We start from the raw sequence: 52,703 nt of genomic DNA, 5'->3' as shown, positions 1-52,703 counted from the left end.
CAAGGGCACCCGATCCGGCGACGGACGACACCGCCCCCACCCGACCAGAGCGATCGCGTGGGGCATCGGACCGTCCAGGCCGGATGGGGCACCCCTGGGCGTGAGGGAGCCCGCCCCCGCATTCCCGGACCACGCACACGATGCGTGCCGCCGGACTGTGGAGCGAACGCGGGCAACCAGAACGCCCAACACCGTTCGGGGCGTTCGGCTGAGCATGAATCCTGGCAACAGGACTCACTCCCGCTCAGTCCATAGGAACGGTCAGCTCTGCTGTGGGGCGGCGCTCCTGATCACCGCGAAGCGGGCGCCGTACGGGTCGGTGAGCTTGGCGATGCGGCCGACGTCGGGCACGTCCGTCGCGGGCATCCGGACACTGCCGCCCAGTTCCTGGGCCGTGGCGACCGTGGCGTCCGTGTCGGTGACCTCCAGGTACGGCAGCCAGTAGGGGTCCGACCCCGCCTCCGTGGGATCGTCGGCCAGTGCAACCAGGCCGCCGAACATGGCATCCTCCCCCTCGCGGGCGGGGTTCACGCACGTGTACGAGCCGCCGGGGAAGCTGACGGACGAGGTCTCCCAGCCGAGCACCGCGTTGTAGAACCCGGCGGCGGCCGGGAGGTCCGGCGTGTAGAGCTCCAGCCAGCACAGCGAGCCGGGTTCGTTGAGTACGTCCACGCCCCCCAGCTGCCCCGGCTGCCAGATGCCGAACGGCGCCCCTTTCGAGTCCGCGAGGATCGCCATGTGGCCCTGGCCCATCACATCCATGGGCTCCACGAGCACGCTGCCGTGCGCCTGCTCGGCGGCCTTGGCCGTGGCCGCGGCGTCCGCGCTCTGGAAGTACACGGTCCAGGACGGCGGGCCCTGCTCCGCGGGGTTCTGCATCCCGCCGGCGACCGTCCTGCCGTCCAGCTGGAAGAAGCCGTAGCCGCCGGCCTCGGGGCCCGCCGACTGGAACTGCCAGCCGAAGAGACCGCCGTAGAAGGAAGTGGCGCCCTCGATGTCGGTCGTGCCGAGGTCGATCCAGTTGGGAGCGCCGTTGACATAACGGGTGGTGAGCATCCTCGCCCTCCTCATGAAAGGGGACCCGTTGCGTGCAGTGCCGAGTCTTGCACCGCCCACTGACAATCGCCGCGGGAACCACGCCGTGCCGTCACCACGGCGACGCAGGGCATCCGCCTCGTTTCCGCACCCCTCTGCGCGCCGCCGTGCGCCGGCTTGTCCGCACGGTCACCATCGAGGCGGCCGGCGGCCCTCGGACGCGGCGTTGATCCCGCGTTGATCGAACGTTTTTCGCCGCACGGAATGCTCGGGACCATGCACTTCCAGACGATCACCCCGGCCGCCACCGCCTGGCAGGCCCAGGCCCTGTGCGCACAGACCGGGGCCGAGTTCTTCTTTCCCGAGCCGGGCAGCTCGGTGCGTGAGGCGAAGCGCATCTGCGGCATGTGCGAGATGCGCTCCGCCTGTCTCGAGTACGCCCTCGCGAACGACGAGCGCTTCGGCGTGTGGGGCGGACTGTCCGAGAAGGAGCGGCTCCAGCTCCGGCGTACCCCGCACTGAGCAGCGGGTGATCCGGCCGGGCTCCGCCCGGTGTGCGGGGATCAGCCTCCGGCCCGGGCCGCCATCCGTGCCTTGCGTGCCGCCAGCTTCTCGTCGAACTTCAGGGCTTCCGCGTCCAGGCCGTTCATGAACAGGCCGAGCTCCTCCTGGGCCTTCAGGCCCTCGGGGCCGAGGCCGTCGATCTCCAGGACCTTCAGGAAGCGCAGCACCGGCTGGAGAACGTCGTCGTGGTGGATGCGCAGGTTGTAGACCTCGCCGATGGCCATCTGCGCGGCGGCCCGCTCGAAACCGGGGATGCCGTGGCCGGGCATGCGGAAGTCCACGACGACGTCCCGCACCGCCTGCATGGTCAGGTCGGGGGCGAGTTCGAAGGCCGCCTTGAGGAGGTTGCGGTAGAAGACCATGTGCAGGTTCTCGTCGGTCGCGATGCGCGCCAGCATGCGGTCGCAGACCGGGTCGCCGGACTGGTGGCCGGTGTTGCGGTGCGAGATACGGGTCGCGAGCTCCTGGAAGGCGACGTAGGCGATCGAGTGGAGCATCGAGTGCCGGTTGTCCGACTCGAAGCCCTCGCTCATGTGGGCCATGCGGAACTGCTCCAGCTTGTCCGGGTCCACCGCGCGCGAGGTGAGCAGGTAGTCGCGCATCACGATGCCGTGCCGGCCCTCCTCGGCGGTCCAGCGGTGCACCCAGGTGCCCCAGGCCCCGTCACGGCCGAAGAGCGTGGCGATCTCGTGGTGGTAGCTGGGCAGGTTGTCCTCGGTCAGCAGGTTCACCACGAGGGCGATACGGCCGATCTCGGTGACCTTGGACTGCTCCTTGTCCCAGGCCTCGCCGTCCTCGAAGAGGCCGGGGAAGTTGCGGCCGTCGGTCCACGGCACGTACTCGTGCGGCATCCAGTCCTTGGCGACCTTCAGATGCCGGTTGAGCTCCTTCTCGACCACTTCCTCCAGGGCGTGCAGCAGCCGGGCATCGGTCCAGACGGAGGGGCTGCCGAGGTGGGAAGAGGTGATCGTCACGGGTACTCCAGGGGGACGTGGAACCAAAAACCGGTGGAACCGGCGTGCGATGCCGGGAACCTACGCGATCGTAGGCTACGAATCCGTAGGTTACGAAGCCGTAGGTTAAGCGTGCCGTAAAGGAACCGCTGTTCAGGCGGTCTTCCGCAGGCTCCCGGACCGCAAAAAGCCCCGGGACGCGCTGGTCCCGGGGCTGGCCGGTGAGGGCGTCGTCCGATCAGGCGTACAGCTCCCGCAGTCGCACCGAGAGGCATGTCACACAGCCCTCGAGCTTCTCGAACTCGCTGATGTCCACGACGACCGGCGTGTACCCGAGGTCCTTGAACAGCTCGGCGGTCTTCGGGGCGCTGGCCGCCATGAGCAGCTTGTCGCCGCCGAGCAGCACCACATGGGAGCCGGACTCCTCCGGCACATGCAGAAAGCGCCCGAACAGCGACGGCGTGTCCATCAGCGGGATGTGCCCGATGACCGTGCCGTCGGGGAGCGCCGTGACCGCCGACTTCAGATGCAGCACCTTGCTCACGGGCACGGCGACCACCCGTGCCCCCAGCGGTTCGAAGGCGGCACGCAGCTGCTGGACGCCGACGGCGTTGGTACGGCCGCCGCGGCCCACGTAGACCGTGTCGCCGATCTTCAGCACGTCGCCGCCCTCCAGAGTGCCCGGCTCCCAGACCCAGTTCACCGAGCAGCCCAGGCGCGCCACGACCTCCTCGACGCCCGCGGTCTCGTCCCGGCGGGACTCGGCGCCGGGGCGCGCGATCAGAGCGACGTTCTTGTACATCACCACCGTGTCCTCGACGAACACGGAGTCGGGGCAGTCGTCGGCCGGGTCCACCTCGATGGTTTCCCAGCCGTGCGTGCGCAACGCCTCCACGTACGCCTCCCACTGCTCCGTCGCGCGGTCGACGTCCACGTCCATGCGTTCGACGTGGGTGACGAGTCCTTCGGCCAGGCGGGGGCTGGGGCGGCGGACGAGGGCCTTCTTGCTGGGCACGAGGAGGTCTCCGTATCGGGTGGAACGTTGTGGACTTGCGTGGCCGAAACCCGTCGGGGTGCCGGCGCCCATGATGCAGGGCCCATTCTGGGCGACGACAGCCCTCCGGCGAGGGGCGGGGGCGTACTGAGCGCGGGGCGTGACCGCCTGGCGGTCACGCCCCTGCACTCGCTCACGCACGCAGCCAGGCGGCCTTCGCGAAGTCCGGTGCGGTACTTCCGGCGGAGCGCTCAGGCGGGCAACCCGACAGCTTCCGGCGTGGTTTCCGTGAGTTCTCCGTCGAGCAGCAGCCACCGCGTGATGCCGATCGACTCCAGGAACGGCAGGTCGTGACTGGCCACGATCAGCGCCCCCTCGTACGACTCCAGGGCCGTGGTGAGCTGTCGTACGCTCGCCATGTCCAGGTTGTTCGTCGGCTCGTCCAGCATCAGCAGCTGCGGTGCCGGTTCCGCCAGCATCAGCGCGGCCAGTGTCGCCCGGAAGCGCTCGCCGCCGGACAGTGTCGCCGCCTGCTGGTCGGCGCGGGCACCCCGGAACAGGAAGCGGGCCAGCCGCGCCCGGATCCGGTTGTTGGTGGCGCCCGGCGCGAACCGGGCCACGTTCTCGGCGACGGTGAGCCCGCCGTCGAGGACGTCGAGGCGCTGCGGCAGGAACCGCAGCGGAACGTGTGCCGTCGCCTCGCCGGACACCGGATCCAGCTCCCCGGCGATGGTGCGCAGCAGCGTCGTCTTGCCCGCGCCGTTGCGCCCGATCAGCGCGATCCGCTCGGGACCGTACAGATCGAAGCCGCCCTCGACACGCGCGCCGTACACGAGCTCCAGGTCGCGCAGGGTGAGCACGGTCCGGCCCGCCGGCACCGCCGTGTACGGGAGGTCGACGCGGATCTCGTCGTCCTCCCGTACGGCCTCCACCGCCTCGTCGAGCCGTTCTCTGGCCTCGGCGAGCTTCTCCTCGTGCATGATGCGGTACTTGCCGGCCGACTCCTGGGCCGTGCGTTTGCGCATTCTCATGACCGCCCGAGGCTCGCGCGTGTTGTCGAACATCTTCTGCCCGTACCGCTTACGACGGGCCAACACGACCTGGGCGTCGGCCAGTTCACGCTTCTGCTTCCTGAAGTCGGCCTCGGCGACGCGCACCATGCGTTCGGCCGCCTCCTGCTCGATGGCGAGGGCCTCCTCGTACGCCGAGAAGTTCCCGCCGTACCAGGAGATCTCCCCGGAGCGCAGATCGGCGATCTGGTCGACCAGTTCGAGGAGTTCACGGTCGTGGCTGACCACGACCATCACCCCCGGCCAGGCCGCGACGGCCGCGTAGAGCCGTTTGCGTGCGTACAGATCGAGGTTGTTGGTGGGCTCGTCCAGCAGCAGTACGTCCGGTCGGCGCAGCAGCAGCGCGGCCAGCCGCAGCAGGACGGACTCGCCGCCGGAGACCTCTCCGATGGTGCGGTCCAACGCGACGTGTCCGAGGCCGAGTTCGCCGAGGGTGGCGAGGGTGCGCTCCTCGATGTCCCAGTCGTCGCCGACCGTCTCGAAGTGCTCCTCGGCCACATCACCCGCCTCGATGGCGTGCAGCGCGGCCCGCACGTCGGCGATGCCCAGCGCCTCGTCGACCCGCAGCGCGGTGTCGAGCGTGACGTTCTGCGGGAGGTAGCCGACCTCGCCCGCGACGTGTACCGCGCCGTCGGCCGGGGTGAGCTCCCCGGAGATCAGCTTCAACAGGGTTGATTTTCCTGATCCGTTGACACCGACGAGCCCGGTCCGGCCGGCGCCGAAGGAGACGTCGAGGCCCTCGAAGACGGGGGTGCCGTCGGACCAGGCGAAGGTGAGGGAGGTGCAGGTGAGGGAAGTATGCATACGGGCCTCGCGGTTGCTTGATGTGGTCAGGGCAACGCGTATCGAGACACCGGAAGGCGGCGACCATCGCGGGGCCGTGGAGAGCCCAAGGGAAGAGGGGGCATGAGAAAGGCCCTGCTCCGCAAGGACGGCTCGAACGCCGAGGTCGCACGCAGCGCACACACCTGTGTGTGTGACGCGGTGTCTCAGGACCTCAGACGAGCAACGTCCTTCTCCAATCGACGGCAACAGAACCGCTGTAAACCGTACGAGGAGGGCTCACGGCTGTCAACGGAATAACGCGTGGGCCAAGGTGCCCCGGCTCGATGTCGGATTCCTGCCAGCCCGGATCCCGGTCCGCTGGTTGAGTGGGCCGCATGACCAACGAGAACCCGCTCCGCGACCGCGCCCTGACCTTCCGCTCCCTGCATGTCCCGGGCCGTCCGCTCGTCCTGCCGAACGCCTGGGACACCGCCAGCGCCCGCATCGTCGAGGACGCCGGCGCCGCGCGCGAGGCCGCGGACGGGGCGGGCGTGCCGTTGTTCGTGAACGCCCGGGTCGACACGTTCCTCAGGGGTGCCGGGGGAGTGGAACACACCCTGGAGCGGGCCGCCGCCTACCTCGCCGCGGGTGCGGACGGCATCTTCGTCCCCGGGGCCGTCGATCCGGGGACCGTGAAGCTGCTCGCCGACGGTGTCGACGGTCCGCTGAACGTGATGGCCGGTCCCGGCGCACCGCCGGTGACCGAACTGGCCGCGTTCGGGGTCGCGCGCGTGAGCGTGGGGGCCGGCCTGGCCCAGGCCGCGCGCGCCGTCGTCCGCCGCGCCGCGCGGGAGCTGCTGGACGCGGGGACGTACGAGTCGCTGGCCGGCGGTCTGGACTACGGCGAGCTCAACTCGCTGCTCGGCCGCAGCCGTTAGCCGGACTGTTCAGCAGGCGTCCCGCATCAGCTCCGCGAGATCGTGGTCCAGGTCCAGGTACGCGTGCTCCAGGCCCTCGGGCACCAGAACGCGCGTCGCCTGCAGGAACCGGCGCAGCTCGCCCGAGCGGACGTGGACGACGGCGATGCCCTCGGCGGCGTGGAACTCCAGCACGGTGCGGTCGTAGCCGTACGGCCGTACGCGTACGTCGCCGTGGCCCTCGGGGTCGTGGAGGCCGGCCGCGAGCAGCTCGCGGGAGAAGGTCCAGCAGACCTCCTCGCCCTCCAGCGTGGCCTGGGCCGGGAAGGCCATACGGATGGCGAACGGATCGCTGGTGTCGTAGCACAGCGTCGCGGGGATGCTCGGCATCCGCGGCGCGGCGGCGACGAGGCGGGCCTCGACGGCCTGCTCGATGACGGTGGACAACGCCTTGCTCCCTTGTGACGGCGGAACGGACTTCCGGGGATGAGGCCGGGCACTGGGTGAGACGACGGAATCGGCGCCTCCGTGCACACCGGTACGGAGTGACGTCCGTCACCGTGCCCCGTCGCGTGCGGGGCGACGGGGCCGGTTCCCGGCCCTCTGGACGGCGCCGGGGCGGTGGACTAGCTTCGCCCGCCATGAGGCGCTTGGGGAGCACGCGGCGGACGGCACGGGGGACACGGGCGGGACGTACGGGCCGGGCGGTGGTCGCGGGCCTGGTGTGCGGGGCGGCGCTGGCCGCCCTGACGGCCGTACCGGCACTGGCGCACGAGCCGGAACACCGGGCGCCGCACTGGGAACTCAAGGACAGCGGAACCCCGGACGTGCGCTTCCGGGGTCTGGCGGCCGTCAGCCGGAAGGTCGCCTGGGTGTCCGGGACCGGCGGGACCGTCCTGCGCACGACGGACGGCGGGGCGAGCTGGCGGAACGTCTCGCCGGACGGCGCCGGCGATCTGCAGTTCCGGGACATCGAGGCGTTCGACGCGCGGCGCGCCGTGGTGCTGGCCATCGGTGAGGGCGAGGCCTCCCGCGTGTACCGCACCGACGACGGAGGGCTGACCTGGACGGAGTCCTTCCGCAACACCGACGCGCGGGCCTTCTACGACTGCATGACCTTCTTCGACAGCCGCCACGGCCTCGCGATGAGCGACCCCGTGGACGGCAGGTTCCGGATCCTGTCCACGAGCGACGGCGGACGCTCCTGGACGGTGCTGCCCGATGCAGGGATGCCGCCCGCCCTGACGGGTGAGGCCGGGTTCGCCGCGAGCGGGCAGTGTCTGGTCTCCGCAGGGTCGCGGGACGTCTGGCTGGCCACCGGAGGGGGTGCACGCGCGCGCGTGCTGCACTCCGCCGACCGCGGGCTGACCTGGACGGCCACCGACATGCCGCTCCCGGCGGGCGACCCGGCCCGCGGGGTCTTCGCGCTCGCCTTCCGGGACCGTACGCACGGCCTGGCGGTGGGCGGCGACTACCGTCCCGACCAGACGTCTCCGCAGGCCGCGGCACACTCCTCAGACGGCGGCCGCACCTGGCGTCCCGCCGCTGCACCCCCGCCCGCCTACCGCTCCGGCGTCGCGTGGCTCCCGCACAGCCGCACGGCCGCCCTCGCGGTCGGCCCGACGGGGACGGACCTGACGACGGACGGCGGCCGCACCTGGCGCACGGTCGACCCGGGCTCGTACGACACCGTGGACTGCACGGCCGACCTGGGCTGCTGGGCCGCCGGGGAGCGGGGCCGCGTCGCCCGTCTGGAGAGCTGACCGCGCCGCGTGTGCCGCATGCGCCCGGGATGGGGGTACTCGTTTCGCACGACGCGAGAGGAGTGAGCGGACATGCCACGCGGTTCGAGCTCCAAGCGGGAACGCCAGTACGAGCACATCAAGGAGAGTGCGCAGGACCGGGGAGAGAGCACGGAACGCGCCAAGGAGATCGCGGCGCGGACGGTGAACAAGGAACGTGGCCGGTCCGGCGAGTCGAAGACCGCGAGCCGCACCTCGACCCAGGACATGTCGTCCGGCAAGCGGGGCGGTCAGCGGTCCGGCAAGGGGTCTGAGGGCCCCACCTACGACCAGCTGTACGAGGAGGCCAAGCAGCGCAACATCCATGGCCGTTCGGACATGAACAAGCAGCAGCTGAAGCGCGCCCTCGGCAAGTGACCGGCCCGGTATCCGGTCGTCGGCCGTCTTCCCCGTACTCTCGTCCCCACCATGACGACCGTACGCATTCCGGCGGGCTGGCCCGCGACCGAGGAACAGGCCCGCGTGGTCCAGGACGAGTTGCGCGAGCGGGTGGTGCTGGACGAGCCGGGGCCGCCGCCGGGAACGGGTCATGTGACCGGCGTCGACGTCGCCTACGACGACGAGCGGGACACGGTGGCGGCCGCGGCCGTCGTCCTGGACGCGGCCACCCTCGCGGTCGTCGCCGAGGGCACGGCCGTCGGGCGGATCTCCTTCCCGTACGTGCCCGGCCTGCTCGCCTTCCGTGAGATCCCCACCGTCCTGGCGGCCCTCGAGGCCCTGCCCTGCCCGCCCGGCCTGGTGGTCTGCGACGGCTACGGACGGGCCCACCCGCGCCGCTTCGGCCTGGCCAGCCACCTCGGCGTCCTGACCGGCCTGCCCACGATCGGCGTCGCCAAGAACCCGTTCACCTTCACCTACGACGACCCGGAGTCCCGGCGTGGATCGTCGGCCCCGCTGCTGGCGGGCAGGGAGGAGGTCGGCTGCGCCCTGCGCACCCGGGACGGCGTCAAGCCGGTCTTCGTGTCCGTCGGCCACCGCGTCGACCTGGACACCGCCTGCGCGCATGTGCTGCGGCTGACCCCGCGTTACCGGCTGCCGGAGTCGACCCGTCGCGCGGACTCCCTGTGCCGGCGGGCACTGCGAGAGGCCGTCGCCGGCTGAACGGCCACCTACTCACTCCCGCCTGAGTACGAGTACGGATATCCGGTGCGCCGGCATGATCGGCAGGCTGTGCCGTATGACGACGCACCGTGCCCCCAAGCCCCTCGCCCACCCCAGCCGGCCCGTCGAGCGGGCCGTGACGCTCGCGCTGCTGCTGGCCGTCCTCGCCGGGCTCGCCTGGATCGGCGGGATGATCTACACGCTGGCCGAGTGGTCGTTCTAGGAGTGGCCCGGCAGGACGGGGTCACCGGCTGGCGACCACCCGGAACGTGATCCCCACCGCGCGCAGCCGCTCGGTCAGCGCGTCGCCCATCGCCACCGCCGTGGTGACCTGACCGGCCGTCGGCGGCAGGTCGTCGAAGGCCAGGGACAGCGCCGACTCGGCGAACATCTTCGCCGTCTCCCCGTACCCGGGATCACCACCCGCGACCTCGGTGAACACCCGCCGGCCGCCGCCCTCGCCGACGAAGCGCACGGAGAACCAGCTCTTCGCCCGCCTCTCGGCGCTCGGCCCTTCCCCGGGCTTCAGCCGGTCGGACAACCAGCGCCTGGCGGAGGGCAGCTGGGCGGCCGCGGCGAGCGCGCCGACGGCCGCCACGCCGCCGACGGCGACGGGCAGATGCCGTACGGCCGCGTAGTGCCGGTAGCGGAAGTCGGGGCCGTACCGGTCCAGCGACCGCGCCGAACGGCGCACGATCTGCGGGTCGATGGTCGGCAGCGGCAGCGCCCAGGCGCCCACCTCCGGGGCGAACCGCGGAGCACCCGTCGGCGTGGCCGCCCGCCGCCCCATCAGCCGCGGCTCGTGGCGCCGGCGGTCCCGTGCTGCGGCCGTCATCTGCCGGGCCCGTGAGAACTGGTTCAGCGCGGAGGCGAACGTGCCGCCCGAGAAGGCCGCATCGGCGGTCACGAACCCGTCCACCGTCAGCGGTACGCCCTGCGGCAGCTGCCGGACCGTGAAGTACACGCCCAGGTCGTGCGGCACCGAGTCAAAACCGCAGGCGTGCACCAGCCGGGCACCCGTCTCACGCGCGCGTGCGTCATGGCGGACGTACGTCAGATCGACGAACTCGGGCTCGCCCGACAGGTCGAGATAGTCGGCGCCGGTGTCCGCGCAGGCCGCGACGAGTTCCTCGCCGTACGTCACATAGGGACCCACCGTGGTGGCCACCACGCGCGCGTGCTCGGCGAGCCGGCGCAGCGAGGCCGGTTCGGACACATCGGCCCGCAGCACCCCGATCTCCGCGCCGCCCGGTGCCTGTTCCCGCAGCCGCTCCCGCAGCCGGGCCAGCTTCAGTTCGCTGCGGCCGGCGAGCGCCCAGCGCAGGTCCTTCGGCGCATGGGCGGCGAGATACTCCGCCGTGAGTGTCCCGACGAAGCCCGTGGCTCCGAAGAGCACGATGTCGTACGGACGATCCGTCCTGTTCAGCCTGCTCATGACACCTCTCGCTCCTCAGCCCGCGCCGCTGTCGGTGGCTGAGGCTAGCGTGAGGGGTGCGCAGCCCGACGACGAGGCCGGAGGTGGACGGTGGCCGTACCCGCGAACGCCCTGAAGAAGTGGGAGAAAGTGCGCGAGTTCGCGCTCGGGCTGCCCGGTGCGGGGGAGGAGTTCCCGTGGGGTGAGAGTGTCGCCAAGGTCAACAAGAAGGTGTTCGTCTTCCTCGGCGTGGACGACGGCAGCTACCCCCTGGGCCTCACGGTCAAGCTCAAGGACGAGACGAGCCACGCCCACGCCCTCACGTCTCCCGGCGCCGAACTCGCGGGGTACGGCCTGGGCAGGTCCGGCTGGGTGCGCATCCCCCTGGAGCCGAAGGGCGCCCCCGGCGCGGAACTGCTCTGCGACTGGGTGGAGGAGAGCTACCGCGCCATCGCACCCAAGCGCCTGATAGCGGAGCTGGACGGACACTGACGGCGTCGGCGCTCACCAGCTCCGCAGCGCGTGGCTAAGCGCTTGCTCGCCCCAGGCCTTGTGTCCACTGAAACGTGTTCTTACCATCACCGGTGTTACATCAGTTGTGTCACAGCACAGGGGGCTGGATGACCACGGCAAAGACGCCACCGCACGGCCCGCTCACCGGCGTACGCGTGGTCGAGCTGGCCGGTATCGGCCCAGGCCCCTTCGCCGCCATGCTTCTCGCGGACCTCGGCGCCGACGTCGTCCGCGTCGACCGCCCGGGTGGCGCCGGACTCGCCGTCGACCCCGTCCACGACATCACCAACCGCAACAAACGCTCGGTGATCGTCGACCTCAAGTCACCGGACGGCCCGGCCCGCGTCCTGGACCTGGCAGCCCGCGCCGACATCCTGATCGAGGGCTACCGTCCCGGCGTCGCCGAGCGCCTCGGCGTCGGCCCCGAGGCCTGCCACGCCCGCAACCCGGCGCTCGTCTACGGCCGCATGACCGGCTGGGGCCAGGACGGCCCCCTCGCCCCCCGCGCCGGCCACGACATCGCCTACATCGCGCTCACCGGCACCCTCGGCATGATCGGCCGCCCCGACGAACCCCCGGCCGTCCCCGCCAACCTGGTCGGCGACTACGCGGGCGGTTCCCTCTACCTCGTCGTCGGCGTCCTCGCCGCCCTCCACCACGCCCGCGCCACCGGAACCGGCCAGGTCGTCGACGCCGCCATCGTGGACGGCGCCTCGCATCTCGCCGCGATGATCCACGGCATGCTCGCCGCCGGCGGGTGGCAGGACCGGCGCGGCGCCAACCTCCTCGACGGCGGCTGCCCCTTCTACGGCACGTACGAGACGGCCGACGGCCAGTACATGGCGGTCGGCGCCCTGGAGCAGCAGTTCTACGACGAGTTCGTGCACCTGCTGGGCATCGCGGACCAGGCCCCGGCCCGCAAGGACGTCTCCCGCTGGGCCGAGCTGCGCGAGACGGTCGCCGCCCGCTTCAAGACCCGTACCAGGCAGGAGTGGACGGCCGTCTTCGAGGGCTCCGACGCGTGCGTGGCCCCCGTCCTGTCGCTGCGCGAGGCACCGCACCATCCGCACCTCGCCGCCCGCGGCACCTTCACCGACCACGACGGCATCACCCAGCCCGCCCCCGCGCCCCGGTTCTCCGCCACCCCGACCGCCGTCCGCAGCGGACCCGCACAGCCGGGCGCCGACACCGCGGAGGTGGCCCGCGACTGGGACGTACCCGGACTGACGGAGCCCGGCACCTGACCCGGCGTCCGCTGCCCGCAGCCCCCGCAGACCCCGCCACCTCGACAAACCCTCATCGAAAGGCCTCCCCAGTGACCACCGAAGCGTACGTGTACGACGCGATCCGCACCCCGCGCGGACGCGGCAAGGCGAACGGCGCCCTGCACGGCACCAAGCCCATCGACCTGGTCGTCGGGCTCATCCACGAGCTCCGCGACCGCTTCCCGAGCCTCGACCCCGCCGCCATCGACGACATCGTGCTCGGCGTCGTCGGCCCGGTCGGCGACCAGGGCTCCGACATCGCCCGGATCGCCGCCGTCGCCGCCGGGCTGCCCGACACGGTGGCCGGCGTGCAGGAGAACCGCTTCTGCGCCTCCGGTCTGGAGGCCGTCAACCTGGCCGCCGCCAAGGTGCGTTCGGGCTGGGAGGACCTGGTCCTCGCGGGCGGCGTCGAGTCCATGTCCCGGGTGCCGATGGCCTCCGACGGCGGCGCCTGGTTCAACGACCCGATGACCAACCTCGCCGTCAACTTCGTGCCGCAGGGCATCGGCGCCGACCTGATCGCCACCATCGAGGGCTTCTCCCGCAGGGACGTCGACGAGTACGCGGCCCTCTCGCAGGAGCGGGCGGCCACCGCGTGGAAGGACGGCCGCTTCGAGCGCTCGCTCGTGCCCGTGAAGGACCGCAACGGCCTGGTCGTCCTCGACCACGACGAGCATGTGCGCCCCGGCACCACCGCCGACTCGCTGGCCAAGCTGAAGCCGTCGTTCGCCGACATCGGCGACCTGGGCGGCTTCGACGCCGTGGCCCTGCAGAAGTACCACTGGGTGGAGAAGATCGACCACGTCCACCACGCGGGCAACTCCTCCGGCATCGTGGACGGCGCCGCCCTCGTCGCGATCGGCTCCAAGGAGGTCGGCGAGCGCTACGGCCTCACCCCGCGCGCGCGGATCGTGTCCGCCGCAGTGTCCGGCTCCGAGCCCACCATCATGCTCACCGGACCCGCGCCCGCCACCCGCAAGGCGCTCGCCAAGGCCGGGCTGACCATCGACGACATCGACCTCGTCGAGATCAACGAGGCCTTCGCCGCCGTCGTCCTGCGCTTCGTCCGGGAGATGGGCCTGTCGCTGGACAAGGTCAACGTCAACGGCGGCGCCATCGCCCTCGGCCACCCGCTCGGCGCCACCGGCGCGATGATCCTCGGCACCCTCGTCGACGAACTGGAGCGCCAGGACAAGCGGTACGGCCTCGCCACCCTGTGCGTCGGCGGCGGCATGGGCATCGCCACGATCGTCGAACGCATCTGACCCCCAGCGGCAACGAGAGACTTCTACGGAGACCCGTCATGACCGAGAGCACCACCATCCGCTGGGAACAGGACGACACCGGTGTCGTCACCCTCGTCCTCGACGACCCCGCCCAGTCCGCGAACACCATGAACCAGGCGTTCCGGGACTCGCTCGCAGCGATCACCGACCGTCTGGAGGCCGAGCAGGACTCCGTCCGCGGCATCATCTTCACCTCCGCCAAGAAGACCTTCTTCGCCGGCGGCGACCTGCGCGATCTGATCCGGGTCACGCCCGAGACCGCGCAGGAACTGTTCGAAGGCGGCCTCGCGATCAAGCGCGACCTGCGCCGCATCGAGACGCTCGGCAAGCCGGTCGTCGCCGCGATCAACGGCGCGGCCCTGGGCGGCGGTTACGAGCTCGCCCTGGCCTGCCACCACCGTGTCGCCCTCGACGCGCCCGGCTCCAAGATCGGCTGCCCCGAGGTCACCCTCGGCCTGCTGCCCGGAGGCGGCGGCGTGGTCCGTACGGTGCGCCTGCTGGGCATCGCGGACGCCCTCCTCAAGGTCCTCCTCCAGGGCACCCAGTACAGCCCGCGGCGCGCCCTGGAGAACGGCCTGATCCACGAAGTGGCCGACACACAGGAGGAGCTGCTCGCCAAGGCCCGCGCCTTCATCGACGCCAACCCGGAGTCCCGGCAGCCGTGGGACAGGCCCGGCTACCGCATCCCCGGCGGCACCCCCGCCAACCCCAAGTTCGCGGCGAACCTGCCCGCCTTCCCGGCCAACCTGCGCAAGCAGACGGGCGGCGCGCCCTACCCGGCGGCGCGGGGCATCCTCGCCGCCGCCGTCGAGGGGTCCCAGGTCGACTTCGAGACCGCCCAGGTCATCGAGGCCCGCTACTTCGTGGAGCTGGCGGCCGGTCAGACGTCGAAGAACATGATCCAGGCCTTCTTCTTCGACCTCCAGGCCGTCAACTCCGGCGCCAACCGCCCGAAGGGCATCGAGCCCCGCCAGGTCCGCAAGGTGGCCGTCCTGGGCGCCGGGATGATGGGCGCCGGCATCGCCTACTCGTGCGCCCGCGCGGGCATCGACGTCGTCCTGAAGGACGTCTCCCCGGAGGCGGCCCTCAAGGGCAAGGCCTACTCCGAGAAGCTCTGCGCCAAGGCCGTCTCCCGGGGTCGTACGACCCAGGAGAAGGCGGACGCGCTGCTGGCCCGCATCACGCCCACCGCCGAGGTCCAGGACCTCGCGGGCTGCGACGCGGTCATCGAGGCCGTCTTCGAGGACACGGCGCTCAAGCACAAGGTGTTCCAGGAGATCGAGCAGGTCGTCGCGCCGGACGCGCTGCTGTGCTCCAACACCTCGACGCTCCCGATCACCGCGCTCGCCGAGGGCGTGCAGCGCCAGTCCGACTTCATCGGACTGCACTTCTTCTCGCCGGTCGACAAGATGCCCCTCGTCGAGATCATCAAGGGCGAGCGGACCGGTGACGAGGCCCTGGCCCGCGCCTTCGACCTGGTCCGGCAGATCAAGAAGACGCCGATCGTCGTCAACGACTCGCGCGGCTTCTTCACCTCCCGGGTGATCGGCCACTTCATCAATGAGGGCGTGGCGATGGTCGGCGAGGGCATCGAGCCCGCGTCCGTCGAGCAGGCGGCGGCCCAGGCCGGTTACCCGGCCAAGGTGCTGTCCCTGATGGACGAGCTGACGCTCACCCTCCCGCGCAAGATCCGCAAGGAGACCAGGCGGGCGGTGGAGGAGGCGGGCGGCACCTGGACCGCGCACCCGGCGGAGGCCGTCATCGACCGGATGGTCGACGAGTTCGGCCGCACCGGGCGCAGTGGCGGCGCCGGCTTCTACGAGTACGGGGAGGACGGCAAGCGCACGGGCCTGTGGCCGGGCCTGCGGGAGCACTTCACGCGTGAGGGCGCCGAGATCCCGTTCGAGGACATGCAGGAGCGCATGCTCTTCTCGGAGGCGCTGGACACCGTCCGGCTCCTGGAGGAGGGGGTGCTGACCTCCGTCGCCGACGCCAACATCGGCTCGATCCTCGGCATCGGGTTCCCCGGCTGGACCGGTGGCGTCCTGCAGTACATCAACGGCTACGAAGGAGGCCTGCCCGGCTTCGTGGCACGCGCGCGTGAGCTCGCCGACCGCTACGGAGAGCGGTTCACCCCGCCGGCGCTGCTGGTGGAGAAGGCGGAGAAGGGGGAGACGTTCACGGACGCGCGCTGACGCGCCCGGGGCGAGCGGGACCGGCGTATCGCTCGGCGACACGCCGGTCCTGGTCCCCCAACCCGTCTCAGGCGGATCCGCCTGCCTCCGACATCCCGTCAGGCCTGCCGTCGAGCCACTCCCGCAGCTCCTCCCGCAACGACCGCTGGAAGGTCGTCAGCAGCGCCTGCACCACGATCGGCTGCATGTGTGCCGACAGCGACCTCACCGCGCCGGCGTCACGCTCCGCCACCTCGCCGCGCAGCAGCTGCGACAGCTCGTGGGCGGCGGCGCGCGAGTGCTCGATGAGTGCGGTGCGCGCCGCGAGGATCGCCTCCTGGGACAGCGGCACATCGAGCAGCTGCACGCCGAGCCGCAGCAGACCGGAGTCGATGCGGTACATGCCGTCGGCCGGCGCCACCACGCCCATCGCCGCCAGCCGCTCCACGTCCTCGTCGCCCAGCGCCCGCCCCGCCCGTCGCTCCAGCTCGGCACGCGTCACCGTCTCCACCACGTCCGGCGCCCAGGAGGCCACCACGGCCCGGTGAATTGCCAGGTCATGAGCGGTGAGGTCCGGTGGCAGCTGCTGGAGATAGCGTTCGATGGCCGCCAGCGTCATGCCCTGGTGCTGCAACTCCTCGATCAGCGCGAGACGCGCCAGGTGCTCCCGGCCGTAGTGCCCCACCCGGCGCGGACCGATCACCGGCGGGGGCAGCAGGCCCTTGGTGCCATAGAAGCGGACCGTGCGCACCGTGACGCCGGCCCGGGCGGCCAGCTCGTCGATGGTGAGGGTCGGCTCCTCGGTGTCGGTCGTCATGTGCAGCAGTATCGCTGTCTCACCAGTGCTGTGAAACCTCGTACGCATCCTTCGGTGACCATGAAGTGAACGACCGATGATCATGGTGGATACCTGCGGTGGATCACGTGAGAAGTAACGCTCTGTGACATGGGCCACCGTGTCCACGCCGACCGGTGTGGGAAGGTGCTGCCTTGGTCCGTGCCGCGTCACGAGCGTGGGGCGGACCAAGGCACGTACGGACACCTGAGCGCACGACGCTCGGGCGCACCAGGAAGTGGTACCACCGTGAGCAAGGACGCCGTGGACACGGCCCGGATCGCCGCCGGAAGCGGGGCGACCACAACGCCCGCGGACGCGGGCGACACCGGCTACAGCAAGGACCTCAAGGCCCGCCACGTCAACATGATCGCCATCGGCGGCGCGATCGGCACCGGACTCTTCCTGGGTGCCGGCGGCCGTCTGCACAACGCGGGCCCCGCCCTCGCGCTGGCCTACCTCGTCTGCGGCGTCTTCGCCTTCTTCGTCGTCCGGGCACTGGGCGAGCTCGTCCTGTACCGGCCCTCGTCCGGCTCCTTCGTGTCGTACGCGCGCGAGTTCCTCGGCGAGAAGGGCGCCTACGTCGCGGGCTGGATGTACTTCCTGAACTGGTCGACGACCGGCATCGCCGACATCACCGCGATCGCGCTCTACACGCACTACTGGAGCATGTTCACCGACATCCCGCAGTGGGTGCTGGCGCTGATCGCCCTCGCGGTGGTCCTGGCCGTGAACCTGATCTCGGTGAAGATCTTCGGCGAGATGGAGTTCTGGTTCGCAATCATCAAGGTCGCCACCCTCGTCGGCTTCATGTTCGTCGGCATCTTCCTGCTGGCCACCCAGCAGGAGGTCGGCGGGCAGACGCCCGGCCTGAGCGTGATCACGGACAACGGGGGTGTCTTCCCGCACGGCCTGATGCCGGTCGTCCTCGTCATGCAGGGCGTGATCTTCGCGTATGCCGCGCTGGAGCTGGTCGGTGTCGCCGCGGGCGAGACGGCCGAGCCGGAGAAGGTCGTCCCGCGCGCGGTGAACTCGATCATGTGGCGGGTCGGCCTGTTCTACGTCGGCTCGGTCGTCCTGCTGGCCCTGCTGCTCCCCGGCTCGGTGTACTCGGCCGACGAGAGCCCCTTCGTCACCGTCCTGTCCAAGATCGGCATCCCGGCCGCGGGCGACGTGATGAACCTGGTCGTCCTCACGGCCGCCATGTCCTCGCTGAACTCCGGCCTGTACTCCACCGGCCGCATCCTGCGCTCCATGGCGATGGCGGGCTCGGCCCCGAAGTTCACGGCCCGCATGAACCGCAGCCAGGTCCCCTACGGCGGCATCCTGCTCACCTGCGCGGTGTGCGTCCTCGGCGTCGGCCTGAACTACCTCATGCCGAGCCAGGCCTTCGAGATCGTGCTGAACGTCGCCTCCCTCGGCATCATCAGCACCTGGGTGATCATCATGGTCTGCCACCTGATCTTCGTCCGCCGCGCCAAGGAGGGCCTGGTCACCCGGCCGAGCTTCCGCCTCCCCGGCAGCCCGGTCACCGAGATCGTCACGATCGCCTTCCTGCTGGCCTGCCTCGGCATGATGTGGAACGACCCCGAGGTCGGGCGCAAGACCCTGCTGCTCATCCCCGTCATCGCGGCCATGCTGGTCGGCGGCTGGTTTGCGATCCGCCGCCAGGTCGCCCGGGCGGCGGACCAGGAGCTGGCCGAGCTCACGAAGTAATCAGAGGCCGTTGTCAGTGGCGGCCTCTACGGTGGCGTCATGTCGGAGATCACTTACATCCGGGGTGACGCCACCGTTCCGTCGGTGAAGGGCGTCAAGGTGATCGCCCATGTCTGCAACGACATCGGGGGATGGGGGAAGGGCTTCGTCCTGGCCCTATCGCGCCGCTGGCCGGAACCGGAGAAGTCCTACCGCGCGTGGCACCGCGACCGCGCCTCGAACGACTTCGGGCTGGGCGCCATCCAGTTCGTCCAGGTCGAGCCGTACGTGTGGGTGGCCAACATGGTCGGGCAGCGCGGTATACGGACGGGCAGCAAGGGCGTGCCCGTGCGCTACGAGGCGATCGACACGGCGCTGGAACGGTTGGCCGACAAGGCGGCCGAACTCGGCGCGTCGGTGCACATGCCGCGGATAGGGTGCGGGTTGGCCGGTGGCAAGTGGTCCCGTGTCGAGCCGCTGATCATCGAGAGGCTGGTGCGGCGGGGGATCGCTGTCGCGGTCTACGACCATGGGGAGGGCCACAGTTGACTCGGGACACCGACGTGCTCGTGCTCGGCGGCGCGGGCGTCGACACGATCGTGTACGTACCGGAGCTGCCCCTCCCGTACGCCGACAGTTACATGATCGACTCGGGGATCCGCACCCGGGCCGGACAGACCGGGGACTTCGTCGCCGTCGGCCTGAGTGCCCTGGGCCTGCGCACCCACCACCTCGACATGCTCGGCGACGACCCCGAGGGCGAGCTGGTCCGCGCGCTGCACCAGGACAAGGGCATTCCGCTCACCGCCGTACCGCAGCCCGCGGGCACCAAACGCGCGGTCAACCTCGTCGGCCCCGACGGACGCCGGCTCTCCCTGTACGACACCAGCCGCTCGCACCCCGACGACCGGTTGCCCGAGCCGACCGTGCGGGCACTGGCGGAGGCGAGCCGCCACGTCCATGTCTCCCTCACCCACCCGTGCGCCCACGCCCTGCCCGTGCTGCGCGAGACCGGCGTGCCCCTCTCGACGGACCTGCACGACTGGGACGGCGAGAACCCGTACCACGAGCCGTTCGCCCTCGCCGCGGACGTCGTCTTCCTCTCCGCCGCCGCCCTCACCGACCCCGAGCGGACCATGCGCCGCATCGCCGAGCGGGGCCGGGCCGAGGTGGCCGTCGCCACGGCGGGCGCCGAGGGCGCGTACCTTCTGACCGACGGCGAGCTCACCCGGATACCGGCGGTGCCGCCGCCCGCGCCGGTGGTGGACTCCAACGGCGCGGGCGACGCCTTCGCGGCCGGGTTCCTCTTCGGCCGGCTCAGCGGCGAACCGCCCCGACGGTGCGCTCTGTACGGGGCGGTGGCCGGCGCCCACGCCTGCACGGTGCCGTCGACGGAGACCGAGGCGATAGGGCGGGAGGAGCTACTCAAACGCCTGGCCGAGGCGGAGAATTGATCAGGCGCCCCGCACAGGGATGACCGGCATTGCATTCCACGCCGAACCCACTCGGGAATCACTGTGCATTCAGAGGAAATGCAGGCGGAGGCGGCCGTCCTCCCGCGTATTCGGCTGAGATAGGGGTACCCGGCTGTGCATGATGGGGCGGGCACGCCCCGGCCCCTTGTACAGAGGCAGCGTGAGAACAGTGCGCCGAACCGGAACGCTGATGCTTGCGTCCATGCTCGTACTGGCCCTCGGCGGCTGTGGCAGTGCTGGGGAGCGCAGCTCGGACGCCTCTGCGGCGGCGACCGAATTCGAGCGACTGTTGCGCTCCGCTGATGCGAACGGCCTCTGCGCGGCCCTTGCGCCGGAAACGCGTAGCGAGTTGGAAGAATCCGAGAAATCGAGCTGCGCGGAGGCGATCGCTGCTCAGGAGATTCCCATCGGTGGCGCGGTCCGCGAAGTGGATGTCTTCGGCAGACAGGCTCGAGTTGTGCTGGATTCGGACACGCTGTTCCTGTCGCGGTTCGCGGACGGCTGGAAAGTCGTCGCCGCTGGTTGCACCCCCCGGCCGGGCCTGCCCTATCAGTGCACGATCAAAGGAGGCTGACGACATATGCGGATCATGTTCACGGTTTGTCTGGTGGTCGTGGTCGGCGGCCTCCTCTACTTCGGCGCCCTTGGACTGACGTATCGCTGACCGCGCGCAATCGAGTGCCCGTCCACGGTTCTCGGCCGCGAACAGGCGGGAAGGAGCGGGGCATGCGCCGATTTGTGCGCGACAACGGACTGACCCTGAGCTTCGGCATCGCGTTCCTGCTGGCTCTTGTCGGACAGGCGGTCGCCGGTCATGCGGATTTCAACAACCAACTGGCCGACGACGGAGTGGCACAGGTGGGATTCGGCGACTATCTCATGTCATCCGACTTCGCCGTCGACGTGACAGAGAACTGGCAGTCGGAGTATCTGCAGTTCTTCCTTTTCATCACCGTGACCGTCTGGCTCGTCCAGCGAGGCTCGCCCGAGTCCAAGGAAATGCACAAGACGGGCAAGGAGTCCGACAAGGACCAGCAAGTGGGGCGATACGCCCGCCGGAATTCGCCGCGATGGGCGGGCGTCGGCGGTGTTCGGCAGGGGCTTTACGCTCGCTCGCTCGGGTTGGTGATGGGCGTGATATTCGCGTTGTCGTGGCTCGTGCAGGCGATTGCGGGTGTTGCCGCGTACAACGAGCAACAGCTTCGACAACTCCAGGCGCCCATGAGCTTGGGTGACTATGTCGGGTCTGCCGATTTCTGGAGCCGGACCTTGCAGAACTGGCAGTCCGAGTTCCTGGCGGTGGCTTCCATGGCCATTCTCTCCGTATACCTGCGGCAGCGTGGATCTCCGGAATCCAAGCCGGTCGGCGCGGCCCATTCATCGACCGGCGTGGAAGGGTAGGTCTCCGCACGGCGCGGCCCGGAGGAATACCGCCCCTGGGCCGCGCGTACGCACGTACTGTCCTCACACCACGTGACTAATCGGTGTGCTCGTGCTCATGCACGTTGTTCGTGGCCGCGATCTTCTTCCACGACCTGGGCTGCTCGGGCGCGACCGACGCTTTCGCGATGGACGCGTCCCGCGCCGTCGGCGGACCCGGCTTCGACGGCTCGAACAGCCATGTGTCGAAGAGCGCCGCGAGCGGCTTGCCGGACACCTGCTCCGCGTACCGCCGGAAGTCGGCGACCGACGCGTTGCCGTGCGCGTACTTCGCCGGCCAGCCCTTCAGGACGGTGAAGAAGGCGTCGTCGCCGATCTCGTTCCGCAACGCCTGGAGCGCCAGCGCGCCCCGGTCGTACACCGCGAGATGGAACTGGTTCTCGGGCCCCGGGTCACCGGGCTTCACCGTCCAGAACGGGTCGTCGGCCGGACGGGAGGCGTACACGTAGTCCGCGATCTCCTGTGCCGTGCCCTCGCCCTCGTGTTCGGACCACAGCCACTGCGCATAGCGCGCGAAGCCCTCGTTGATCCAGATGTCCTTCCAGCCGGCCACGGACACGAGGTCCCCGTACCACTGGTGGGCCAGCTCGTGCACGACCACGGACGTGTTCGAACCGTTGGCGAACTGCCGCGGGCTGTAGAAGGGCCGGGTCTGCGTCTCCAGTGCGTACCCGGTGTCGGTGTTGGGCACGTACCCGCCCAGCGCGTTGTACGGATACGGCCCGAAGTACCCGGTCAGCCAGTCGGCGATCTCCCCGGTCCGCTCGACGCTGGCCCGCGCCGCGCCGTAGCGGTCGCCCAGGTCCTTGCTGTACGCGTTGAGGACCGGGATGCCGCTCTCCGTGGTGCCGGTGGTCACGTCGAACTTCCCGACCGCGAGCGTGGCCAGATAGGTGGCCTGCGGTTTGCCGGACCGCCAGCTGTAGCGGGTCCACCCGGCCCGGGAACTGCTCGACTGCAGCGTGCCGTTGGAGATGGCCTGGGTGCCGTCCGGCACCTGGACGGACACGTCGTAGGTGGCCTTGTCGAGCGGGTGGTCGTTGCTGGGGAACCACCACCAGGCCGCCTCGGGCTGACCGGCCGCGACACCGCCGTCCGGCGTACGGAGCCAGCTGGTGAACCCGTACGCCTGCTTCGCCGAAGGCACCCCGCTGTAGCGCACCACGACCGTCACGGCCGTGTCCTTGGCCAGCGGGGTCTTGGGGGTGATCGCCAGCTCGTGCTCGCCGGAGGTCGAGAACGCCGCCCGGGCGCCGTTGACCCGCACCTCGCTCACGTCCAGCAGAAAGTCCAGATTGAAGCGGGACAGATCCTGTGTGGTGCGCGCCAGCAGGGTCGCCGTGCCCTCCAACCGGTCCGTGGCGGGCCGGTACTTCAGCCGGAGGTCGTAGTGGGAGACGTCGTAGCCGCCGTTGCCGTACGCCGGGTAGTAGGGGTCGCCGATGCCCGGAGCGCCGGGGGAGTGACTCGCGGCCGATGCCGGGATCGCCAGCAACAGTAAGGCAGCCGCGAGTGCGCCCGGTGCCATGATTCTGCGGTGCACGAAAGCTCCAAGTCGTAGGGCCGGAAAGTCTGTTCGGAGCCTATTCATTCCCTGTGTCCCTGGGCGTGTCCACAGCAACCGCTGTCACACGATCGCCATTCGGCCGTCATACGTCTGGCCGCACCAGGGGCCCTTTTCGGCCACCGCGACGCACTCCATTCGCTGATTGCCCCCTTCTGCACGGGAGTTGACGCAGGTACCGTCCCGCGCATGCCGAAACGCACGCGCTTCACGATCTGGAGACCGCTCGCGACGGCGGCCACCGCCGCCCTGATGGCCACATTCCTCGCCCCCACGGCAGCGCACGGCGCCCCGCGCGAGAGCAGGCCCGTTCACTCGTACGACAACGCGGTCCGCGAGGCCGTCTGGGTGGACACCGGCCTCGACGGCGACGGCGACGGAAGGACCGACCGGGTCGCCGTCGACATCGTCCGCCCGCGCGAACCCGCCCAGCAGGGCCGCAAGGTGCCCGTCATCATGGACGCCAGCCCGTACTACTCCTGCTGCGGCCGCGGCAACGAGAGCCAGAAGAAGACGTACGACGCCGACGGCGATGTCGTCCAGATGCCGCTCTTCTATGACAACTACTTCGTGCCGCGCGGGTACGCCTTCGTCGGCGTCGACCTCGCCGGCACCAACCGCTCCGACGGCTGCGTCGATGTCGGCGGCCGCTCCGACATCCAGTCCGCGAAGGCCGTCGTCGACTGGCTGAACGGCCGGGCCAAGGCGTACACCACGCGTACCGGCACGGTGAGCGCCAAAGCGACCTGGACCAACGGCAGAACAGGCATGATCGGCAAGAGCTGGGACGGCACCATCGCCAACGGTGTCGCCGCCACCGGCGTCGAGGGCCTCGAAACCATCGTGCCGATCAGCGCGATCTCCTCCTGGTACGACTACTACTTCACCAAGGGCGCCCCGCTGTACAACTCCGGCCCCGACTGGCTGTCGAACTACGTCAACAGCCCCGACGCCCGTGCCAAGTGCGCCGCCGTCCAGCAGAAACTCGTCGACGGCGCCCCGCGCACCGGTGACTGGACACCGCTGTGGACCGAGCGCGACTACGTCAGGGCCACCAGCAAGGTCCGGGCGAGCGTCTTCCTCATCCACGGCATGCAGGACCTCAACGTACGGATGCAGCACGTCGGCCCGTGGTGGGACGCCCTCGCGAAGAACGGCGTCGAGCGCAAGATCTGGCTCTCCCAGACCGGCCACGTCGACCCCTTCGACTTCCGCCGCGCGGAGTGGGTCGACACCCTGCACCGCTGGTTCGACCACGAACTCCTCGGCTACGACAACGGCATCGACCGCGAGCCCATGGCCGACATCGAACGCCACCCCGACCAGTGGGTCACCGCCAAGGTCTGGCCGCCGCGCGGCACCGACACCGTCCGCCTGAAGCCCGCCAAGGGCACCCAGCCGGGCGTCGGCACCATCGGCCTGCGCACCGGCAAGGGCACCGAGACCTTCACCGACGACCCCCAGCACAGCGAGACCGACTGGGCGTCCGCCATCGACAGCCCCACACCCGACAAGGCGGGCTTCGTCACCGGGCCGCTCACCCGCGACCTGCGCCTGTCCGGCTCCTCAGAGGTGACCGTCACCGCGACGCCCACCACGTCCACGGCACACCTGTCCGCCGTCCTCGTGGACCTCGGCCCCGACACCATCCGTGACTACGCCGACGCCGCCGAGGGCATCACCACGCTCCCCGACCGCACCTGCTGGGGCGCGAGCACCTCGGGCGACAGCGCCTGTTTCAAGGAGACCCGGGCGAAGACGGCCGACGTCGACTACACGATCGTCAGCCGCGGCTGGGCCGACCTCGGCAACCACGCCTCCGACCTGAAGGGGGTCCCGCTCACCCCGGGCAAGCCGTACACCATCACCCTCGACCTGGCGGCGACCGACCACGTCGTCCCGGCCGGACACCGGCTGGCACTGATCGTCGCTGGTACCGACCGGGACCTCATCGACCCGCCGGCCGACACGCCGACCCTGACGCTGGACCTGTCCCGTACCTCCGCCCGCGTCCCGCTGGTCGGCGGCACGGCCGCGTTCGCCCACGCCACCTCGGGCACCGCGACCACCACGCCCGCCTCCGAGCCGCTCGACGGCGTCGAAGCACCGAGCACCGTCCAGCGCGTACCGGGCCCCCGCACCAAGGGCTGACTCACCCGGAGGCGGCCGGACACGCCAGCCCGGCCGCCTCCTGCGCGCACCCCCACGCCACGGTCACCCCCGCACCCCCGTGGCCGTAGTTGTGCACCAGCACCCGCCCGTCCGGCAGCAGTTCGCGTTCCAGCCGCACCGCATCCCGCGCCGGCCGCAGCCCCACCCGGTGCTCCAGGATCCGCGCCCCGGCGATCTCCGGCCGCAGGGCCGCGCACCGCCGTACGATCGCCTCGGCCACCGCCGGATCCGGCCGCAGCGACCACACGTCCTGCTCCGCCGTGCCGCCCAGCACCAGCCGCCCCGGCTGTGGGAAGAAGTACGCCATCTCCCCGGACGCGTCCTTGGAGACGAGCCAGGTGCTGATGCCCGGGTTCTCCACGACGACCAACTGCCCGCGCAGCGGCCGTACGGACTCGTCCGGCACCAGCTCACGCGCCCCCAGGCCCGTGCAGTTGACCACGACCGGCGCGTCGGCCTCGGCGAACGCCGACACCGTGCGCTCCTCGACCGAGCCGCCCGCCTTCACCAACCGCTCCCGCAGCCACGGCAGATGAGTCGACATGTCGATCAGCGGCAGCCGCGCCCACAGACCCGTCCCGGCGTACTCCGCGGCCGTCGCCGCCCGGAGCCCGGGCAGCCGCGCCGCCGCCCAGCTGTCCGTCTCGTCCAGGTCTGTCTCGCCCAGTACCCCTTCGACCATGCGTACGCCGGTGACCTCGGAATGCTCGGCCAACTCCTCGTAGACGTCCAGCGAGTGCAGGGCCCACCTGCGCGCCGATGCCTCCGGCTCGATCCGGTAGGGCCACCACAGCGCGCCCGCAACCGCCGAGGTGGTCCGCTCGACGGGCTCCCGCGTCCACACCCGCACCCGTCGGCCGCGCTCGGCGAGCAGCACCGCCGTCGTCAGCCCGATGACACCCCCGCCGACGACGATCACATCGCCCTTCACGTCACTGTCCACGCGGGGACGGTAGCGGAATGTGTCATGCCGCGCTCAGAGCGGCCTCACTCTGGGGATACTCACAGCATGTCTGCCGCGTACGCGACCTTCGGCCTGGCACCGGCGATGCGTGCCGGTGAAGTTCTCGCAGACGGTGGCTACCAGGTCCACCGGGACTTCGTGGACTTCATCGTCGACGGACGCCCCCTGCTGTTCCAGCTGTCCGACCTGGACGCCGTCTCCCCACTCGCCTCCGACGTCCCGCCCGCGATCTTCACCGCCCAGGTGCGCAGCCTGCTCCTCGAGGCGGAGGCACCCTTGCCCGGCGGGCGGTATGTCATCTACGGCTGCCCCGAATGCGCCGACCTCGCGTGCGGGGCGGTCACCGCAGTCATCGACAGAGCCGACGACGACTACGTGTGGCGGGACTTCGCCTGGCAGACGGAGGAGCAGGTCGACCTGGAGCTCAACGGCTACCACGGCATCGGCCCGTTCCGCTTCCAGGGCGAGGAGTACCGGGCGGCGCTGAACTCCCTGCTGAACGGCGACGCCAACGGCAGCCGCCGCCGCGTCCTGCTGATCGGCGCCCGCGTCGCCCTGCTCGCCAAGCTCGCCACCGCCCTGCGCACCATCGGTATCGGCGCCGACATCACCCGCGACGCCGACGACGTCCCCGCCGACGAACTGCGCGGCTACGGCGCCGTCGTCTTCGGCCGCGGGGTCGGCAAGGAGGAGCGCGCCGCCGTGCGCCGGGCCTTCGAACGCGCCGGAGTCGACGTGGCCTGCGTCGACGGACTCGCCCCCATCGTCCCGCTCCTCGTCGCCCAGATCGAACACGCCCTCGACCGCAGCCCGGTGGAGCAGCGCCGCCTCACCCGGCTGGTCGCCGCCGACGGCGAGGCGGGCGTCGAGATCACCTCCGCCTGCCGGGTCCGCCTCACCGCGTACCGCCTCGACCGGCTCGCCCGCGCCCACACCCATGAGCTCTTCGACGGCCTCCTCGAAGCCGGCCGGCACCGCATCCCTCTGGACGCGAAGGCCGTCAAGGGGGAGTCCTTCGTGGTGGCGAGGACGGCGGGAAGCGTGCTGGTGAAGGCGATGGCCCACTGAAAACCGGGGCGCCCGCGCTGCCGGGCGGCCGCTAGGATCGACGGCCTGATGACTGCCACCCTCGTCGCCAAGAACCTCGCCGCCGGTCACGGCGACCGCGCGCTCTTCACGAGCCTCGACCTCGTCGTCGCGCCCGGCGATGTGATCGGGCTCGTCGGCGCCAACGGCGCGGGCAAGTCCACGCTGCTGCGCCTGCTCGCCGGGCTCGACACGCCCGAACAGGGCGAGCTGCGGCTGTCCCCGCCGACCGCGACGGTCGGGCATCTGCCGCAGGAGCCGGAGCGCCGGGCGGGCGAGTCGGTGCGCGAGTTCCTCGCCCGCCGCACCGGTGTCGCCGAGGCCCAGCGGGCCATGGACGAGGCCACCCAGGCACTGGTCGACGGGGCTCCCGGCGCCGACGACGCCTACGCGACCAGCCTGGAGCGCTGGCTCGGCCTCGGCGGCGCCGACCTGGACGAGCGGGCCGAGGAGGTCGCCGACTCGCTCGGCCTCGCCGTGGACCTCGACCAGCCGATGACCTCCCTGTCCGGCGGCCAGGCCGCCCGCGCGGGACTCGCCTCCCTGCTGCTCTCCCGCTACGACGTCTTTCTCCTCGACGAGCCGACCAACGACCTCGACCTGGACGGCCTGGAGCGCCTCGAACGCTTTGTGAGCGGCCTGCGCGCCGGCACGGTCGTCGTCAGCCACGACCGGGAGTTTCTCACCCGCACGGTCACCAAGGTCCTCGAACTCGACCTCGCCCAGCGGCAGATCAACCTCTACGGCGGCGGCTACGCGGCCTACCTCGAGGAACGCGAGGTGGCCCGCCGGCACGCCCGCGAGGAGTACGAGGAGTACGCCGACAAGAAGGCCGCCCTCGGGGACCGCGCGCAGATGCAGCGCGCCTGGATGGACAAGGGCGTGAAGAACGCCCGGCGCAAGGCGGGCAACGACAACGACAAGATCGGCCGCAAGTTCCGCAGCGAGGCCAGCGAGAAGCAGGCCGCGAAGGCCCGGCAGACCCAGCGCATGATCGAACGGCTCGAGGTCGTCGACGAGCCGCGCAAGGAGTGGGAGCTGCGGATGGAGATCGCCGCCGCGCCCCGGTCCGGCGCGGTCGTGGCGACCCTGCGCGACGCCGAGGTGCGGCGCGGCGACTTCGTCCTCGGCCCGGTCTCCGTGCAGATCGACTGGGCGGACCGGATCGCGGTCACCGGTGCCAACGGCGCCGGCAAGTCCACCCTCCTCGGTGCCCTGCTCGGCCGCGTCCCCCTGGACGCCGGGCAGGCCGCCCTCGGCTCCGGCGTCCTGGTCGGTGAGGTCGACCAGGCCCGCAAGCTGTTCCACGGCCCCGAGGCGCTGCTGGATGCGTTCCGCGCGGCGGTCCCGGACACCGAACCGGTCGAAGTACGCACACTGCTGGCCAAGTTCGGGCTGAAGTCGGACCACGTCCTGCGCCCCGCCGCGACGCTCTCCCCGGGCGAACGCACCCGCGCCGCCCTCGCCCTCCTCCAGGGCAGAGGCGTCAACCTCCTCGTCCTCGACGAGCCGACCAACCACCTCGACCTGCCCGCCATCGAGCAGCTGGAGTCCGCCCTGGACGCCTACACCGGCACCTTGCTCCTGGTCACCCACGACCGTCGCATGCTGGACGCGGTCCATGTGACGCGCCGTCTGGAGGTCGCCGGCGGCAAGGTGACCGAACGCTAACGGGGCGTCAGCCGCGTCGCCAGCCCGCGGTAGTCGACGACACAGCCGTCCGCATCGAACTCCACCTCACTGCGGAAGCCGTCCGAGGCGAACCCGACCCGCCCGCCGCCGTCGGTGCGCGCGAGATGCGTGTAGGTCTGCCGCGACGGCTGCACGGTCAGGTCCGGCACCGACACCCAGGCCATCAGGAGCTCCCGTTCCCCGGCCGTCCGGTGCAGGTCGTGCCGCAGCACCGGCATCGTGTTGGTCAGCGGACACAGCCCCAGATCGCAGTCGAGCGCCCCACCGACCTCCGGCACCGGCTCCCCGTCGGCCGTCCACCCGCCCCGCCCGTCGTGCCGCAGATCGAGGGCATGCGTGTGCTCCGCGGTCTCGGCGATCACCCGCAGCCGCCGCGTCACATAGCGGTCACCGGTTTCGAGCTCGTACGAGATCCAGTACGTCTCCGGAGCTGTCCCCACCGCCCGGCCACGGGCCCGGAGGGTTCCGCCTTCGAACTCGACCCATGCAGTCTCGTAACCGCGGCTCGCGGTGACGTCCCAGGTGAGTGCACGCGAAGTGGTCATACCGCCACGGTACGGGCAGCAGAGCCCCGAAGCCGGTAGGGCGCGGGCCTGGCCCCTGCAGCACGAGGGGCCGGAACGGGCCCGACCCGTGCGGTACAGGGGCCGGGCCCGCGCGTTTCAGCCCCGGCCCTTCTTCGGGTCGAGCAGCCCTGCCCGGCGCAGGGCGTCGGCCATCGCGCTGTTCGCCGGGGCCGGCGCCTGGCGGCCGCCGCCGGCCCCGCCCCCACGGCCGCCCTGTCGCTGCTGCGGCGGACGCCCGCCGCCCCGCTGCTGTCGGCGCTCACCGGACGGCTGACCCTGCGGCGCCGCCTCGTCGTCCAGCCGCAGCGTCAGCGAGATCCGCTTGCGCGGAATGTCGACGTCGAGCACCTTCACCTTCACGATGTCACCCGGCTTGACGACGTCCCGCGGGTCCTTGACGAACGTCTTCGACATCGCGGAGACATGCACCAGACCGTCCTGGTGCACGCCGACGTCGACGAACGCCCCGAACGCGGCCACGTTGGTCACGACACCCTCCAGGACCATGCCCGCCTGCAGGTCGGAGATCTTCTCGACGCCCTCCTTGAAGGTGGCCGTCTTGAACGCGGGCCGCGGGTCGCGCCCCGGCTTCTCCAGCTCCTTGAGAATGTCGCTCACGGTCGGCAGACCGAACGTGTCGTCCACGAAGTCCTGCGGCCTCAGCGAGCGCAGCACGCCCGTGTTGCCGATCAGCGAAGCCACCTCCTGGCCGGAGGTCTTCACCATGCGCCGGACGACCGGGTACGCCTCCGGGTGCACGCTGGACGCGTCCAGCGGGTCGTCCCCGCCGCGGATGCGCAGGAAGCCCGCGCACTGCTCGTACGCCTTCGGACCCAGCCGGGTCACGCCCTTCAGCTCCGAACGGGACTTGAACGGGCCGTTGGCGTCGCGGTGCGCCACGATGTTCTCGGCGAGTCCGGAGGAGATGCCGGAGACGCGCGCGAGCAGGGGTGCGGACGCGGTGTTCACATCGACGCCGACGCCGTTCACACAGTCCTCCACCACCGCGTCCAGCGAACGCGACAGCTTCACCTCGGACAGGTCGTGCTGGTACTGGCCCACACCGATCGACTTCGGGTCGATCTTCACCAGCTCGGCGAGCGGGTCCTGGAGGCGGCGCGCGATCGACACCGCACCACGCAGCGACACGTCCAGCTCGGGCAGCTCCTGCGAGGCGAACGCCGACGCCGAGTACACCGAGGCACCCGCCTCGGACACCATCACCTTGGTGAGCTTCAACTCCGGGTGCTTGCCGATGAGTTCACCGGCGAGCTTGTCCGTCTCGCGCGACGCCGTGCCGTTGCCGATCGCTACCAGCTCGACCGCGTGCTCCTTGGCGAGCCGGGCCAGCTTGGCAATGGCCTCGTCCCACTTGTTGGCCGGGACGTGCGGATAGATCACGTCCGTGGCGACGACCTTGCCCGTGGCGTCCACCACGGCCACCTTCACACCTGTACGGAAACCGGGGTCCAGGCCCAGCGTCGCGCGCGTGCCCGCCGGGGCGGCGAGGAGCAGGTCCCGCAGGTTCGCCGCGAACACGCCCACCGCCTCGTCCTCGGCCGCGGTACGCAGCCGCAGCCTCAGGTCGATGCCGAGGTGGACGAGGATGCGGGTCCGCCAGGCCCAGCGGACCGTGTCCAGCAGCCACTTGTCGGCGGGGCGCCCGCGGTCGGCGATGCCGAACCGGTTGGCGACGATGCCCTCGTACGACGAAGGCCCCTCGGTGGGCTCCTCCGGCTCCAGGACGAGGTCCAGGACCTCCTCCTTCTCGCCGCGCAGCATGGCCAGGACCCGGTGCGAGGGCAGGTCGGTGAACGGCTCGGCGAAGTCGAAGTAGTCCGCGAACTTCGCGCCCGCCTCCTCCTTGCCCTCCCGCACCTTGGCGGCCAGCCGCCCGCGCACCCACATCCGCTCGCGCAGCTCGCCGATCAGGTCGGCGTCCTCCGAGAACCGCTCGGTGAGGATGGCGCGGGCGCCGTCGAGCGCGGCCTGCGGATCGGCCACGCCCTTGTCGGCGTCCACGAACGCGGCGGCCGCGGCGAGGGGCTCGACGGCCGGATCGCCGAGCAGCCCCTCCGCCAGCGGCTCAAGACCGGCCTCGCGCGCGATCTGCGCCTTCGTACGCCGCTTCGGCTTGTACGGCAGATAGATGTCCTCCAGGCGCGCCTTCGTCTCGGCGCCCCGGATCTGCGCCTCGAGCTCCTCGGTGAGCTTGCCCTGCTCGCGCACCGACTCCAGGATCGCCGTCCGCCGCTCCTCCAGCTCCCGCAGATAGCGCAGCCGCTCCTCGATCGTGCGCAGCTGCGCGTCGTCGAGCATCTCGGTCGCTTCCTTGCGGTAGCGGGCGATGAAGGGCACCGTCGAACCGCCGTCGAGCAGCTCCACGGCAGCCTTGACCTGCCGCTCCCGTACGCCGAGCTCCTCGGCGATCCTGCCTTCGATGGACCCTACGAGGGGTGTCGTCACGATCCCGTACCGCCTTCTCCACTTCGGGTTGCGCGGCAATTGTGGCAGGTGACACCGACAGCGGGGGACCAGGGCGGAAATGCGGCGGGGCGGCGGCCGTCAGACGTGCCGCGCGCCGCGCCGGCCGGACCCCGAGGCTCCGCCGAGGAGGCGGGCCAGCGCCCGGAACGGCAGCGTCACGACGGTGGCGACGGCACCGCCGATCTGCCGCAGGACATCAGCGAGAGCGCGGAACACTGGAATCTCCTTTCGTCTTCGCCATGCTCACCAGGACCGGGCAACGCTCACCAGGACCAGGTGACGTCCGGGTACCGCACCCGTCGTCGACCATGCACCCGGCACGCGCGCGTGCCGGGGCGGGCCGCTTCATCCTGACGTGGACACGCTCCACGTGAAGCGTGGCTGCCGACGCTCCAGGAACGCGGTGACGCCCTCCGCGGTGTCGGTGTTGCCGCGCGCCCGGTCCGCCCAGTGGGCGTCCCGGTCGGTGCGTCCGTCGGCGAACTCCTTCGCCGCGGCCTGCGTCAGCTGCGAGCGGGACACCAGTATTCGGGCGAACTCGGCCACGCGCTTGTCGAGTTCACCCTCGGGCAGCACCTCGTCGACCAGCCCCGTGCGCAACGCCCGCTCGGTGCCGATCAACTCGCCCGAGAACAGCAGGTACTTGGCGGTGGCCGGACCGACCAGCGCCACCAGCCGCCGGGTGGCGGAGGCCGAGTACACGATCCCCAGCTTCGCCGGTGTCACCCCGAACAACGTGCCCTCCTCGGCGAACCGCAGATCGCAGGCCGCCGCGAGCTGTGCCCCGCCGCCCACACAGTGCCCGCGGATCGCCGCCAGCGTCGGCTTCGGAAACGCGGCAAGGGCCTCCTCGGCCTGCACGGCCAGCGCCTGCGCCGTCTCCGGCGAGTCCTGGAGCGTGGAGATGTCGGCCCCCGCGCAGAACGTGCCGCCCGCACCCGTCAGCACCAGGGCGCGTACATCCGGATCGGCGGCCAGGGCGTCGAGCAGCAGTGGCAGCGCCCGCCACATCGCGGCCGTCATGGCGTTGCGCTTGGCGGGATGATCGATCACGACGGTGGCCACCGAGTCGGCGACCCGGTGCGACAGCTTGGGCTCCATGCGCGGGATGCTAGCCGCAGGTACGTCAGCTGCTGTGTTCCGGGCACTGCAAACCCGTACAACCCGAAGAGTTCGCAAAGCCTGCATGAGTGGGACAGGAGCAGTCCCACAACTGACCGTGTCATACGCCAACGATCAGAAGTGTGCGATAACAGCTGACTTGTGTTCAGGTCTCCGGCATGGAGCGGCTCGTTACCAACACTCGACGTGTGGTGACAATCGAGCACAAGGGTGGCGACCGGACGATGGACAACCACGGGCGCGGGCCCGCCCCACGCCCAGAAGGCGGCGCAGATGCACCGGCCGAACCGAGGACGCGCCAGCCGCTGCCGTTCGAGGGCGTGTGGCGGTTCACCGCTCCCGCCGTCGACGCCTCGGTCCCGCAGGCCCGGCACGCGGTACGGGACCTGCTGATCCGCCAGCGGGTCCCGGTCTCGGACGAGCTGGTCCAGGGCCTGCTGCTGATCGTCTCGGAGCTGGTCACGAACGCCGTCCGGCACGCGGCGCTGCTGTCGCCGATGCTCGCCGTGGAGGTCGCCGTCGGCGCCGAGTGGGTGCGGGTGTCCGTGGAGGACAACCACCCCTACCGCCCGACCGCCCTCGAGGCCGACCACGGCCGGACGGGCGGCCGGGGCCTGCTCCTGGTACGGGAGGTCACCCGGGAGGCGGGCGGCGTGTGCGACGTCGAGCACACGGCGAGCGGCGGCAAGGTGATCTGGGCCGCCCTGCCGCTCGACCACGCCCGGCTGCTGTGAGGGGGGTCACCAACCCGCGGACGGGCCGGTCAGCTCCCTGATCGCGGGGCGGGCCGCGTCCAGCACCGTCATGAACCAGGACGAGAAGGTGTCCTTGGCGTGCCGCTCCGCCAGTTCGTCGGGGGTGACGAAGGCCGTCGCGTGCACCTCCTCCGGATCCGGCCGGAGCGGCGCCTGCACCAGGCCGACGAAGAGGTGGTTGTACTCCTGCTCCACCAGGCCCGAGTGCGGGTCCGGGTGGTTGTAGCGGACGGTGCCCGCCTCGGCGAGCAGCGCCGGGGAGACCCCGAGCTCCTCGTACGTCCGCCGGGCCGCCGCCGCGAACGGTGCCTCGCCCGGGTACGGGTGGCCGCAGCAGGTGTTGGACCACACGCCGGGGGAGTGGTACTTGCCCAGCGCCCGCTGCTGGAGCAGCAGCCGGCTGTAGTCGTCGAACAGGAACACCGAGAACGCCCGGTGCAGCTGTCCCGGGGGCTGATGGGCGGCGAGCTTCTCCGCGGTGCCGATCGTCACGCCGTCCTCGTCGACCAGTTCCAGCAGGATCGCTTCCGCGGTGCCGTTCGACGAGCTGTGCGTCGCGGTGGCAGGTGTGATCGGCATACCCATCCTTCGCCTCGTTCCTCGCGCCCCAGTCTGCCGTACGAATCCGGCACTCCCGGCACTTCCCGGCGCGTCGGCACCGGAAGAGGGGCCCGGTAGGTGATCGTGCCCGGCGCGGATCGGAGAGAACCGCCCGCGACGGGGGCGTACGACTACCAGGACGCGATCGCGCGCCGGACCGATGCGCTCCACCCCCGGCGGATCACCGGCGGCCGGGCGTCAGTAGCACAGCCGGGCCTCGTGTTCCGCGTGCCCGCTCGGCTCCAGCTGGAAGGTGCAGTGCTCCACGTCGAAGTGGTGGCCCAGGCAGCCCTGCAGCTCGTGGAGCATCTTCTCGTGCCCTATCGCGTTCAGGACGTCGGAGCGGACCACCACGTGCGCGGACAGCACCGGCAGGCCCGACGTGATCGTCCAGGCGTGCAGGTCATGGACGTCCTCCACGCCGTCCAGCGCCAGCATGTGAGCCCGGACCTCCGCCATGTCGACGCCCTTGGGGGCCGACTCCAGCAGCACGTCGAGGGTCTCGCGCAGCAGCTTCAGCGTCCGCGGCACGATCATCAGGCCGATGACGAGCGAGGCGACCGGGTCGGCGGCCTGCCAGCCGGTGGTGAGGATCACCACCGCCGAGATCAGCACCGCGACCGAGCCCAGCGCGTCGGCCGCGACCTCCAGGAAGGCGCCGCGCACGTTCAGGCTCTCCCGCTGACCGCGCACCAACAGCGTGAGCGAGATCATGTTCGCGACCAGACCGATCAGACCGAACACGACGGTCAGCCCGCCCTCGGTGCCGGCCGGCGTGATGAACCGCTGGATCGCCTCGTACAGGACGTACCCGCCGACCCCGAGCAGCAGCAGACAGTTGGCGAGCGCGGCGAGGATCTCGGCACGGGCGTATCCGAAGGTGCGGTTCGCGCTCGCCGGGAGGTTGGCGAAGTGGATCGCGAGCAGGGCCATGCCCAGGCCGACCGCGTCGGTCGCCATGTGCGCGGCGTCCGCGATCAGCGCGAGGGAGTCCGCGAGCACGCCGCCGACGATCTCGACCACCATGACGGTGAGCGTGATGCACAGCGCGATCCGCAGCCGGCCGCGGTACGCCGCGGCCGCCGTGCCGCTGACCGGCGCGGCGTGCGCATGCCCGTGATCGTGCCCAGCCCCCATGAAAAAGCCGCCCTCCTGCGATCGGTCCGAGACCACAGTGAACTACGGGCGGGGGACATCGGGCAACGCGGCACTGAACACCGTTGTCATATGCCCTGACCTGCGCAAACGAACAGCAGGTCAGAGTGCTTCGGTGATCATCCGCCGTGGTGCAGCAGCCATCCCCGCCAGGCCGAGCCGACCATCTCGCGCACCCCGCGCCGGGCCGTCCAGCCCAGCTCCTTCGCCGCCAGTTCGGCCGAGGCGACCGCCCGCGGGGCGTCCCCGGGGCGACGCGCCTCGACGACTGCCGGACGCGTGTCCCCGGTCACCTCACCGATCAGCGTGACCAGCTCGCGCACCGAGACGCCCTCGCCCCGGCCGATGTTCACCGTGAGGTCGCCCGCGGCGTCCGGTGCGGACAGCCGCCGGGCCGCCGCGAGGTGGGCGTCGGCGAGGTCGGCGACATGGATGTAGTCGCGGATGCAGGTGCCGTCCGGCGTGGGGTAGTCGTCGCCGAAGATCCGCGGTGCCCGGTCGCGGGTGAGCCGGTCGAAGACCATGGGGACCACGTTGAAGACACCGGTGTCGGCCAGCTCCGGCGTGGCAGCGCCCGCCACGTTGAAATAGCGCAGGCACACCGTCGCGATCCCGTGCGCCCGGCCTGCCGCCCGCACCAGCCGTTCACCGGCCAGCTTGGTCTCGCCGTACGGACTCATCGGGTCGCACGGAGTGTCCTCCGTGATGAGCCCCACATCCGGATTGCCGTAGACGGCCGCCGACGAGGAGAACAGAAACCGTCCGATTCCGGCTTCGGCGACCGCGTCGAGCAGTGTCGCGAGTCCGCCCACGTTCTCCCGGTAGTACCGCGTCGGCTGCGCCACGGACTCGGCGACCTGCTTCCGCGCGGCGAGATGCACCACACCCGTCACCGCGTGCTCGGCGAGGATCCGCTTCAGCAGTGCCCCGTCCAGCGACGAGCCCCGAACCAGCGGGACGTCCGCCGGGAGCCGCGCCGGAACCCCGGCCGACAGGTCGTCCAGCGCGATCACGCGCTCCCCGGCCCCGGCCATGGCCCACGCCACATGTGCCCCGATGTAACCGGCACCGCCGGTGATCAGCCATGTCATGGCAGCCCACCCTAAGCCCGGCCGAAAGAGCCATCGGCCCCCACCAGGGCGCCGGATGCCGTGAATGCCCGTTCTGAGAGCGCGATTTTGTGCGGCGGGCCCGGCATCCCTGATGATGATCGACGCGGAGGTCCCAGCAGACCGTGTCGACCGGGCCATGAACGGCCGGTGAACACAGGCTTGTCATCATCCGATAGCCTCTGCCGACATGTCGCCCGCCTGGCGCAGCCGATCACGCGGCCCGGGGGCGCCTCCACCATGCACACGGCCGACGTGGATGCGTTGGCACCCAGGGAGTGAGTTCGGTTGTCGACCGCCATCCTCACCGGCCAGCCGGTCCCCGGATCGTCGATCGAGGACGATCTGCGGTCCCTCGGCTTCGAGGTGTGTACCGCCGCCGACCCGGCCGCCGCCGAGACCCTCCTCGCCCAGGTGCCGGCCGACGAACGGGTTGCCGTGGTCGATGCGGGTTTCGTCGGCCACCTGCACGCCCTGCGCCTCGGCCTCACCGACCCCCGCTTCCCGCTCGCCGCGATCCCGGGCGCCGTGACGGCCCAGCCGACCGGCCGCCGGGCACTGACCCGCGCGCTGGCCCGCGAGAACTCGGCCGGCGCCGGGACGACCCTCGTCGGCAGTCTCGCCGACCGTATCGTCACCGCCCTCGACGCCGACGTGCACCGTCCCGAGCTCGGCAGTCTGGTCGCCGCGGTCCCCGCGGACCCGCAGGCCCGCAACGAGGCACGGCAGGCCGTCGCCGCCGTCGACGACGAGGCCGTACGCCTGAAGTCGGCCGTGAAGGCCCGCGACGGCTTCTTCACCACCTTCTTCATCAGCCCTTACTCCCGCTACATCGCCCGCTGGTGCGCCCGCCGTGGCCTCACCCCCAACCAGGTCACCACCGCCTCCCTCATCACCGCCCTGATCGCGGCGGGCTGCGCGGCCACCGGCACGCGGGGCGGCTTCATCGCGGCCGGCGTCCTGCTGATCGCCTCCTTCGTGCTGGACTGCACCGACGGCCAGCTCGCCCGCTACTCGCTCCAGTACTCCACCCTGGGCGCCTGGCTGGACGCGACGTTCGACCGGGCCAAGGAGTACGCCTACTACGCGGGCCTCGCGCTCGGCGCGGCCCGTGGCGGCGACGACGTGTGGGCCCTCGCCCTCGGTGCGATGGTCCTGCAGACCTGCCGGCACGTCGTCGACTTCTCCTTCAACGAGGCCAACCACGACGCCACGGCGAACACCAGCCCCACCGCCGCCCTCTCCGACAAACTGGACAGCGTCGGCTGGACGGTGTGGCTGCGCCGGATGATCGTCCTGCCGATCGGCGAACGCTGGGCGCTGATCGCCGTCCTCACGGCGGCCACCACCCCCCGCATCACCTTCTACGTGCTGCTCATCGGCTGCGCCTTCGCGGCCACGTACACCACGGCGGGCCGCGTCCTGCGGTCGCTGACCCGCAAGGCCCGGCGGACGGACCGCGCGGCGCAGGCGCTGGCGGACCTCGCGGACAGCGGTCCGCTCGTGGAACTGCTGAAGCGCACCGCTCCGCGTTTCCCGGCGCCCCTCAGCGCCGCCGTCGGCGGTCTCCTCGTAGTGATCTCCGCCGCAGTTTGGGGCGCCGCATGGCCGACCCTGCTGTGCGCGATCGCGTACGCCGCCCTGTCCGCCGTCGCCCGCCCCCTCAAAGGCGCCCTGGACTGGCTGGTTCCGCCCTTTTTCCGGGCCGCCGAGTACGGCACCGTCCTCATCCTGGCAGCTGAATCCGAGGTGAACGGGGCACTTCCCGCTGCTTTCGGGCTGGTTGCGGCCGTCGCCTACCATCACTACGACACGGTCTACCGCATCCGCGGCAACGCGGGTGCGCCCCCGCACTGGCTGGTGCGGGCGATCGGGGGGCATGAGGGCCGGACCCTGGTGGTCACCGTGCTTGCCGTGTTGCTGACCGCCGCGCAGTTCAAGGTCGCGCTCACGGTCCTCGCCGTGGCCGTAGCCCTGGTGGTGCTCGTCGAGAGCACCCGCTTCTGGGTGTCCGCAGGGGCCCCCGCCGTACACGACGAAGGAGAACCCGCATGATCGGCCTCGTGCTGGCGGCCGGCGCCGGCCGGCGTCTGCGCCCCTACACCGACACCCTGCCCAAGGCACTGGTGCCGGTGGGGCCCGCGGGCACCGAGGACGGGACCGACGGGATCACAGTTCTCGACCTGACCCTCGGCAACTTCGCCGAGATCGGCCTGACCGAGGCCGCGATCATCGTCGGCTACCGCAAGGAGGCCGTCTACGAGCGCAAGGCGGCCCTGGAGCAGAAGTACGGTCTGCGGCTCACCCTCATCGACAACGACAAGGCCGAGGAGTGGAACAACGCCTACTCCCTGTGGTGCGGCCGTGACGCCCTCAAGGACGGCGTGATCCTCGCCAACGGTGACACCGTCCACCCGGTCTCCGTCGAGAAGACGCTGCTCGCCGCCCGCGGCGACGGCAAGAAGATCATCCTCGCCCTCGACACCGTGAAGTCGCTGGCCGACGAGGAGATGAAGGTCGTCGTCGACCCCGCCAAGGGCGTCCAGAAGATCACCAAGCTGATGGACCCGGCCGAGGCCACCGGCGAGTACATCGGCGTCACCCTCATCGAGGGCGACGCCGCGCCCGAGCTGGCCGACGCCCTGCGCACGGTGTGGGAGAACGACCCCCAGCAGTTCTACGAGCACGGCTACCAGGAGCTCGTGAACCGCGGCTTCCGGATCGACGTGGCCCCGATCGGCGACGTGCCGTGGGTCGAGATCGACAACCACGACGATCTCGCCCGGGGACGGGAGATCGCGTGCCAGTACTGACCCGGCTCATACCCTCGCCGGTCGTCGTGGACATCCGCCCGGGTGCCCTCGACGACCTGGCCGGCGTGCTCGCCGACGAACGCATCTCGCACTCGGGCAAGCTCGCCGTCGCCGTCAGCGGCGGCTCCGGCGCCCGGCTGCGCGCCCGGGTCGCCCCGCAGCTGCCCGGCGCCACCTGGTACGAGGTCGGCGGCGGCACCCTGGACGACGCCGTCCGGCTGGCCGCCGACATCAAGGCCGGCCACTTCGACGCACTCGTCGGCCTCGGCGGCGGCAAGATCATCGACTGCGCCAAGTTCGCCGCGGCACGCGTGGGCCTGCCGCTGGTCGCCGTCCCCACGAACCTCGCGCACGACGGCCTGTGCTCGCCGGTCGCCACCCTCGACAACGACGCCGGCCGCGGCTCGTACGGCGTGCCCAACCCGATCGCCGTCGTCATCGACCTCGACGTCATTCGCGAGGCCCCGGTCCGCTTCGTCCGGGCCGGCATCGGCGACGCCGTCTCCAACATCTCCGCGATCGCCGACTGGGAGCTCGCCCACCGCGTCAAGGGCGAGAAGATCGACGGCCTCGCCGCGGCCATGGCCCGCCAGGCCGGCGAGGCGGTGCTCCGGCACCCCGGCGGCATCGGTGACAACGACTTCCTCCAGGTACTGGCCGAGGCGCTGGTCCTCAGCGGCATCGCGATGTCCGTGTCGGGCGACTCCCGCCCCTCCTCCGGCGCCTGCCACGAGATCAACCACGCCTTCGACCTGCTGTTCCCCAGGCGTGCCGCCGCCCACGGCGAACAGTGCGGGCTGGGCGCGGCCTTCGCCATGTACCTGCGCGGAGCCCACGAGGAGTCGGCCTACATGGCCGAGGTGCTGCGTCGGCACGGACTTCCGGTGCTGCCGGAGGAGATCGGCTTCACGGACGACGAGTTCGTCCGTGTCGTGGAGTTCGCTCCGCAGACCCGGCCGGGCCGCTACACGATCCTCGAACACCTCGACCTGACCACCGACCAGATCAAGGACATCTACGCCGACTATGTCAAGGCCATCGGTAGCTGAACTCCGCCCCGTCGTTCACCCCGCGGGGGTGAAGGACCGGCGCAGCGGTGAGCACTGGATGGGACGCCTCTACATGCGCGAGGTGTCCCTGCGGGTCGACCGCTACCTGGTGAACACCAGGGTCACGCCCAACCAGCTCACGTACCTGATGACCGTCTGCGGTGTCCTCGCGGCCCCGGCACTCCTGGTGCCGGGGATCCCCGGGGCGGTGCTCGGCGTGATCATGGTCCAGCTCTACCTGTTGCTGGACTGCGTCGACGGCGAGATCGCGCGCTGGAAGAAGCAGTACTCGCTGGGCGGTGTCTATCTGGACCGCGTCGGCGCTTACCTCACCGATGCCGCGGTCCTCGTCGGCTTCGGCCTGCGCGCCGCCGACCTGTGGGGCAGCGGCCGTATCGACTGGCTGTGGGCCTTCCTCGGCACCCTCGCCGCCCTCGGCGCCATTCTGATCAAGGCCGAGACCGACCTCGTCGGTGTCGCCCGCCACCAGGGCGGACTGCCGCCGGTCAAGGAGGCTGCCTCCGAGATGCGCTCCTCCGGCATGGCGCTCGCCCGCCGCGCCGCGGCCGCGCTCAAGTTCCACCGCCTGATCCTCGGCATCGAGGCGTCCCTGCTGATCCTGGTCCTGGCGATCGTCGACCAGGTCCGCGGCGACCTGTTCTTCTCCCGGCTCGGCGTCGCGGTGCTGGCCGGCATCGCGCTGCTGCAGACCGTGTTGCACCTGGTGTCCATCCTCGCCTCGAGCAGGCTGAAGTGAGCGGCATGAAGGTCGGGGCGGTCATCATCACCATGGGCAACCGCCCCGAGGAACTGCGCGCCCTGCTCGACTCGGTCGCCAAGCAGGACGGCGACCCGATACCCGTGGTCGTCGTCGGCAACGGCTCACCCGTGCCCGAGGTCCCCGACGGTGTCCGCACGGTCGAGCTGCCCGAGAACCTCGGCATCCCCGGCGGCCGCAACATCGGCATCGAGGCCTTCGGCCCCAGCGGCCGCGACGTCGACATACTGCTGTTCCTCGACGACGACGGCCTGCTCGCCCGCACCGACACCGCCGAGCTGTGCCGCCAGGCCTTCGCGGCCGACCCGAAACTCGGGATCGTCAGCTTCCGCATCGCCGACCCGGACACCGGCGTCACCCAGCGCCGCCACGTCCCCCGGCTGCGCGCCTCCGACCCGATGCGCTCCTCCCGGGTCACCACCTTCCTCGGCGGCGCCAACGCCGTCCGTACCCAGGTCTTCGCCGAAGTCGGCGGCCTTCCGGACGCATTCTTCTACGCACACGAGGAAACCGACCTGGCATGGCGGGCCCTCGACGCGGGCTGGATGATCGACTACCGGTCCGACATGGTGCTGTACCACCCGACGACCGCGCCCTCGCGGCACGCGGTCTACCACCGCATGGTCGCCCGCAACCGCGTCTGGCTCGCCCGCCGCAACCTGCCCGCCCCCCTGGTGCCGGTCTACCTGGGCATCTGGCTGCTGCTCACCCTGCTGCGCCGCCCCTCGCGGCCCGCCCTGCGGGCATGGTTCGGCGGGTTCCGGGAAGGCTGGCGCAGCCCGTGCGGCCCCCGCAGGCCCATGAAGTGGCGTACGGTGTGGCGGCTGACCCGGCTGGGCCGACCTCCTGTCATCTGACAAGCTCGTCCCTGAGAGCATTCGGGGCGTAACGCTCGGCTCCCGGCCCGTGGCCGGCCAGCACCGGCCGCGCATCTCGAAGACGAAAGTTTCCACCAGTGAGTGAGACAACCCACGACCGCTCAGTCGCGGTGACCGCGCCTGCGTCACCCGACGAGGGACTGACCGCGGCGGAGCTCGCGGCGAAGTACGGCCTGTCCGTGAGCGGTGCCCGGCCCTCCCTCGTCGAGTACGTCCGCCAGCTCTGGGACCGGCGTCACTTCATCCTCGCCTTCTCGCGGGCGAAGCTGACCGCCCAGTACAGCCAGGCCAAGCTCGGCCAGCTGTGGCAGGTGGTCACGCCGCTGCTGAACGCGGCCGTGTACTTCTTCATCTTCGGGGTGATCCTGGAGGCCGACCGCGGGATGGAACGCGAGGTCTACATTCCGTTCCTGGTCACCGGCGTGTTCGTGTTCACCTTCACGCAGAGCTCGGTGATGGCGGGCGTCCGCGCGATCTCCGGCAACCTGGGGCTGGTCCGCGCCCTGCACTTCCCACGGGCCTCGCTCCCGGTGTCCTTCGCGCTCCAGCAGCTCCAGCAGCTGCTCTTCTCGATGATCGTGCTGTTCGCGGTGACCGTCGCCTTCGGCAGCTACCCGGACCTGTCCTGGGTGCTGATCCTTCCGGCGCTGGCCCTGCAGTTCTGCTTCAACACCGGCCTCGCACTGATCATGGCCCGGGCCGGCGCCAAGACGCCCGACCTGGCGCAGCTGATGCCGTTCGTGATGCGTACCTGGATGTACGCGTCCGGCGTCATGTACTCCATCCCGATCATGCTCGCCGACAAGCCGCAGTGGATCGCCGACGTGCTGCAGTGGAACCCGGCGGCCATCTACATGGACCTGATCCGCTTCGCCCTGATCGACGGCTACGGCTCCGAGTGGCTCCCCGAGCACGTGTGGGCGGTCGCGGGCGGCTGGGCCCTCCTCTTCGCCGTCGGCGGCTTCGTGTACTTCTGGAAGGCGGAGGAGAGGTACGGCCGTGGCTGAACGCACCCCCGAGGACCGCATCCCCACCGTCATCGCGGACGACCTGCACATCGTCTACCGCGTCAACGGCGCCAAGACCGGCAAGGGCAGCGCCACCGCAGCCCTCAGCCGCATTCTGAAGCGCGGCGAGGAGCGCGGCGTGCGCAAGGTGCACGCCGTGCGGGGTGTCTCCTTCGTGGCCTACCGCGGCGAGGCCATCGGTCTGATCGGCTCCAACGGCTCCGGCAAGTCGACCCTGCTGCGCGCCATCGCCGGCCTGCTGCCCGCCGAGAGCGGCAAGGTCTACACCGACGGCCAGCCCTCGCTGCTCGGTGTGAACGCGGCCCTGATGAACGACCTGACGGGCGAGCGGAACGTGATACTGGGCGGGCTCGCCATGGGCATGTCCCGCGAGCAGATCAAGGAGCGCTACCAGGAGATCGTCGACTTCTCCGGCATCAACGAGAAGGGCGACTTCATCACCCTCCCGATGCGCACCTACTCCTCCGGCATGGCCGCCCGCCTGCGCTTCTCCATCGCCGCGGCCAAGGACCACGACGTCCTCATGATCGACGAGGCCCTCGCCACCGGCGACCGCAAGTTCCAGAAGCGCTCCGAGGAACGCATCCGGGAGCTGCGCAAGCAGGCCGGCACGGTGTTTCTGGTCAGTCACAACAACAAGTCGATCCGCGACACCTGCAACCGCGTCCTGTGGCTGGAACGCGGCGAGCTGCGCATGGACGGCCCGACCGACGAGGTCATCAAGGAGTACGAGAAGTTCACCGGCAAGTAGCCCGTCGTTCGGGGCCTCACCGGAACTGTTCCGGCGAGGCCCTGCGTCGTGTGCAAAGGGGCCTTGAGCCACCGGCAAAGGAAACGTCAACTCCGGCTTGCCGTAGGAATCTTGGGGTCAATCGGTGTGTTGTTGTGATGCGCCGGACACCCCCACGCTCCACGGCGCGTTGTACAACGTAAGCTGTACCGGTGCCGAATCACGGCAAGTAGGGCGATAATGCGCGACACCTACCACCGGGCGGCCGCGCGAAACCCGGGCGGCGTGTCCGAAATAGTGCGTATTGGGTCGGCAGTGTAGAACGGGAGATGTGACGGCAATGGCTACGGAAACTCCCCAGCTCCGCGCAGCATGTGCCGTCCCCGCCCCGGGCAGCAAACGGTGACGGGAACCGACACGGCGCGCACGGCCGATCCGGAGCGCGCGACGCTGGAGAAGGCCACGGCCGAGAACTTCCCCGTGGCCCCTTTCTTCCTGCCCAGAGCCTGGCGCACCGACCTGATGGCCGTGTACGGCTTCGCCCGCCTCGTCGACGACATCGGCGACGGCGACCTGGCCCCCGGCAGCGCCGACGCCCGGCTGCTCGGCGTGTCGGCCGACCAGGCCGGGGACCGGCTGGTGCTCCTCGACGCCTTCGAGGCCGACCTGCGCCGTGTCTTCGACTCCACGCCGCGCCACCCCCTGCTGCGCCGTCTCCAGCCGACCGTCCGCCGGTGCTCCCTCACGCCCGGTCCGTTCCTCGGCCTGATCGCCGCCAACCGCCAGGACCAACTGGTCAAGCGGTACGAGACCTACGACGACCTGCTCGCCTACTGCGAGCTGTCCGCCAACCCCGTGGGCCGGCTCGTCCTCGCCGTGACCGGCACCTCCACCCCCGAGCGGATCCGCCGCTCCGACGCGGTCTGCACGGCCCTGCAGATCGTCGAGCACCTCCAGGACGTGGCCGAGGACCTCGGCCGTGACCGCATCTATCTGCCCGCCGAGGACATGAAGCGCTTTCACGTCCAGGAGGCGGATCTCGCCACGCCCACGGCGGGCGCGTCGGTGCGCGCACTGGTTGCGTACGAAGCGCAACGCGCCCGCGTTCTCCTGAATGAAGGCGCCCCCCTCGTGGGTAGCGTGCACGGCAGATTGAGGCTGCTGCTTGCGGGGTTCGTGGCGGGGGGAAGGGCGGCAATCCGTGCGATCGCCGCCGCCGAATACGACGTACTTCCCGGCCCTCCCAAGCCCGGCAAGCTCCAGTTGCTGCGTGAGGTGGGCGTGACTCTGCGAGGAGAGGGGTGATTCGGACCGTGGAGTCGGAACCACACGTGTCCGCACCGGTACTCGCCGCCTACAGCTACTGCGAGGCCGTCACCGGACAGCAGGCCCGTAACTTCGCCTACGGCATCAGGCTGCTGCCGACGCCCAAGCGCCGGGCCATGTCGGCGCTGTACGCGTTCTCCCGCCGCGTCGACGACATCGGCGACGGCGCGCTCACCGACGATGTGAAGATCGCCAGACTCGAGGACACCCGGGCACTGCTCACCCGGATCCACGAGGAGGCGGTCGACGAGGACGACACCGACCCGGTCGGCGTCGCCCTCGCTCATGCCGCCCAGCAGTTCCCGATCCCGCTCGGCGGCCTGGACGAGCTCATCGACGGCGTCCTGATGGACGTACGCGGCGAGACCTACGAGACCTGGGACGACCTGAAGGTCTACTGCCGCTGCGTGGCCGGTGCCATCGGGCGGCTCTCGCTCGGCGTTTTCGGAACGGAACCGGGGGCGCGCGGCACCGAGCGCGCCTCCGAGTACGCCGACACGCTCGGGCTCGCACTGCAGCTCACCAACATCCTGCGGGACATCCGCGAGGACGCCGAGGGCGGACGCACCTACCTGCCCGCCGACGACCTGGCCAAGTTCGGCTGCTCGGCCGGGTTCAGCGGGCCGAAACCGCCGGAGGGCTCCGACTTCGCGGGCCTCGTGCACTTCGAAGTGCGACGGGCCCGCGCCCTTTTCGCCGAGGGCTACCAGCTCCTCCCCATGCTCGACCGGCGCAGCGGCGCCTGTGTCGCCGCGATGGCCGGCATCTACCGCCGCCTCCTCGACCGCATCGAGCGCGAACCGGAAGCCGTGCTGCGCGGCCGGGTCTCGCTGCCCGGACGCGAGAAGGCCTACGTCGCCGTGCGCGGTCTGTCCGGCCTGGACACCCGGCATGTGACCCGGCGGGCCGTCAGGAGGCGCGCCTGATGGACAATCTGGGAGAGGGTGACGCCACCGGCGAAATGCGGCACGCAACCCTCCGCTGCCGGGCCGCGTCCCAGACTGCAACGACCTGCCGTGGCCGGTTCTCGCGCCGTGGCCGGTACGTGGGGGAGGGTGCACGATGACCGACGGCACGTGGTCGGGGTCCGCCAGGGACGCCGTCGTGGTCGGCGGAGGGCTCGCCGGTATCACCGCCGCGCTCGCGCTCGCCGATGCCGGAGTACGCGTCACCCTGCTCGAAGGACGGCCCCGGCTCGGCGGGCTGGCCTTCTCCTTCCAGCGCGGCGAGCTGACCGTCGACAACGGACAGCACGTCTACCTGCGCTGCTGCACCGCCTACCGCTGGTTCCTCGACCGTATCGACGGTGCGGCACTGGCTCCGCTGCAGGATCGTCTCGACGTGCCCGTCCTCGACGTCACCAAGCCCGAGGGCCGGCGGCTCGGCAGGCTGCGGCGCGACGCCCTGCCCGTGCCCCTGCATCTGGGGCGCAGCCTGGCGACGTATCCGCATCTCTCACTCGCCGAGCGTGCCAAGGTCGGCCGGGCCGCGCTCGCGCTCAAGGGACTCGACCTCGCCGATCCGACCCTGGACGTACAGGACTTCGGCAGCTGGCTGACCGCGCACGGTCAGTCGGCGCGTGCCGTCGAGGCCCTGTGGGACCTGGTCGGGGTCGCCACCCTCAACGCGGTCGCGGGTGATGCCTCCCTGGGGCTCGCCGCGATGGTGTTCAAGACCGGTCTGCTGTCCGACCCGGGCGCGGCCGACATCGGCTGGGCGCGCGTCCCGCTGGGCGAACTGCACGACCGGCTGGCCCGCAAGGCGCTCGACTCCGCGGGCGTCCGTACCGAACTGCGCTCACGCGTCACCTCCATCTCCCGGAACTCCCAGTATGAGAACGGGCGTTGGATCGTTCAGGTTCCCGGCGAGACCATCGAGACGGACGCGGTCGTGCTCGCCGTACCCCAGCGCGAGACGTACGACCTGCTGCCGGACGGCGCCCTGGACGCCCCCGACCAGCTGCTGCAGATCGGCACCGCGCCGATCCTCAACGTCCATGTCGTCTACGACCGCAAGGTGCTCGCCAGGCCCTTCCTGACCGCGCTCGGCACCCCGGTGCAGTGGGTCTTCGACCGCACCGAGGCGTCCGGGCTCGAGGAGGGGCAGTACCTCGCGCTGTCGCAGTCCGCGGCCCAGGATGAGATCGACGCCCCGGTCGCCGAGCTGCGCGAGCGGTACCTGCTCGAACTCGAACGGCTGCTGCCCCGTACCCGCGGTGCCGAGGTGCGGGACTTCTTCGTGACCAGGGAGCGCACCGCGACGTTCGCTCCCGCTCCCGGCGTCGGACGGCTGCGGCCCGGCGCCCGTACCAAGGCACCCGGCCTGTACCTGGCCGGAGCGTGGACCGCCACCGGGTGGCCCGCGACCATGGAGAGTGCGGTCCGCAGCGGCATCGGTGCGGCGGACGCCGCGCTGAGCGCCCTGGGCCGGCCCCGCCCCCGCCACCTCTTCGACGTCGAGGAGGCGGCCTGATGATCGATCAGCGCGCGGCAGGCCCCCGCACCCCCGGTACCGCAACAAGAGGAGAGACTGTGCCCACTGTGCCCCCGGCCTCGAAGGCCGCTCGAGAGACCGCGGTGGACGTGACCGCGCTCCTGGAGCGCGGCCGGACCCTGGCCACACCGGTACTGCGGGCGGCCGTCGACCGCCTGGCACCTCCCATGGACACGGTCGCCGCCTATCACTTCGGCTGGATCGACGCCGCGGGCAACCCCGCCGACGGCGACGGCGGCAAGGCCGTGCGCCCCGCCCTCGCGGTGCTGTCCGCCGAGGTCACCGGGGCCGCGCCGGAGGTCGGCATTCCCGGAGCGGTCGCCGTCGAACTGGTCCACAACTTCTCGCTGCTGCACGACGACCTGATGGACGGCGACGAACAGCGCCGGCACCGCGACACCGTCTGGAAGGTGCACGGCCCCGCCCAGGCCATCCTGGTCGGCGACGCCCTGTTCGCCCTGGCCAACGAGATCCTCCTGGAGCTCGGCACCGTCGAGGCCGGCCGCGCCACCCGCCGGCTGACCACGGCGAGCCGCGCCCTGATCGACGGCCAGGCCCAGGACATCTCCTACGAGCACCGCGACCGCGTCAGTGTCGAGGAGTGCCTGGAGATGGAGGGCAACAAGACCGGCGCCCTGCTGGCCTGCGCCAGCTCCATCGGCGCGGTGCTCGGCGGCGCGGACGAGCGCACCGCCGACTCCCTGGAGAAGTACGGCTACCACCTCGGCCTCGCCTTCCAGGCCGTCGACGACCTGCTCGGCATCTGGGGCGACCCGGAGGCCACCGGCAAGCAGACCTGGAGCGATCTGCGCCAGCGCAAGAAGTCCCTGCCGGTCGTGGCCGCGCTCGCGGCGGGCGGCGCCGCCTCGGAGCGGCTCGGCGAGATCCTCGCCGCCGACGCCAAGAGCAGCGACTTCGCGAACTTCTCCGAGGAGGAGTTCGCGGCCCGCGCCGCCCTCATCGAGGAGGCGGGCGGCCGCGAGTGGACCACCGAGGAAGCGCGCCGTCAGCACACCATCGCCATCGAAGCCCTCGACGCCGTCGCCATGCCCGACCGGGTGCGGCAGCAGTTCACGGCGCTCGCCGACTTCGTCGTCGTACGAAAGAGATGATCACTATCGGCCGAATAAGCCTCGCGTAGTCGCCGGCCGGTGCCGCGGATTCGTGTGCACCGGCCGACGGCGGACCCACAGCAGACGCACCACCGGAAGTGACTGCACGAAGGGGAAGCCATGACAGCGACGACCGACGGAAGCACCGGGGCCCAGCCGCCCCGCGCTGCCGCGGCCAGCGAAACCGACAGCACCACCCCCGAGGCGGCCGGGGGCCGAGAAGCCGCCGTACACGCCGTCCGGCGCGCCACCGACTTCCTGCTGTCCCGGCAGGACGCCGAGGGATGGTGGAAGGGCGACCTCGAGACGAACGTCACCATGGACGCCGAGGACCTGCTGCTGCGTCAGTTCCTGGGCATCCGCGACGAGTCCACCACCCGCGCCGCCGCCCTGTTCATCCGCGGCGAGCAGCGTGAGGACGGCACCTGGGCCACCTTTCACGGCGGACCGGGCGAACTCTCCACCACCATCGAGGCGTACGTCGCCCTGCGCCTGGCCGGCGACGCGCCCGACGCGCCGCACATGGCGAAGGCCTCGGAGTGGATCCGGGCCCAGGGCGGCGTCGCCGCCTCCCGCGTCTTCACCCGGATCTGGCTCGCCCTGTTCGGCTGGTGGAAGTGGGAGGACCTGCCCGAACTCCCGCCGGAGCTCATCTACTTCCCGACCTGGCTGCCGCTCAACATCTACGACTTCGGCTGCTGGGCCCGGCAGACCATCGTCCCGCTGACCATCGTCTCCGCGAAGCGGCCGGTCAGGCCCGCGCCCTTCCCGCTGGACGAGCTGCACACCGATCCGGGTAATCCGAATCCGGTGAAACCGCTTGCCCCCGCGGCGAGTTGGGACGGCGCCTTCCAGCGGCTCGACAGGGGCCTGCACGCCCTGCGCAAGGTCGTGCCGAGGAAGCTGCGCAGAGCCGCCATGAACACCGCGGCGCGCTGGATCATCGAGCGGCAGGAGAACGACGGCTGCTGGGGCGGCATCCAGCCGCCGGCCGTGTACTCGCTCATCGCCCTGCATCTGCTCGGCTACGACCTCCAGCACCCCGTGATGCGGGCCGGGCTGGAGTCCCTGGACCGGTACGCCGTCTGGCGCGAGGACGGCGCCCGGATGATCGAGGCCTGCCAGTCGCCGGTGTGGGACACCTGCCTGGCGACCATCGCGCTCGTCGACGCCGGTGTGCCCGCCGATCACCCGCAGCTCGTCAAGGCCGCGGACTGGATGCTGGGCGAGCAGATCGTCCGGCCCGGCGACTGGTCGGTGCGCAGGCCGGGGCTGCCGCCGGGCGGCTGGGCGTTCGAGTTCCACAACGACAACTACCCCGACATCGACGACACCGCCGAGGTCGTCCTCGCACTGCGCCGGGTCAGGCACCACGACCCGGAGCGGGTGGAGAAGGCGATCGGGCGCGGGGTCCGCTGGAACCTGGGCATGCAGTCGAAGAACGGCGCGTGGGGCGCCTTCGACGTCGACAACACCAGCCCGTTCCCCAACCGGCTGCCGTTCTGCGACTTCGGCGAGGTCATCGACCCGCCGTCCGCGGACGTCACCGCGCACGTCGTGGAGATGCTCGCGGCCGAGGGCCTGGCCCACGACCCGCGCACCCGGCGCGGCGTCCGGTGGCTGCTGGCCCAACAGGAGCCGGACGGCTCCTGGTTCGGGCGCTGGGGCGTCAACTACGTCTACGGCACCGGGTCGGTGGTGCCCGCACTCGTCGCGGCGGGCATCCCAGGTTCGCACCCGGCGATCCGCCGGGCGGTGACCTGGCTGGAGAGCGTGCAGAACGACGACGGCGGCTGGGGCGAGGACCTGCGCTCCTACCAGGACGTCGAGCGATGGAGCGGCCGCGGCGCCTCCACCGCCTCGCAGACGGCCTGGGCGCTGATGGCCCTGCTGGCGGCCGGCGAGCAGGACTCCAAGACCGTCGAACGCGGTGTCGCCTGGCTCGCCGCGACCCAGCGGGAGGACGGCTCCTGGGACGAGCCGTACTTCACCGGCACCGGCTTCCCCTGGGACTTCTCCATCAACTACCACCTCTACCGGCAGGTCTTCCCGCTCACCGCCCTCGGCCGGTTCGTGAACGGAGAGCCTTTCGCACCGGCCAAGGGGAGCTGATGAGCACGCCGCCCGCCTCGGCACCGCTGCTGATCGCCTGTGCGCTCGGCATCGAGCGCCTGGCCCTGCGCCTGGGCGACCATGGCGGTGCCGACGGGCCGTTCACCGTGCTGCGCACCGGCATGGGGCCCCGGTCGGCCGAGCGCTCCGTCACCCGGGCGCTGGCCGACCCGGCCCTCGCCGAGGCGTCCGTGCTCGCCACCGGCTTCTGCGCGGGGCTGGCCCTCGGTATGCATCCCGGCGACCTGGTCGTCGCCGAGGAGACCCGGCACCCGGACGGCAGCACGCCGTGCGTGGGCACCGAACTGCTCGTCAAGGAACTCTCGCGTGCCGTGCCCGGCCGTACCGTCCACACCGGCCCGGTCACCGGCTCCGACCACGTCGTCCGTGGTCAGGAACGTGCCGACCTGCTCGCCACCGGCGCAATCGCGGTCGACATGGAGTCGGCGGCAACGCTTCTGAGCGCGGGGCGCGTGGGTGCGCGTCCGGTTGCGGCCGTCCGGGTGGTCGTGGACGCTCCAGAACATGAGCTCGTCCGGATCGGCACGGTGCGCGGTGGAATATCTGCTTTCCGTGTCCTTCGTTCCATTCTTCCCGCATTCTTTGAATGGCACCGTAATGTGTTGCTCCCCAGGAGGTGAGCCCGATGGCCATGCCGCTGCGTCAGTCCATCAAGGTCGCTACTTACTTGGCTGAACAGAAGCTCCGCAGGCGCGACAAGTTCCCGCTCATCGTCGAGCTCGAACCGCTCTTCGCCTGCAACCTCAAGTGCGAGGGCTGCGGCAAGATCCAGCACCCCGCCGGGGTCCTCAAGCAGCGCATGCCGGTCGCGCAGGCCGTGGGAGCGGTGCTGGAGTCCGGGGCGCCGATGGTGTCGATCGCCGGCGGTGAGCCCCTGATGCACCCCCAGATCGACGAGATCGTGCGCCAGCTGGTGGCCAGGCGGAAGTACGTCTTCCTGTGCACCAACGCCATGCTGCTGCGCAAGAAGATGGACAAGTTCAAGCCCTCGCCGTACTTCGCCTTCGCCGTGCATATCGACGGCCTGCGCGAGCGGCACGACGAGTCGGTCGCGAAGGAGGGTGTGTTCGACGAGGCCGTGGCGGCCATCAAGGAGGCCAAGCGGCGCGGCTTCCGGGTCACCACCAACTCGACCTTCTTCAACACCGACACCCCGCAGACCGTCGTCGAGGTGCTCAACTTCCTCAACGACGACCTCGAGGTCGACGAGATGATGATCTCGCCCGCCTACGCCTACGAGAAGGCCCCCGACCAGGAGCACTTCCTGGGTGTGGAGCAGACTCGCGAGCTGTTCAAGAAGGCCTTCGCGGGCGGCAACCGGCGCCGTTGGCGGCTCAACCACTCCCCGCTGTTCCTCGACTTCCTCGAGGGCAAGGTCGACTTCCCCTGCACCGCATGGGCGATCCCGAACTACTCGCTGTTCGGCTGGCAGCGCCCCTGCTACCTGATGAGCGACGGCTACGTGCCGACGTACCGCGAACTGATCGAGGAGACCGACTGGGACAAGTACGGCCGCGGCAAGGACCCGCGCTGCGCCAACTGCATGGCGCACTGCGGCTACGAGCCCACCGCCGTCCTCGCCACCATGGGTTCCCTGAAGGAGTCCCTGCGCGCCATGCGCGAGACGGTCTCCGGAAACCGGGAGTGACGCCATGACCGCCATCCCCCTGGGCGTCCCCGAGGTACCGGTCCGGCCGATCGCCGAGCGCCGGAAGAGCCGGCAGATCCAGGTCGGATCCGTGGCGGTGGGCGGAGACGCCCCGGTGTCGGTGCAGTCGATGACGACGACCCGT

General features: G+C 70.9%; 50 protein-coding genes and 2 pseudogenes. 36 read left to right on the top strand and 16 right to left on the bottom strand.

The window, feature by feature from the left end; translation table 11 throughout:
* Window positions 1-255: pseudogene (locus ACFVJQ_RS39195) on the top strand (IS200/IS605 family accessory protein TnpB-related protein); the annotation flags it as partial.
* Window positions 256-261: 6 nt separating this feature from the next.
* Here the strand turns inward: ACFVJQ_RS39195 and ACFVJQ_RS39190 are convergent.
* Window positions 262-1,056 carry a VOC family protein gene (locus ACFVJQ_RS39190; protein ID WP_385790554.1) on the bottom strand — a complete coding sequence of 265 codons (795 nt, stop codon included), beginning with the start codon at window positions 1,054-1,056 and terminating at the stop codon, window positions 262-264.
* Between the two features lie 255 nt (window positions 1,057-1,311).
* Between ACFVJQ_RS39190 and ACFVJQ_RS39185 the strand changes: the two genes are divergently transcribed.
* Window positions 1,312-1,557, top strand: coding sequence for a WhiB family transcriptional regulator (locus tag ACFVJQ_RS39185; RefSeq protein WP_385510037.1), 246 nt, complete (start codon window positions 1,312-1,314; stop codon window positions 1,555-1,557).
* 41 nt (window positions 1,558-1,598) lie between these two features.
* On the opposite strand, the gene ACFVJQ_RS39180 is transcribed toward ACFVJQ_RS39185, so the two are convergent.
* The 3 genes from ACFVJQ_RS39180 to ACFVJQ_RS39170 form a co-directional block, all read right to left on the bottom strand.
* On the bottom strand, window positions 1,599-2,573 hold the full coding sequence (locus tag ACFVJQ_RS39180) for an acyl-ACP desaturase (RefSeq protein ID WP_385510038.1): 975 nt from the start codon (window positions 2,571-2,573) through the stop codon (window positions 1,599-1,601).
* A 217-nt stretch (window positions 2,574-2,790) separates the two neighbouring features.
* The gene (ddaH, locus tag ACFVJQ_RS39175; RefSeq protein ID WP_129802393.1) at window positions 2,791-3,567 is read right to left on the bottom strand and encodes a dimethylargininase; all 777 of its coding nucleotides are present in this window, start codon (window positions 3,565-3,567) and stop codon (window positions 2,791-2,793) included.
* Window positions 3,568-3,797: 230 nt separating this feature from the next.
* Window positions 3,798-5,420, bottom strand: a complete 1,623-nt coding sequence (locus ACFVJQ_RS39170; RefSeq protein WP_385510039.1) for an ABC-F family ATP-binding cassette domain-containing protein — start codon at window positions 5,418-5,420, stop codon at window positions 3,798-3,800.
* Window positions 5,421-5,776: 356 nt separating this feature from the next.
* On the opposite strand from ACFVJQ_RS39170, the gene ACFVJQ_RS39165 reads away from it, so the two are divergent.
* On the top strand, window positions 5,777-6,319 hold the full coding sequence (locus ACFVJQ_RS39165; RefSeq protein WP_385510040.1) for an isocitrate lyase/phosphoenolpyruvate mutase family protein: 543 nt from the start codon (window positions 5,777-5,779) through the stop codon (window positions 6,317-6,319).
* A gap of 9 nt (window positions 6,320-6,328) precedes the next feature.
* Here ACFVJQ_RS39165 and ACFVJQ_RS39160 read toward each other — a convergent pair whose 3' ends face one another.
* Window positions 6,329-6,745 carry an SsgA family sporulation/cell division regulator gene (locus ACFVJQ_RS39160; RefSeq protein WP_385510041.1) on the bottom strand — a complete coding sequence of 139 codons (417 nt, stop codon included), beginning with the start codon at window positions 6,743-6,745 and terminating at the stop codon, window positions 6,329-6,331.
* Between the two features lie 194 nt (window positions 6,746-6,939).
* Here ACFVJQ_RS39160 and ACFVJQ_RS39155 point away from each other — a divergent pair, with 194 nt between their 5' ends.
* The 4 genes from ACFVJQ_RS39155 to mmpA all read left to right on the top strand — a co-directional run bounded on the left by ACFVJQ_RS39155 (window position 6,940) and on the right by mmpA (window position 9,424).
* Entirely contained in the window at window positions 6,940-8,061 is a 1,122-nt protein-coding gene (locus ACFVJQ_RS39155) for a WD40/YVTN/BNR-like repeat-containing protein (protein WP_385790550.1), read from the top strand.
* 72 nt (window positions 8,062-8,133) lie between these two features.
* Complete coding sequence (locus ACFVJQ_RS39150) at window positions 8,134-8,457, top strand: plasmid stabilization protein (RefSeq protein WP_385510044.1); 324 nt, start codon at window positions 8,134-8,136, stop codon at window positions 8,455-8,457.
* Window positions 8,458-8,508: 51 nt separating this feature from the next.
* Window positions 8,509-9,201: an endonuclease V gene (locus ACFVJQ_RS39145; RefSeq protein ID WP_385790548.1), complete on the top strand. Its 693-nt coding sequence runs from the start codon at window positions 8,509-8,511 to the stop codon at window positions 9,199-9,201.
* Window positions 9,202-9,277: 76 nt separating this feature from the next.
* On the top strand, window positions 9,278-9,424 hold the full coding sequence (gene mmpA / locus ACFVJQ_RS39140) for a morphogenic membrane protein MmpA (RefSeq protein WP_224738197.1): 147 nt from the start codon (window positions 9,278-9,280) through the stop codon (window positions 9,422-9,424).
* A 21-nt stretch (window positions 9,425-9,445) separates the two neighbouring features.
* On the opposite strand, the gene ACFVJQ_RS39135 is transcribed toward mmpA, so the two are convergent.
* On the bottom strand, window positions 9,446-10,636 hold the full coding sequence (locus ACFVJQ_RS39135) for a saccharopine dehydrogenase family protein (protein WP_385790546.1): 1,191 nt from the start codon (window positions 10,634-10,636) through the stop codon (window positions 9,446-9,448).
* A 90-nt stretch (window positions 10,637-10,726) separates the two neighbouring features.
* Here ACFVJQ_RS39135 and ACFVJQ_RS39130 point away from each other — a divergent pair, with 90 nt between their 5' ends.
* The 4 genes from ACFVJQ_RS39130 to ACFVJQ_RS39115 all read left to right on the top strand — a co-directional run bounded on the left by ACFVJQ_RS39130 (window position 10,727) and on the right by ACFVJQ_RS39115 (window position 15,874).
* The gene (locus ACFVJQ_RS39130) at window positions 10,727-11,107 is read left to right on the top strand and encodes an MmcQ/YjbR family DNA-binding protein (protein WP_385510048.1); all 381 of its coding nucleotides are present in this window, start codon (window positions 10,727-10,729) and stop codon (window positions 11,105-11,107) included.
* 128 nt (window positions 11,108-11,235) lie between these two features.
* On the top strand, window positions 11,236-12,372 hold the full coding sequence (locus tag ACFVJQ_RS39125; RefSeq protein ID WP_385790543.1) for a CaiB/BaiF CoA transferase family protein: 1,137 nt from the start codon (window positions 11,236-11,238) through the stop codon (window positions 12,370-12,372).
* Between the two features lie 71 nt (window positions 12,373-12,443).
* Entirely contained in the window at window positions 12,444-13,658 is a 1,215-nt protein-coding gene (locus ACFVJQ_RS39120; protein WP_385790541.1) for an acetyl-CoA C-acetyltransferase, read from the top strand.
* Window positions 13,659-13,696: 38 nt separating this feature from the next.
* A complete protein-coding gene (locus tag ACFVJQ_RS39115; protein WP_385790539.1) occupies window positions 13,697-15,874 on the top strand; it encodes a 3-hydroxyacyl-CoA dehydrogenase NAD-binding domain-containing protein in 2,178 nt (725 codons plus the stop codon).
* Between the two features lie 67 nt (window positions 15,875-15,941).
* Here ACFVJQ_RS39115 and ACFVJQ_RS39110 read toward each other — a convergent pair whose 3' ends face one another.
* On the bottom strand, window positions 15,942-16,670 hold the full coding sequence (locus tag ACFVJQ_RS39110) for a MerR family transcriptional regulator (protein WP_385510053.1): 729 nt from the start codon (window positions 16,668-16,670) through the stop codon (window positions 15,942-15,944).
* Window positions 16,671-16,937: 267 nt separating this feature from the next.
* Here ACFVJQ_RS39110 and ACFVJQ_RS39105 point away from each other — a divergent pair, with 267 nt between their 5' ends.
* From ACFVJQ_RS39105 to ACFVJQ_RS39085, 5 genes are all read left to right on the top strand, one after another.
* Complete coding sequence (locus ACFVJQ_RS39105) at window positions 16,938-18,404, top strand: amino acid permease (RefSeq protein ID WP_385510054.1); 1,467 nt, start codon at window positions 16,938-16,940, stop codon at window positions 18,402-18,404.
* Between the two features lie 39 nt (window positions 18,405-18,443).
* On the top strand, window positions 18,444-18,932 hold the full coding sequence (locus tag ACFVJQ_RS39100) for a macro domain-containing protein (RefSeq protein ID WP_385510056.1): 489 nt from the start codon (window positions 18,444-18,446) through the stop codon (window positions 18,930-18,932).
* Window positions 18,929-19,837 carry an adenosine kinase gene (locus ACFVJQ_RS39095; protein WP_385790536.1) on the top strand — a complete coding sequence of 303 codons (909 nt, stop codon included), beginning with the start codon at window positions 18,929-18,931 and terminating at the stop codon, window positions 19,835-19,837. Before ACFVJQ_RS39100 ends, ACFVJQ_RS39095 begins: the two co-directional genes overlap by 4 nt.
* 223 nt (window positions 19,838-20,060) lie before the next feature.
* A complete protein-coding gene (locus ACFVJQ_RS39090; RefSeq protein WP_385790534.1) occupies window positions 20,061-20,432 on the top strand; it encodes a hypothetical protein in 372 nt (123 codons plus the stop codon).
* Window positions 20,433-20,584: 152 nt separating this feature from the next.
* The gene (locus ACFVJQ_RS39085) at window positions 20,585-21,259 is read left to right on the top strand and encodes a DUF6766 family protein (RefSeq protein WP_385790532.1); all 675 of its coding nucleotides are present in this window, start codon (window positions 20,585-20,587) and stop codon (window positions 21,257-21,259) included.
* Between the two features lie 76 nt (window positions 21,260-21,335).
* Here ACFVJQ_RS39085 and ACFVJQ_RS39080 read toward each other — a convergent pair whose 3' ends face one another.
* Window positions 21,336-22,841, bottom strand: a complete 1,506-nt coding sequence (locus ACFVJQ_RS39080; protein WP_385790530.1) for a M1 family metallopeptidase — start codon at window positions 22,839-22,841, stop codon at window positions 21,336-21,338.
* A gap of 210 nt (window positions 22,842-23,051) precedes the next feature.
* Here ACFVJQ_RS39080 and ACFVJQ_RS39075 point away from each other — a divergent pair, with 210 nt between their 5' ends.
* Window positions 23,052-25,013 carry a Xaa-Pro dipeptidyl-peptidase gene (locus ACFVJQ_RS39075; RefSeq protein ID WP_385790528.1) on the top strand — a complete coding sequence of 654 codons (1,962 nt, stop codon included), beginning with the start codon at window positions 23,052-23,054 and terminating at the stop codon, window positions 25,011-25,013.
* Between the two features lies 1 nt (window position 25,014).
* Here ACFVJQ_RS39075 and ACFVJQ_RS39070 read toward each other — a convergent pair whose 3' ends face one another.
* On the bottom strand, window positions 25,015-25,977 hold the full coding sequence (locus ACFVJQ_RS39070) for an FAD-dependent oxidoreductase (RefSeq protein ID WP_385510062.1): 963 nt from the start codon (window positions 25,975-25,977) through the stop codon (window positions 25,015-25,017).
* A gap of 66 nt (window positions 25,978-26,043) precedes the next feature.
* Between ACFVJQ_RS39070 and ACFVJQ_RS39065 the strand changes: the two genes are divergently transcribed.
* On the top strand, window positions 26,044-27,066 hold the full coding sequence (locus ACFVJQ_RS39065) for an oxidoreductase (protein WP_385790526.1): 1,023 nt from the start codon (window positions 26,044-26,046) through the stop codon (window positions 27,064-27,066).
* Between the two features lie 48 nt (window positions 27,067-27,114).
* Window positions 27,115-28,755: an ABC-F family ATP-binding cassette domain-containing protein gene (locus ACFVJQ_RS39060; RefSeq protein ID WP_385790524.1), complete on the top strand. Its 1,641-nt coding sequence runs from the start codon at window positions 27,115-27,117 to the stop codon at window positions 28,753-28,755.
* Here ACFVJQ_RS39060 and ACFVJQ_RS39055 read toward each other — a convergent pair.
* The 4 genes from ACFVJQ_RS39055 to ACFVJQ_RS39040 form a co-directional block, all read right to left on the bottom strand.
* The gene (locus ACFVJQ_RS39055) at window positions 28,752-29,321 is read right to left on the bottom strand and encodes a putative glycolipid-binding domain-containing protein (RefSeq protein WP_385790522.1); all 570 of its coding nucleotides are present in this window, start codon (window positions 29,319-29,321) and stop codon (window positions 28,752-28,754) included. The genes ACFVJQ_RS39060 and ACFVJQ_RS39055 overlap by 4 nt on opposite strands.
* A gap of 117 nt (window positions 29,322-29,438) precedes the next feature.
* Entirely contained in the window at window positions 29,439-31,808 is a 2,370-nt protein-coding gene (locus tag ACFVJQ_RS39050) for a Tex family protein (protein WP_385510066.1), read from the bottom strand.
* A 99-nt stretch (window positions 31,809-31,907) separates the two neighbouring features.
* Window positions 31,908-32,045, bottom strand: a complete 138-nt coding sequence (locus tag ACFVJQ_RS39045) for an LPFR motif small protein (RefSeq protein WP_165396478.1) — start codon at window positions 32,043-32,045, stop codon at window positions 31,908-31,910.
* A 129-nt stretch (window positions 32,046-32,174) separates the two neighbouring features.
* A complete protein-coding gene (locus ACFVJQ_RS39040) occupies window positions 32,175-32,930 on the bottom strand; it encodes an enoyl-CoA hydratase/isomerase family protein (protein WP_385790520.1) in 756 nt (251 codons plus the stop codon).
* 245 nt (window positions 32,931-33,175) lie between these two features.
* Here ACFVJQ_RS39040 and ACFVJQ_RS39035 point away from each other — a divergent pair, with 245 nt between their 5' ends.
* Window positions 33,176-33,685, top strand: coding sequence for an ATP-binding protein (locus ACFVJQ_RS39035; RefSeq protein WP_385790556.1), 510 nt, complete (start codon window positions 33,176-33,178; stop codon window positions 33,683-33,685).
* Between the two features lie 6 nt (window positions 33,686-33,691).
* Here the strand turns inward: ACFVJQ_RS39035 and idi are convergent, their stop codons facing one another.
* The 3 genes from idi to galE form a co-directional block, all read right to left on the bottom strand.
* Window positions 33,692-34,285, bottom strand: coding sequence for an isopentenyl-diphosphate Delta-isomerase (idi, locus tag ACFVJQ_RS39030; protein ID WP_129802416.1), 594 nt, complete (start codon window positions 34,283-34,285; stop codon window positions 33,692-33,694).
* A 219-nt stretch (window positions 34,286-34,504) separates the two neighbouring features.
* Entirely contained in the window at window positions 34,505-35,443 is a 939-nt protein-coding gene (locus tag ACFVJQ_RS39025; protein WP_129802417.1) for a cation diffusion facilitator family transporter, read from the bottom strand.
* A 137-nt stretch (window positions 35,444-35,580) separates the two neighbouring features.
* Entirely contained in the window at window positions 35,581-36,552 is a 972-nt protein-coding gene (gene galE / locus ACFVJQ_RS39020) for a UDP-glucose 4-epimerase GalE (RefSeq protein ID WP_385510068.1), read from the bottom strand.
* 306 nt (window positions 36,553-36,858) lie between these two features.
* Here galE and ACFVJQ_RS39015 point away from each other — a divergent pair, with 306 nt between their 5' ends.
* From ACFVJQ_RS39015 to ACFVJQ_RS38940, 16 genes and pseudogenes are all read left to right on the top strand, one after another.
* A complete protein-coding gene (locus ACFVJQ_RS39015; RefSeq protein WP_385790517.1) occupies window positions 36,859-38,625 on the top strand; it encodes a DUF5941 domain-containing protein in 1,767 nt (588 codons plus the stop codon).
* Window positions 38,622-39,383: a sugar phosphate nucleotidyltransferase gene (locus ACFVJQ_RS39010; RefSeq protein WP_385790515.1), complete on the top strand. Its 762-nt coding sequence runs from the start codon at window positions 38,622-38,624 to the stop codon at window positions 39,381-39,383. The genes ACFVJQ_RS39015 and ACFVJQ_RS39010 overlap by 4 nt, the downstream gene beginning before the upstream one ends.
* Window positions 39,371-40,432: an iron-containing alcohol dehydrogenase family protein gene (locus ACFVJQ_RS39005; protein ID WP_385790513.1), complete on the top strand. Its 1,062-nt coding sequence runs from the start codon at window positions 39,371-39,373 to the stop codon at window positions 40,430-40,432. Before ACFVJQ_RS39010 ends, ACFVJQ_RS39005 begins: the two co-directional genes overlap by 13 nt.
* Window positions 40,410-41,189 (top strand): CDP-alcohol phosphatidyltransferase family protein, encoded by a 780-nt coding sequence (locus tag ACFVJQ_RS39000; protein WP_385258923.1) that lies wholly within the window; start codon window positions 40,410-40,412, stop codon window positions 41,187-41,189. Before ACFVJQ_RS39005 ends, ACFVJQ_RS39000 begins: the two co-directional genes overlap by 23 nt.
* 5 nt (window positions 41,190-41,194) lie before the next feature.
* Entirely contained in the window at window positions 41,195-42,067 is an 873-nt protein-coding gene (locus ACFVJQ_RS38995) for a glycosyltransferase family 2 protein (RefSeq protein WP_129802463.1), read from the top strand.
* Window positions 42,068-42,165: 98 nt separating this feature from the next.
* Complete coding sequence (locus ACFVJQ_RS38990; RefSeq protein ID WP_224733928.1) at window positions 42,166-43,095, top strand: ABC transporter permease; 930 nt, start codon at window positions 42,166-42,168, stop codon at window positions 43,093-43,095.
* Entirely contained in the window at window positions 43,088-43,867 is a 780-nt protein-coding gene (locus ACFVJQ_RS38985) for an ABC transporter ATP-binding protein (RefSeq protein ID WP_224733929.1), read from the top strand. Before ACFVJQ_RS38990 ends, ACFVJQ_RS38985 begins: the two co-directional genes overlap by 8 nt.
* A gap of 351 nt (window positions 43,868-44,218) precedes the next feature.
* Window positions 44,219-45,151, top strand: a complete 933-nt coding sequence (hpnC, locus tag ACFVJQ_RS38980) for a squalene synthase HpnC (RefSeq protein ID WP_385510073.1) — start codon at window positions 44,219-44,221, stop codon at window positions 45,149-45,151.
* Window positions 45,148-46,098 (top strand): presqualene diphosphate synthase HpnD, encoded by a 951-nt coding sequence (gene hpnD, locus ACFVJQ_RS38975; protein WP_385510074.1) that lies wholly within the window; start codon window positions 45,148-45,150, stop codon window positions 46,096-46,098. Before hpnC ends, hpnD begins: the two co-directional genes overlap by 4 nt.
* Window positions 46,098-46,238, top strand: coding sequence for a DUF6380 family protein (locus ACFVJQ_RS38970; protein ID WP_385790509.1), 141 nt, complete (start codon window positions 46,098-46,100; stop codon window positions 46,236-46,238). The genes hpnD and ACFVJQ_RS38970 overlap by 1 nt, the downstream gene beginning before the upstream one ends.
* Entirely contained in the window at window positions 46,235-47,644 is a 1,410-nt protein-coding gene (gene hpnE, locus ACFVJQ_RS38965) for a hydroxysqualene dehydroxylase HpnE (protein ID WP_385790507.1), read from the top strand. The genes ACFVJQ_RS38970 and hpnE overlap by 4 nt, the downstream gene beginning before the upstream one ends.
* 68 nt (window positions 47,645-47,712) lie before the next feature.
* The gene (locus ACFVJQ_RS38960) at window positions 47,713-48,777 is read left to right on the top strand and encodes a polyprenyl synthetase family protein (RefSeq protein WP_385510092.1); all 1,065 of its coding nucleotides are present in this window, start codon (window positions 47,713-47,715) and stop codon (window positions 48,775-48,777) included.
* A gap of 120 nt (window positions 48,778-48,897) precedes the next feature.
* Window positions 48,898-50,889, top strand: coding sequence for a squalene--hopene cyclase (shc, locus tag ACFVJQ_RS38955; protein ID WP_385790505.1), 1,992 nt, complete (start codon window positions 48,898-48,900; stop codon window positions 50,887-50,889).
* Entirely contained in the window at window positions 50,889-51,530 is a 642-nt protein-coding gene (locus tag ACFVJQ_RS38950; protein ID WP_385510078.1) for a 1-hydroxy-2-methyl-2-butenyl 4-diphosphate reductase, read from the top strand. The genes shc and ACFVJQ_RS38950 overlap by 1 nt, the downstream gene beginning before the upstream one ends.
* Before the next feature lie 5 nt (window positions 51,531-51,535).
* The gene (hpnH, locus tag ACFVJQ_RS38945) at window positions 51,536-52,558 is read left to right on the top strand and encodes an adenosyl-hopene transferase HpnH (RefSeq protein ID WP_224733936.1); all 1,023 of its coding nucleotides are present in this window, start codon (window positions 51,536-51,538) and stop codon (window positions 52,556-52,558) included.
* Between the two features lie 4 nt (window positions 52,559-52,562).
* A pseudogene (locus tag ACFVJQ_RS38940) lies at window positions 52,563-52,703 on the top strand (4-hydroxy-3-methylbut-2-en-1-yl diphosphate synthase); the annotation flags it as partial.

Source organism: Streptomyces sp. NPDC127197, assembly GCF_042672405.1.
GTDB lineage: Bacteria > Actinomycetota > Actinomycetes > Streptomycetales > Streptomycetaceae > Streptomyces > Streptomyces flavusporus.
Note: the sequence above shows the minus strand (reverse complement) of the source record. Positions and strands in the feature narration are given on the sequence as shown.

Excerpts from the sequence above, each read along its gene's own strand:
- ACFVJQ_RS39190 (WP_385790554.1), bottom strand. The coding sequence starts at position 1,056 with ATGCTCACCACCCGTTATGTCAACGGCGCTCCCAACTGGATCGACCTC.
- ACFVJQ_RS39185 (WP_385510037.1), top strand. The coding sequence starts at position 1,312 with ATGCACTTCCAGACGATCACCCCGGCCGCCACCGCCTGGCAGGCCCAG.
- ACFVJQ_RS39170 (WP_385510039.1), bottom strand. The coding sequence starts at position 5,420 with ATGCATACTTCCCTCACCTGCACCTCCCTCACCTTCGCCTGGTCCGAC.
- ACFVJQ_RS39165 (WP_385510040.1), top strand. The coding sequence starts at position 5,777 with ATGACCAACGAGAACCCGCTCCGCGACCGCGCCCTGACCTTCCGCTCC.
- ACFVJQ_RS39155 (WP_385790550.1), top strand. The coding sequence starts at position 6,940 with ATGAGGCGCTTGGGGAGCACGCGGCGGACGGCACGGGGGACACGGGCG.
- ACFVJQ_RS39150 (WP_385510044.1), top strand. The coding sequence starts at position 8,134 with ATGCCACGCGGTTCGAGCTCCAAGCGGGAACGCCAGTACGAGCACATC.
- ACFVJQ_RS39145 (WP_385790548.1), top strand. The coding sequence starts at position 8,509 with ATGACGACCGTACGCATTCCGGCGGGCTGGCCCGCGACCGAGGAACAG.
- mmpA (WP_224738197.1), top strand. The coding sequence starts at position 9,278 with ATGACGACGCACCGTGCCCCCAAGCCCCTCGCCCACCCCAGCCGGCCC.
- ACFVJQ_RS39135 (WP_385790546.1), bottom strand. The coding sequence starts at position 10,636 with ATGAGCAGGCTGAACAGGACGGATCGTCCGTACGACATCGTGCTCTTC.
- ACFVJQ_RS39125 (WP_385790543.1), top strand. The coding sequence starts at position 11,236 with ATGACCACGGCAAAGACGCCACCGCACGGCCCGCTCACCGGCGTACGC.
- ACFVJQ_RS39115 (WP_385790539.1), top strand. The coding sequence starts at position 13,697 with ATGACCGAGAGCACCACCATCCGCTGGGAACAGGACGACACCGGTGTC.
- ACFVJQ_RS39110 (WP_385510053.1), bottom strand. The coding sequence starts at position 16,670 with ATGACGACCGACACCGAGGAGCCGACCCTCACCATCGACGAGCTGGCC.
- ACFVJQ_RS39100 (WP_385510056.1), top strand. The coding sequence starts at position 18,444 with ATGTCGGAGATCACTTACATCCGGGGTGACGCCACCGTTCCGTCGGTG.
- ACFVJQ_RS39090 (WP_385790534.1), top strand. The coding sequence starts at position 20,061 with ATGCTCGTACTGGCCCTCGGCGGCTGTGGCAGTGCTGGGGAGCGCAGC.
- ACFVJQ_RS39085 (WP_385790532.1), top strand. The coding sequence starts at position 20,585 with ATGCGCCGATTTGTGCGCGACAACGGACTGACCCTGAGCTTCGGCATC.
- ACFVJQ_RS39075 (WP_385790528.1), top strand. The coding sequence starts at position 23,052 with ATGCCGAAACGCACGCGCTTCACGATCTGGAGACCGCTCGCGACGGCG.
- ACFVJQ_RS39065 (WP_385790526.1), top strand. The coding sequence starts at position 26,044 with ATGTCTGCCGCGTACGCGACCTTCGGCCTGGCACCGGCGATGCGTGCC.
- ACFVJQ_RS39060 (WP_385790524.1), top strand. The coding sequence starts at position 27,115 with ATGACTGCCACCCTCGTCGCCAAGAACCTCGCCGCCGGTCACGGCGAC.
- ACFVJQ_RS39055 (WP_385790522.1), bottom strand. The coding sequence starts at position 29,321 with ATGACCACTTCGCGTGCACTCACCTGGGACGTCACCGCGAGCCGCGGT.
- ACFVJQ_RS39040 (WP_385790520.1), bottom strand. The coding sequence starts at position 32,930 with ATGGAGCCCAAGCTGTCGCACCGGGTCGCCGACTCGGTGGCCACCGTC.
- ACFVJQ_RS39035 (WP_385790556.1), top strand. The coding sequence starts at position 33,176 with ATGGACAACCACGGGCGCGGGCCCGCCCCACGCCCAGAAGGCGGCGCA.
- idi (WP_129802416.1), bottom strand. The coding sequence starts at position 34,285 with ATGCCGATCACACCTGCCACCGCGACGCACAGCTCGTCGAACGGCACC.
- ACFVJQ_RS39025 (WP_129802417.1), bottom strand. The coding sequence starts at position 35,443 with ATGGGGGCTGGGCACGATCACGGGCATGCGCACGCCGCGCCGGTCAGC.
- galE (WP_385510068.1), bottom strand. The coding sequence starts at position 36,552 with ATGACATGGCTGATCACCGGCGGTGCCGGTTACATCGGGGCACATGTG.
- ACFVJQ_RS39010 (WP_385790515.1), top strand. The coding sequence starts at position 38,622 with ATGATCGGCCTCGTGCTGGCGGCCGGCGCCGGCCGGCGTCTGCGCCCC.
- ACFVJQ_RS39000 (WP_385258923.1), top strand. The coding sequence starts at position 40,410 with ATGTCAAGGCCATCGGTAGCTGAACTCCGCCCCGTCGTTCACCCCGCG.
- ACFVJQ_RS38995 (WP_129802463.1), top strand. The coding sequence starts at position 41,195 with ATGAAGGTCGGGGCGGTCATCATCACCATGGGCAACCGCCCCGAGGAA.
- hpnC (WP_385510073.1), top strand. The coding sequence starts at position 44,219 with ATGTGCCGTCCCCGCCCCGGGCAGCAAACGGTGACGGGAACCGACACG.
- ACFVJQ_RS38970 (WP_385790509.1), top strand. The coding sequence starts at position 46,098 with ATGGACAATCTGGGAGAGGGTGACGCCACCGGCGAAATGCGGCACGCA.
- hpnE (WP_385790507.1), top strand. The coding sequence starts at position 46,235 with ATGACCGACGGCACGTGGTCGGGGTCCGCCAGGGACGCCGTCGTGGTC.
- shc (WP_385790505.1), top strand. The coding sequence starts at position 48,898 with ATGACAGCGACGACCGACGGAAGCACCGGGGCCCAGCCGCCCCGCGCT.
- ACFVJQ_RS38950 (WP_385510078.1), top strand. The coding sequence starts at position 50,889 with ATGAGCACGCCGCCCGCCTCGGCACCGCTGCTGATCGCCTGTGCGCTC.
- hpnH (WP_224733936.1), top strand. The coding sequence starts at position 51,536 with ATGGCCATGCCGCTGCGTCAGTCCATCAAGGTCGCTACTTACTTGGCT.